Origin of the sequence: Streptomyces sp. NPDC051963, from assembly GCF_044593495.1 — a bacterium.
GTDB lineage: Bacteria > Actinomycetota > Actinomycetes > Streptomycetales > Streptomycetaceae > Streptomyces.
Genome location: NZ_JBIUCC010000009.1, coordinates 287196 through 331650 on the forward strand (window position 1 = coordinate 287196; position 44455 = coordinate 331650).

The 44455-nt window shown below is 66.3% G+C and carries 53 protein-coding genes and 1 tRNA gene (1 of these 54 running past the window's edge); 4 read left to right on the top strand and 50 right to left on the bottom strand.

Annotated elements, in window-relative coordinates:
* Positions 1-435: the end of an acyltransferase family protein gene (locus tag ACIHFB_RS35645; protein ID WP_365281073.1), read on the top strand. It extends 1590 nt beyond the left edge of the window; only the last 435 of its 2025 coding nucleotides appear in the window; the start codon falls outside the window, past its left edge; it ends in the stop codon at positions 433-435.
* A 6-nt stretch (positions 436-441) separates the two neighbouring features.
* On the opposite strand, the gene truA is transcribed toward ACIHFB_RS35645, so the two are convergent.
* From truA to ACIHFB_RS35885, 48 genes are all read right to left on the bottom strand, one after another.
* Entirely contained in the window at positions 442-1299 is an 858-nt protein-coding gene (gene truA / locus ACIHFB_RS35650; protein ID WP_365281076.1) for a tRNA pseudouridine(38-40) synthase TruA, read from the bottom strand.
* A gap of 82 nt (positions 1300-1381) precedes the next feature.
* Positions 1382-1888, bottom strand: coding sequence for a 50S ribosomal protein L17 (rplQ, locus tag ACIHFB_RS35655; RefSeq protein WP_365281079.1), 507 nt, complete (start codon positions 1886-1888; stop codon positions 1382-1384).
* Between the two features lie 84 nt (positions 1889-1972).
* Positions 1973-2995, bottom strand: a complete 1023-nt coding sequence (locus ACIHFB_RS35660) for a DNA-directed RNA polymerase subunit alpha (protein WP_003966937.1) — start codon at positions 2993-2995, stop codon at positions 1973-1975.
* Positions 2996-3114: 119 nt separating this feature from the next.
* Complete coding sequence (gene rpsK, locus ACIHFB_RS35665; RefSeq protein WP_003956432.1) at positions 3115-3519, bottom strand: 30S ribosomal protein S11; 405 nt, start codon at positions 3517-3519, stop codon at positions 3115-3117.
* 69 nt (positions 3520-3588) lie between these two features.
* Complete coding sequence (rpsM, locus tag ACIHFB_RS35670) at positions 3589-3969, bottom strand: 30S ribosomal protein S13 (RefSeq protein ID WP_053753917.1); 381 nt, start codon at positions 3967-3969, stop codon at positions 3589-3591.
* Between the two features lie 190 nt (positions 3970-4159).
* Complete coding sequence (rpmJ, locus tag ACIHFB_RS35675) at positions 4160-4273, bottom strand: 50S ribosomal protein L36 (protein WP_003998809.1); 114 nt, start codon at positions 4271-4273, stop codon at positions 4160-4162.
* 57 nt (positions 4274-4330) lie between these two features.
* Positions 4331-4552, bottom strand: a complete 222-nt coding sequence (infA, locus tag ACIHFB_RS35680; protein ID WP_003948620.1) for a translation initiation factor IF-1 — start codon at positions 4550-4552, stop codon at positions 4331-4333.
* A gap of 143 nt (positions 4553-4695) precedes the next feature.
* Positions 4696-5532, bottom strand: a complete 837-nt coding sequence (gene map, locus ACIHFB_RS35685) for a type I methionyl aminopeptidase (RefSeq protein ID WP_365281084.1) — start codon at positions 5530-5532, stop codon at positions 4696-4698.
* 134 nt (positions 5533-5666) lie between these two features.
* On the bottom strand, positions 5667-6329 hold the full coding sequence (locus tag ACIHFB_RS35690; RefSeq protein WP_365281087.1) for an adenylate kinase: 663 nt from the start codon (positions 6327-6329) through the stop codon (positions 5667-5669).
* Positions 6329-7642 carry a preprotein translocase subunit SecY gene (gene secY / locus ACIHFB_RS35695; RefSeq protein WP_365281090.1) on the bottom strand — a complete coding sequence of 438 codons (1314 nt, stop codon included), beginning with the start codon at positions 7640-7642 and terminating at the stop codon, positions 6329-6331. Before secY ends, ACIHFB_RS35690 begins: the two co-directional genes overlap by 1 nt.
* A 243-nt stretch (positions 7643-7885) precedes the next feature.
* The gene (gene rplO / locus ACIHFB_RS35700; protein WP_003974249.1) at positions 7886-8341 is read right to left on the bottom strand and encodes a 50S ribosomal protein L15; all 456 of its coding nucleotides are present in this window, start codon (positions 8339-8341) and stop codon (positions 7886-7888) included.
* 2 nt (positions 8342-8343) lie between these two features.
* Positions 8344-8526 carry a 50S ribosomal protein L30 gene (gene rpmD / locus ACIHFB_RS35705; protein WP_005481207.1) on the bottom strand — a complete coding sequence of 61 codons (183 nt, stop codon included), beginning with the start codon at positions 8524-8526 and terminating at the stop codon, positions 8344-8346.
* Positions 8526-9134: a 30S ribosomal protein S5 gene (rpsE, locus tag ACIHFB_RS35710; protein WP_030671799.1), complete on the bottom strand. Its 609-nt coding sequence runs from the start codon at positions 9132-9134 to the stop codon at positions 8526-8528. Before rpsE ends, rpmD begins: the two co-directional genes overlap by 1 nt.
* A gap of 40 nt (positions 9135-9174) precedes the next feature.
* Positions 9175-9558, bottom strand: a complete 384-nt coding sequence (gene rplR, locus ACIHFB_RS35715; protein WP_365281094.1) for a 50S ribosomal protein L18 — start codon at positions 9556-9558, stop codon at positions 9175-9177.
* Positions 9559-9561: 3 nt separating this feature from the next.
* On the bottom strand, positions 9562-10101 hold the full coding sequence (gene rplF / locus ACIHFB_RS35720; RefSeq protein ID WP_266683869.1) for a 50S ribosomal protein L6: 540 nt from the start codon (positions 10099-10101) through the stop codon (positions 9562-9564).
* Positions 10102-10125: 24 nt separating this feature from the next.
* On the bottom strand, positions 10126-10524 hold the full coding sequence (gene rpsH, locus ACIHFB_RS35725) for a 30S ribosomal protein S8 (RefSeq protein ID WP_007384075.1): 399 nt from the start codon (positions 10522-10524) through the stop codon (positions 10126-10128).
* A gap of 210 nt (positions 10525-10734) precedes the next feature.
* Entirely contained in the window at positions 10735-10920 is a 186-nt protein-coding gene (locus tag ACIHFB_RS35730; protein ID WP_003948630.1) for a type Z 30S ribosomal protein S14, read from the bottom strand.
* Positions 10921-10925: 5 nt separating this feature from the next.
* Entirely contained in the window at positions 10926-11483 is a 558-nt protein-coding gene (gene rplE, locus ACIHFB_RS35735; protein WP_307661676.1) for a 50S ribosomal protein L5, read from the bottom strand.
* Entirely contained in the window at positions 11483-11806 is a 324-nt protein-coding gene (gene rplX, locus ACIHFB_RS35740) for a 50S ribosomal protein L24 (protein WP_003992365.1), read from the bottom strand. The genes rplE and rplX overlap by 1 nt, the downstream gene beginning before the upstream one ends.
* A gap of 2 nt (positions 11807-11808) precedes the next feature.
* The gene (gene rplN / locus ACIHFB_RS35745) at positions 11809-12177 is read right to left on the bottom strand and encodes a 50S ribosomal protein L14 (protein ID WP_003998823.1); all 369 of its coding nucleotides are present in this window, start codon (positions 12175-12177) and stop codon (positions 11809-11811) included.
* A gap of 101 nt (positions 12178-12278) precedes the next feature.
* Positions 12279-12566 carry a 30S ribosomal protein S17 gene (gene rpsQ, locus ACIHFB_RS35750; RefSeq protein WP_053753927.1) on the bottom strand — a complete coding sequence of 96 codons (288 nt, stop codon included), beginning with the start codon at positions 12564-12566 and terminating at the stop codon, positions 12279-12281.
* Positions 12566-12790 carry a 50S ribosomal protein L29 gene (gene rpmC / locus ACIHFB_RS35755; protein WP_005481220.1) on the bottom strand — a complete coding sequence of 75 codons (225 nt, stop codon included), beginning with the start codon at positions 12788-12790 and terminating at the stop codon, positions 12566-12568. Before rpmC ends, rpsQ begins: the two co-directional genes overlap by 1 nt.
* Positions 12790-13209 (bottom strand): 50S ribosomal protein L16, encoded by a 420-nt coding sequence (gene rplP / locus ACIHFB_RS35760; RefSeq protein ID WP_210591640.1) that lies wholly within the window; start codon positions 13207-13209, stop codon positions 12790-12792. The genes rpmC and rplP overlap by 1 nt, the downstream gene beginning before the upstream one ends.
* 5 nt (positions 13210-13214) lie before the next feature.
* Positions 13215-14051: a 30S ribosomal protein S3 gene (gene rpsC / locus ACIHFB_RS35765; RefSeq protein WP_365281101.1), complete on the bottom strand. Its 837-nt coding sequence runs from the start codon at positions 14049-14051 to the stop codon at positions 13215-13217.
* Complete coding sequence (rplV, locus tag ACIHFB_RS35770; RefSeq protein WP_365281104.1) at positions 14051-14398, bottom strand: 50S ribosomal protein L22; 348 nt, start codon at positions 14396-14398, stop codon at positions 14051-14053. The genes rpsC and rplV overlap by 1 nt, the downstream gene beginning before the upstream one ends.
* A gap of 41 nt (positions 14399-14439) precedes the next feature.
* Positions 14440-14721: a 30S ribosomal protein S19 gene (gene rpsS, locus ACIHFB_RS35775; protein ID WP_007384069.1), complete on the bottom strand. Its 282-nt coding sequence runs from the start codon at positions 14719-14721 to the stop codon at positions 14440-14442.
* A 12-nt stretch (positions 14722-14733) separates the two neighbouring features.
* Positions 14734-15570, bottom strand: a complete 837-nt coding sequence (gene rplB / locus ACIHFB_RS35780; RefSeq protein WP_365281109.1) for a 50S ribosomal protein L2 — start codon at positions 15568-15570, stop codon at positions 14734-14736.
* A gap of 38 nt (positions 15571-15608) precedes the next feature.
* On the bottom strand, positions 15609-16028 hold the full coding sequence (rplW, locus tag ACIHFB_RS35785; protein ID WP_365281112.1) for a 50S ribosomal protein L23: 420 nt from the start codon (positions 16026-16028) through the stop codon (positions 15609-15611).
* Positions 16028-16684: a 50S ribosomal protein L4 gene (gene rplD, locus ACIHFB_RS35790; RefSeq protein ID WP_365281115.1), complete on the bottom strand. Its 657-nt coding sequence runs from the start codon at positions 16682-16684 to the stop codon at positions 16028-16030. The genes rplW and rplD overlap by 1 nt, the downstream gene beginning before the upstream one ends.
* Before the next feature lie 8 nt (positions 16685-16692).
* Positions 16693-17337, bottom strand: a complete 645-nt coding sequence (gene rplC / locus ACIHFB_RS35795) for a 50S ribosomal protein L3 (RefSeq protein WP_053753931.1) — start codon at positions 17335-17337, stop codon at positions 16693-16695.
* A 17-nt stretch (positions 17338-17354) separates the two neighbouring features.
* Entirely contained in the window at positions 17355-17663 is a 309-nt protein-coding gene (gene rpsJ, locus ACIHFB_RS35800) for a 30S ribosomal protein S10 (RefSeq protein ID WP_003948644.1), read from the bottom strand.
* A gap of 440 nt (positions 17664-18103) precedes the next feature.
* A complete protein-coding gene (locus ACIHFB_RS35805) occupies positions 18104-19252 on the bottom strand; it encodes an acyltransferase family protein (RefSeq protein ID WP_400129185.1) in 1149 nt (382 codons plus the stop codon).
* A gap of 313 nt (positions 19253-19565) precedes the next feature.
* Complete coding sequence (gene tuf, locus ACIHFB_RS35810; protein WP_062706810.1) at positions 19566-20759, bottom strand: elongation factor Tu; 1194 nt, start codon at positions 20757-20759, stop codon at positions 19566-19568.
* Positions 20760-20914: 155 nt separating this feature from the next.
* On the bottom strand, positions 20915-23044 hold the full coding sequence (fusA, locus tag ACIHFB_RS35815; protein ID WP_365281122.1) for an elongation factor G: 2130 nt from the start codon (positions 23042-23044) through the stop codon (positions 20915-20917).
* Positions 23045-23083: 39 nt separating this feature from the next.
* Complete coding sequence (gene rpsG / locus ACIHFB_RS35820; RefSeq protein ID WP_007384059.1) at positions 23084-23554, bottom strand: 30S ribosomal protein S7; 471 nt, start codon at positions 23552-23554, stop codon at positions 23084-23086.
* 2 nt (positions 23555-23556) lie between these two features.
* Positions 23557-23928, bottom strand: coding sequence for a 30S ribosomal protein S12 (rpsL, locus tag ACIHFB_RS35825; RefSeq protein WP_003948652.1), 372 nt, complete (start codon positions 23926-23928; stop codon positions 23557-23559).
* A gap of 353 nt (positions 23929-24281) precedes the next feature.
* Positions 24282-24902: a DUF1707 and DUF4190 domain-containing protein gene (locus ACIHFB_RS35830; protein ID WP_400129078.1), complete on the bottom strand. Its 621-nt coding sequence runs from the start codon at positions 24900-24902 to the stop codon at positions 24282-24284.
* A gap of 157 nt (positions 24903-25059) precedes the next feature.
* On the bottom strand, positions 25060-28959 hold the full coding sequence (locus tag ACIHFB_RS35835) for a DNA-directed RNA polymerase subunit beta' (RefSeq protein WP_365281126.1): 3900 nt from the start codon (positions 28957-28959) through the stop codon (positions 25060-25062).
* A gap of 103 nt (positions 28960-29062) precedes the next feature.
* Positions 29063-32548, bottom strand: a complete 3486-nt coding sequence (gene rpoB / locus ACIHFB_RS35840; protein ID WP_365281129.1) for a DNA-directed RNA polymerase subunit beta — start codon at positions 32546-32548, stop codon at positions 29063-29065.
* A gap of 607 nt (positions 32549-33155) precedes the next feature.
* Entirely contained in the window at positions 33156-33542 is a 387-nt protein-coding gene (gene rplL / locus ACIHFB_RS35845; RefSeq protein ID WP_365281657.1) for a 50S ribosomal protein L7/L12, read from the bottom strand.
* A 123-nt stretch (positions 33543-33665) separates the two neighbouring features.
* The gene (gene rplJ / locus ACIHFB_RS35850) at positions 33666-34196 is read right to left on the bottom strand and encodes a 50S ribosomal protein L10 (protein ID WP_365281132.1); all 531 of its coding nucleotides are present in this window, start codon (positions 34194-34196) and stop codon (positions 33666-33668) included.
* Between the two features lie 282 nt (positions 34197-34478).
* Positions 34479-35336: an LppX_LprAFG lipoprotein gene (locus ACIHFB_RS35855; protein WP_365281135.1), complete on the bottom strand. Its 858-nt coding sequence runs from the start codon at positions 35334-35336 to the stop codon at positions 34479-34481.
* Positions 35337-35428: 92 nt separating this feature from the next.
* Positions 35429-36268: a hypothetical protein gene (locus tag ACIHFB_RS35860; protein WP_365281138.1), complete on the bottom strand. Its 840-nt coding sequence runs from the start codon at positions 36266-36268 to the stop codon at positions 35429-35431.
* 133 nt (positions 36269-36401) lie between these two features.
* The gene (gene rplA / locus ACIHFB_RS35865; protein WP_365281140.1) at positions 36402-37127 is read right to left on the bottom strand and encodes a 50S ribosomal protein L1; all 726 of its coding nucleotides are present in this window, start codon (positions 37125-37127) and stop codon (positions 36402-36404) included.
* Positions 37128-37204: 77 nt separating this feature from the next.
* The gene (rplK, locus tag ACIHFB_RS35870) at positions 37205-37639 is read right to left on the bottom strand and encodes a 50S ribosomal protein L11 (RefSeq protein WP_365281143.1); all 435 of its coding nucleotides are present in this window, start codon (positions 37637-37639) and stop codon (positions 37205-37207) included.
* 166 nt (positions 37640-37805) lie between these two features.
* Positions 37806-38651, bottom strand: coding sequence for a transcription termination/antitermination protein NusG (nusG, locus tag ACIHFB_RS35875; protein WP_365281146.1), 846 nt, complete (start codon positions 38649-38651; stop codon positions 37806-37808).
* Between the two features lie 77 nt (positions 38652-38728).
* Positions 38729-39010 carry a preprotein translocase subunit SecE gene (gene secE / locus ACIHFB_RS35880; RefSeq protein WP_210591687.1) on the bottom strand — a complete coding sequence of 94 codons (282 nt, stop codon included), beginning with the start codon at positions 39008-39010 and terminating at the stop codon, positions 38729-38731.
* Between the two features lie 108 nt (positions 39011-39118).
* Positions 39119-39191, bottom strand: a tRNA-Trp gene (locus ACIHFB_RS35885).
* Between the two features lie 272 nt (positions 39192-39463).
* Between ACIHFB_RS35885 and ACIHFB_RS35890 the strand changes: the two genes are divergently transcribed.
* Both ACIHFB_RS35890 and ACIHFB_RS35895 read left to right on the top strand, forming a co-directional pair.
* Complete coding sequence (locus ACIHFB_RS35890; protein WP_365281149.1) at positions 39464-40690, top strand: pyridoxal phosphate-dependent aminotransferase; 1227 nt, start codon at positions 39464-39466, stop codon at positions 40688-40690.
* Positions 40691-40819: 129 nt separating this feature from the next.
* Positions 40820-41860, top strand: a complete 1041-nt coding sequence (locus ACIHFB_RS35895) for an adenosine deaminase (protein WP_365281152.1) — start codon at positions 40820-40822, stop codon at positions 41858-41860.
* A 3-nt stretch (positions 41861-41863) separates the two neighbouring features.
* On the opposite strand, the gene ACIHFB_RS35900 is transcribed toward ACIHFB_RS35895, so the two are convergent.
* Positions 41864-42505: a helix-turn-helix domain-containing protein gene (locus ACIHFB_RS35900; RefSeq protein ID WP_365281155.1), complete on the bottom strand. Its 642-nt coding sequence runs from the start codon at positions 42503-42505 to the stop codon at positions 41864-41866.
* Between the two features lie 108 nt (positions 42506-42613).
* Between ACIHFB_RS35900 and ACIHFB_RS35905 the strand changes: the two genes are divergently transcribed.
* Complete coding sequence (locus tag ACIHFB_RS35905) at positions 42614-43246, top strand: NAD(P)-dependent oxidoreductase (RefSeq protein WP_400129079.1); 633 nt, start codon at positions 42614-42616, stop codon at positions 43244-43246.
* Between the two features lie 6 nt (positions 43247-43252).
* Here ACIHFB_RS35905 and ACIHFB_RS35910 read toward each other — a convergent pair whose 3' ends face one another.
* Positions 43253-44308, bottom strand: a complete 1056-nt coding sequence (locus ACIHFB_RS35910; RefSeq protein WP_400129080.1) for a UDP-N-acetylmuramate dehydrogenase — start codon at positions 44306-44308, stop codon at positions 43253-43255.
* Positions 44309-44455: the final 147 nt, after the last annotated feature.

The following is a 44455-nucleotide window of genomic DNA, read 5'->3' on the forward strand; positions in this document are numbered from 1 at the left end:
ATCGACGAGATCGACCCGGACGTCATCGTCGTAACCAACCGCGTCCAGTCGACCACCACACGCGAGGGCGCCAAGGAGACCTTCAAGACGCTCAAGGCCACGGGCGCGAACCTCGTCTATCTCACGGACACGCCGTATCCGAACTTCAACGTCCCGGACTGCCTGGCGGAGAACTCGGACAAGCTCTCCAAGTGCAGCCCGAAGGCTGAGAACATCGTCGACCGCGCCGAATTCCGGCTGATGGAACGCGAAGTGGCCGAGGAGTACGGGTTCAAGGTCATCGACACGATTCCCGCGTTCTGCGCGGACGGATACTGCCCGGCCGTGATCGGCGGACACGTGGTCTATTGGGACTACAGCCACATGACGGGCAGCTACGCGCGATCCCTGGTGCCCTTCCTCCAGCCGACCTTCAAGAAGGTCCTGGCCGGCTGACCCCCGCTACCCGCAGCACCCCGCCGACGGCAACGTCCGCTTGTTCCGCGCCTCCCTGCTCCGCGCGGCCAGCAACTCGTCGGCGGGGTAACCGACTTCCTCCAACGTCAGCCCGTGCGGCCGTACGACATGCACGGCCGAATCCCGTACGCCGGCAGCGAGCACCTTGCCCGGCCACTCCGGCCCCCGATGCCCGTCCCCCACGAACAGCAACGCCCCGATCAACGACCGCACCATGTTGTGGCAGAAGGCATCGGCCCGCACGGTCGCGGTGATGATCCCGTCCTCGCCCCGCACCAGGCTCAGCTCCTGAAGCGTACGAATGGTGGTCGCGCCCTCGCGCTTCTTGCAGTAGGCGGCGAAGTCGTGCTCCCCGAGCAGCCGCTGAGCCGCTTCGTTCATGGCGTCCACGTCGAGCGGCCAGTCGTGCCAGAGGACGTGGCTGCGCAGCAACGGATCAACGCCACCCGGATTGTCGGTGACGCGATACGCATAGCGCCGCCAGACGGCCGAGAACCGTGCGTTGAAGCCGCTGGGCGCCTCCCGCAGGGCCCACACACGAACGTCCTTGGCGAGCCGCCCGGCAAGCCGCTTGAGCAGCTTCTCGCGATGCTCCCCCCACACCTCCCGATCCAGATCGACATGCGCGACCTGTCCCCGCGCATGCACCCCGGCATCGGTACGCCCGGCCACGGTCAGCTCATACGTCTCCCGCGACCGCGTGACCGTACGCAGCGCGTCCTCGACCTCCCCCTGCACGGTCCTGCGCCCACCGGCCTGCTTGGCCCAGCCGGAGAACTCGGTCCCGTCGTAGGACAGGTCGAGGCGAACACGAACATGCCCGGCCGCTGCTTCATCACTCACACAGAGATCCTCTCAGGTACACAAAAAGCGGGCCCGTCCCATTGAAGGAACGGACCCGCAATCGCCCCAAAGGGGCAGACGCTTACGCGTCCTTGGACTCCTCAGCCGCGTCCTCGGCCTCGTCGGCCTTGGTCACGTCGACCTTGGTGTCCTCGACAACCGGCGCCTCCGCGTCCTTGGCGGCACGCTTCGTCGCGGCCTCGGCCTCACCCGTGGCCTGCTGCGCAACCGTCAGCGCCTCGACCAGCTCGATGACAGCCATGGGCGCGTTGTCGCCACGGCGGTTACCGATCTTGGTGATACGGGTGTAGCCACCCGGACGGTTCTCGTAGCGCGGGCCGATCTCGGTGAAGAGCGTGTGCACGATGCTCTTGTCCGTGATCACCTGGAGCACCTGACGGCGGTTGTGAAGGTCGCCCTTCTTCGCCTTGGTGACCAGACGCTCGGCGTACGGCCGCAGACGACGGGCCTTGGCCTCGGTGGTGGTGATACGGCCGTGCTCGAACAGCGACTTCGCGAGGTTCGCGAGAAGCAGCTTCTCGTGCGCGGCACCGCCGCCCAGACGGGCACCCTTGGCGGGCTTCGGCATTTCTATCTCCTGTGTGTCTGCCCCGGCCGTGTCAGGTACCGGGGTCAGGAACCCGATGAGCGGATGCTCACCGGCAATGACCGATCAGTACTGCTCGGTCTCCACGAAACCCGCGTCCGCGTCGTCGTCGGCGCCGAAGGCGTCGGCAGCGGCCGTGGGGTCGAATCCGGGCGGGCTGTCCTTCAGGGCAAGGCCCATGCCGGCCAGCTTCGCCTTGACCTCGTCGATGGACTTCGCACCGAAGTTACGGATGTCCAGGAGGTCGGCCTCGGAGCGCGCGACCAGCTCACCCACGGAGTGGATGCCCTCACGCTTGAGGCAGTTGTACGACCGAACGGTGAGCTCCAGCTCCTCGATCGGCAGCGCCAGATCGGCGGCAAGGGCGGCGTCCGTCGGGGACGGACCCATGTCGATGCCCTCGGCGTCGATGTTGAGCTCGCGCGCCAGACCGAACAGCTCCACCAGCGTCTTGCCGGCGGACGCCATGGCGTCACGCGGACGCATGGCCTGCTTGGTCTCGACGTCGACGATCAGCTTGTCGAAGTCGGTGCGCTGCTCGACACGCGTGGCCTCGACCTTGTACGTGACCTTCAGAACCGGCGAGTAGATGGAGTCGACCGGGATACGACCGATCTCCTGGCCCACCTGCTTGTTCTGAACGGCGGAGACATAGCCACGGCCGCGCTCGACCGTGAGCTCCATCTCCAGCTTGCCCTTGCCGTTGAGCGTGGCGAGGACGAGGTCGGGGTTGTGCACCTCGACACCGGCCGGGGGCGCGATGTCGGCGGCGGTGACCAGACCCGGACCCTGCTTGCGCAGGTACATCACCACAGGCTCGTCGTGCTCACTGCTCACGACCAGCTGCTTGATGTTGAGGATCAGATCGGTGACGTCCTCCTTGACGCCCGGCACGGTGGTGAACTCGTGCAGAACGCCGTCGATCCGGATGCTGGTGACAGCAGCGCCGGGGATCGAGGAGAGGAGCGTACGGCGGAGGGAGTTGCCGAGGGTGTAGCCGAATCCCGGCTCCAGCGGCTCGATCACGAACCGGGAGCGGAACTCGTCGACGACCTCTTCGGTCAACGAGGGACGCTGAGCGATCAGCATGTTGCGATCCTTCTGTCAGGGGCGCCCGCTATTTGACGCCCTGATTTGTTACAAGGGTACGGGCGATACGACTCCGAAGAGCCATACCGCCCGAAAACCTCAGACCAAGCAGCCGTGCGTCAGACGCGGCGGCGCTTCGGCGGACGGCAGCCGTTGTGCGGGGTCGGGGTGACGTCCTGGATGGAGCCGACCTCGAGACCCGTCGCCTGGAGCGAACGGATGGCGGTCTCACGACCGGAACCCGGGCCCTTGACGAACACGTCGACCTTGCGCATGCCGTGCTCCTGGGCGCGACGGGCAGCCGACTCGGCGGCCATCTGCGCGGCGAACGGCGTGGACTTCCGGGAGCCCTTGAAGCCGACGTGGCCGGCGGAGGCCCAGGAGATCACGTTGCCGGACGGGTCCGTGATGGAGACGATCGTGTTGTTGAACGTGCTCTTGATGTGCGCGTGGCCGTGAGCGACGTTCTTCTTTTCCTTGCGGCGCACCTTCTTGGCAGCGCCCTGACGACCCTTGGGGGGCATCTATTACTCCTACGGGGAGGTGGTCGGTCCTACAGCGAAGACCGCTGATGAAGCGTTGTCCGCTGCGGACTACTTCTTGCCCGGCTTCTTCTTACCGGCGATGGCGCGACGCGGGCCCTTACGGGTACGAGCGTTCGTGCTGGTGCGCTGACCGCGGACGGGCAGACCACGACGGTGACGGAGGCCCTGGTAGCAGCCGATCTCCACCTTGCGGCGAATGTCGGCCTGGACCTCACGACGGAGGTCACCCTCGGTCTTGATGTTGTTGTCCACGTACTCGCGGATCGCGACGAGCTGCTCCTCGGAGAGGTCGCGAACACGGGTGTTCGGGTCGATGCCCGTTTCCGCCAGCGTCAGCTGCGAAAGCGTCCGGCCGATGCCGAACACGTAGGTGAGGGCGACCTCCACACGCTTTTCGCGCGGGATGTCAACACCGGAAACGCGTGCCATTCAATGGCTCCAGTTGTCGTTCGGAGGTCTGACGCGGAATCGATTCCCAGCCGCCGTACGAGGTACGAACTGGGTCCCCGGCCTCCGACCGGGGGTATCAGGCCTGATGCTTCTCAGCCCTGGATTCCGCGTATGAACATGTACTGCTTACGTCGCGCGAAGTCTGCGAATGCAGAGGTTCGGTCTTGCGTCAGCCCTGGCGCTGCTTGTGGCGCGGGTTCTCGCAAATGACCATGACCCGACCGTGACGGCGGATCACCCTGCACTTGTCGCAGATCTTCTTGACGCTCGGCTTGACCTTCATTGGTGAGGTTCTCCGGGTCAGTGCCACCACCCCGGCGAGCCGGGGCACAGGCAAGATCTACTTGTAGCGGTAGACGATCCGGCCACGCGTCAGGTCGTACGGAGACAACTCCACCACGACCCGGTCGTCAGGGAGGATGCGGATGTAGTGCATACGCATCTTGCCGCTGATATGTGCCAGGACCTGGTGGCCGTTCTGGAGCTCGACCTTGAACATGGCGTTCGGAAGAGACTCGACGACAGTGCCCTCGATCTCGATGGCACCTTGCTTCTTGGCCACGCTTCGCCCTTCGAATCGACTACCTTGATCGGCTCCCTTGCGGGGCGCATGCAGGCATGCGGGTGCACGAGAGCCGACGAGTCAGTCTACGTCAGCGCACCCGGAAAGACGAATCGTGGAAGTCTGCCCCAGGCCGGAGATCATTAAGCCAGCGGATCCGGCGCCGCGGTGATCCCGTACTCGGCGAGCTTGGCCTTTCCGCCGTCGGGCGCGGTCAGAACCAGCGGCCCCTGCTCGGTGAGAGCGACGGAGTGCTCCCAGTGCGACGACCACGTGCCATCCGTGGTGACGACCGTCCAGTCGTCCGCGAGGACCTCGGTCTTCGGGGTGCCCAGGGACACCATCGGCTCGATGGCCAGGCAGAAGCCGGGCACCAGCTTCGGGCCCTTGCCGCGGCGCTTCTCGACGTAGTTCAGCAGATGGGGGTCCATGTGCATCTCGGTGCCGATGCCATGGCCGCCGTAGTCCTCGATGATGCCGTAGCGGCCGCCGCCGGGCTTGGGCTGGCGGCGGATGTACGTCTCGATGGCGCGGGAGACGTCCACCAGGCGGTTGCCCTGCTTCATCGCCGCGATGCCGGCCCACATCGACTCCTCCGTCACCCGGGAGAGCTCGACCAGTTCCGGAGCGTGACCGGAGCCGACGAAGACGGTGTACGCCGCGTCGCCGTGCCAGCCCTCGATGATCGCGCCGGCGTCGACGGAGATGACGTCGCCGTCCTTGAGGACGACCTCGTCGGACGGGATGCCGTGGACCACGACCTCGTTCACGGAGGTGCAGATGGTGGCCGGGAAGCCGCCGTATCCGAGGAAGTTCGACTTGGCCCCGTGCTCCGCGAGGACCTTCCGCGCCACCTCGTCCAAGTCCTTCGTGGAGGCACCCGGCACAGCCGCCTCCCGCGTCGCCGCATGAATGGCGGCAACGACCAGCCCCGCCTCACGCATCTTGGCGATCTGCTCAGGGGACTTGATCTGGACCATGGCGGCGGTGGCCTTTCTGGAACGGGGAGAAATGGGGCTGCTCCAACAACCATACGTGCGCGGTCTGCGTCCGCTCTCACGCAGCAGCCGCGGCCCCCCGACGGGGAACCGCGGCTACAGCAACGTACAAATGACTACTTCTCGACGCCCTCGCGCTTCAGGCCTTCCAGCGCGCGACCCGTGACCTCGTCCACCGGACCCATGGCATTGATCGTCACGACCAGACCCTGTGTCTTGTAGTAGTCGATGATCGGCTCGGTCTGCGTGTGGTAGACCTCGAGCCGCTTGCGAACCGTGTCCTCGGAGTCGTCGTCGCGCTGGTACAGCTCGCCGCCGCAGACGTCACAGACACCGGCCTTCTTCGGCGGGCTGTACGTCACATGGAACACATGCGCCGAGTCCCTGCGGCAGATCCGCCGCCCGGCGATCCGCTTCACGACCTCTTCCTCGGGTGCCTCGAGGTCCAGGACCGCGTCCAGCTTGACGTCCTCGGCCTCCAGAACCTCGTCCAGCGCCTCGGCCTGCGAGACATTCCGCGGGAAGCCGTCGAGCAGGAAGCCGTTCTCCGCGTCGGGCTGCTTCATGCGGTCCTTGGCCATCGCGATCGTGACCTCGTCCGGGACCAGGTTTCCGGCGTCCATGTAGGACTTCGCGAGTTTGCCGAGCTCCGTCTGCTGGCTGATGTTCGCGCGGAAAAGGTCGCCCGTGGAGATGTGCGGGATGCGCAGCTTCTCGGCAAGGCGCGAGGCCTGCGTACCCTTACCGGCGCCCGGCGGCCCGACGAGGACGATTCGCATCAGCGGAGGAACCCTTCGTAATTGCGCTGCTGGAGCTGGCTCTCGATCTGCTTCACCGTCTCGAGACCGACACCCACGATGATCAGGATGCTGGTACCGCCGAAGGGGAAGCTCTGGTTTGCCCCGAAACCAGCCAACGCCACTGTCGGGACGAGAGCGATCAGACCCAGATACAGCGAACCCGGCCAGGTGATCCGGTTGAGTACGTAACTCAGGTACTCAGCGGTCGGTCGGCCAGCCCGGATGCCCGGGATGAAGCCACCATACTTCTTCATGTTGTCGGCTACTTCTTCGGGGTTGAAGGAGATGGCCACGTAGAAGAACGCGAAGAACACGATGAGCAAGAAGTACAGAGTGATGTAAATCGGGTGGTCACCCTTCACCAGGTGTGACTCGATCCACGTCTTCCAGCTCGAGTTACCACCGGAGAACTGAGCGATCAGCGCCGGGATGTAGAGAAGTGACGACGCGAAGATGACGGGAATCACACCCGCCTGGTTCACCTTCAACGGGATGTAGGTGGACGTACCGCCGTAGGACCGGCGGCCGATCATGCGCTTCGCGTACTGCACCGGGATACGGCGCTGGGCCTGCTCCACGAAGACCACCAGGCCGACCATGAACAGGCCGACGAGGATGACGGTGCCGAACTCGATCCAGCCGTCGGCCAGGGTGCCCTGCTGCTTGATGGTCCACAGAGCGGACGGGAACGTGGCGGCGATCGAGATGAACATCAGGATCGACATGCCGTTGCCGATGCCGCGGTCGGTGATGAGCTCACCGAGCCACATGACGGCGGCCGTACCGGCGGTCATGGTGATGACCATGGTGATGGTCACGAAGATCGACTGGTCCGGAACGATCTCGCCGGCCACGGGGCAGCCCTGGAAGAGCGCGCCGGTGCGGGCGGTGGCGACCAGGCCGGTGCCCTGGAGGATGGCCAGGGCCACGGTCAGATAACGGGTGTACTGCGTGATCTTCGCTGTGCCGGCCGAGCCCTCCTTCTTCAGGGCCTCGAGCCGCGGGATCACCACCGTCAGCAGCTGCAGGATGATGCTCGCGGTGATGTACGGCATGATGCCGAGCGCGAAGATCGTGATCTGCAGCAACGCACCGCCGCTGAACATGTTCACCAGACCGAACAGCCCCTGGTTGCCCTTGGCCACATCGATACAGGTCTGGACGTTCTGATAGTCGACACCCGGGATCGGGATGTGCGTACCAACCCGGTACACCACGATGATGCCGAGCGTGAAGAGCAGCTTCTTGCGCAGGTCGGGCGTCCTGAACGCCCGGGCGAACGCGGTGAGCACGGTGCCTCCTGCGACCCCCGCGCTACTGCGTCAAGGGTGACGGTTGTGAGCTTCCGATGGATAACGACATACGTAACGGTCAACTGCCGCTCAGAGTGCCTCATGCGACGCACTCAGTAAAAGTTGGCAGTGCAGGCCACCTTACCCGCGGGACTGCCACCCTTGGAACGACCAACCGGGGATACCCCATTTGTGGGGTATCCCCGGTCGGGATCGCTCAAGTCATCGAGACGCCTGTGGTGTTCAGACGAGCTCGGTGACGGTGCCGCCGGCGGCGGTGATCTTCTCCTTGGCGGAGCCGGAGACGGCGTCGACCGTCACCTGAAGCGCCACGGAGATCTCGCCCTGGCCGAGCACCTTGACGAGGCTGTTCTTGCGAACGGCACCCTTGGCGACGAGACCCTCGACGGTGACCTCGCCACCCTCCGGGTACAGCGCGGCCAGCTTGTCGAGGTTCACGACCTGGAACTCGGTCTTGAACGGGTTCTTGAAGCCCTTGAGCTTCGGGAGACGCATGTGGAGGGGCATCTGCCCACCCTCGAAGCGCTCCGGAACCTGGTAGCGGGCCTTGGTGCCCTTGGTACCACGACCGGCCGTCTTACCCTTCGACGCCTCACCACGACCGACACGGGTCTTGGCGGTCTTGGCGCCGGGGGCCGGACGGAGGTTGTGGATCTTGAGCGGGTTGTTCTCCGCCATGATCAGTCGACCTCCTCGACCGTCACGAGGTGGCGGACGGTGTGCACCATGCCGCGGAACTCGGGGCGGTCCTCCTTGACGACCTGCGTGTTGATCCCCTTGAGACCAAGGGAACGCAGGGTGTCACGGTGGTTCTGCTTGCTGCCGATGTACGACTTCGTCTGCGTGATCTTGAGCTGAGCCATTACGCAGCACCAGCCCCGGCACGCGCACGCAGCAGAGCCGCGGGAGCGACGTCCTCGAGGGGCAGACCACGGCGGGCCGCGATCTCCTCGGGACGCTGCAGACCCTTCAGGGCCTCCACGGTCGCGTGCACGATGTTGATCGCGTTGGACGAGCCGAGCGACTTCGACAGCACGTCGTGGATACCGGCGCACTCGAGCACGGCACGCACCGGGCCACCGGCGATAACACCGGTACCGGGGGACGCGGGCTTGAGCAGGACGACGCCGGCAGCCTTCTCACCCGTGATCGGGTGCGGGATGGTGCCCTGGATACGGGGGACCTTGAAGAAGTGCTTCTTGGCCTCCTCAACACCCTTGGCGATGGCGGCCGGCACCTCCTTGGCCTTGCCGTAGCCGACACCCACGGTGCCGTCACCGTCGCCCACTACGACGAGCGCAGTGAAGCTGAAGCGACGACCACCCTTCACAACCTTGGCGACGCGGTTGATCGCGACAACGCGCTCAACGTACGCGGTCTTCTCGGCGGCAGCTGCGCCACCGTCACGGCCCTTCCGGTCCCGCCGCTCGCCGCCACCGGCACCGCCACCGCGGCGCTGGGGTCCAGCCATTGGAATTACCTCTCTCTGTCTCCGCTAGCTACGGAACCGGCTAGAACTTCAGTCCGGCTTCGCGGGCGGCGTCCGCCAGAGCGGCGATGCGCCCGGCGTACTGGTTGCCACCACGGTCGAATACGACGGCCTCGACGCCGGCGGCCTTGGCACGCTCGGCGACCAGGGCGCCGACCTGCTTGGCCTGCGCCGACTTGTCACCCTCAGCACCACGGATCGAGGTGTCCAGGGTGGACGCCGACGCCAGGGTGTGACCCTGGATGTCGTCGATCACCTGGGCCACGATGTGGCGGTTGGAGCGGGTAACGACCAGGCGGGGACGCTCCGCCGTACCGGCGATCCGCTTACGGATCCGGATGTGACGGCGCTTGATCGCGGCGCGCTTGTAGGCGTCGCCCTTGAGGATCTTCTGTCCGTATGCCATGGCTTACTTACCCGCCTTTCCGACCTTGCGGCGGATGACTTCGCCCTCGTACTTGACGCCCTTGGCCTTGTACGGGTCGGGCTTGCGCAGCTTGCGGATGTTGGCCGCAACCTCGCCGACCTTCTGCTTGTCGATGCCCTCGACCGAGAAGTGCGTCGGGTTCTCGACCTTGAACGAGATGCCCTCGGGCGCCTCGACGGTGATCGAGTGGCTGTAGCCGAGCGCGAACTCGAGGTTCGAGCCCTTGGCCGCAACGCGGTAACCGACACCGCTGATCTCGAGCTTCTTCACGTAACCCTGGGTCACGCCGGTGATCATGTTCGCCACCAGCGTGCGGGACAGGCCGTGCAGGGCCTTGTTCTGACGCTCGTCGTTGGGGCGGGTGACGTTGAGAACGCCGTCCTCACCCTTGGCGATGTCGATCGGCGCGGCAACGGTGTGAGTCAGGGAACCCTTGGGGCCCTTGACCGAAACCGTACGGCCGTCGATGGTGACGTCCACGCCGGCGGGAACCGTGATGGGGAGCTTGCCAATGCGCGACATAGCTGTTTCCTCCGTTCCCTTCCGCTACCAGACGTAGGCGAGAACTTCTCCGCCTACGCCCTTCTTGCCGGCCTGCTTGTCGGTCAGGAGACCGTGCGACGTGGAGATGATCGCCACGCCGAGGCCACCGAGGACCTTGGGCAGGTTGGTGGACTTCGCGTACACCCGGAGACCGGGCTTGGAGATCCGCTTGATGCCCGCGATGGAGCGCTCACGGTTCGGGCCGAACTTCAGCTCGAGAACGAGGTTCTTGCCGACCTCGGCGTCCTCGACCTTCCAGCCCGTGATGAAGCCCTCCTGCTGGAGGATCTCCGCGATGTGCGACTTGATCTTCGATGCCGGCATCGTCACGGAGTCGTGGTATGCCGAGTTCGCGTTCCGCAGACGCGTAAGCATGTCTGCGATCGGATCAGTCATGGTCATGAATTGGCCTTCGGCCTCTCTCGCCGGGGTTTCCTGGTGCGCCATCCCTCTCCCCGATCCGAGACGGGACGGGTGCGGCGCGGTGGACCTACGGCGTAGTAAGTCGTATGGGCGTCAGGCGCCCAACCCTCCAAGCCTAAGCCATGGAGAGGTGGGCCCCTGACACTGCCCTTTACTTACCGAGAGCTTCCGGAATCCCGAAGTACGGGACTACCAGGAGCTCTTGGTCACGCCCGGCAGCTCGCCACGGTGAGCCATCTCACGAAGGCACACGCGGCAGAGGCCGAACTTGCGGTACACGGAGTGCGGACGGCCGCAGCGCTGGCAGCGCGTGTAGCCACGTACGCCGAACTTGGGCTTACGAGCAGCCTTGGCAATCAGAGCCTTCTTCGCCATCTCGCTTACGCCTCCTTGAAGGGGAAGCCGAGGTGACGGAGAAGGGCACGGCCTTCGGCGTCGTTGGTCGCCGTGGTGACCACGGTGATGTCCATACCCCGGACGCGGTCGATCTTGTCCTGGTCGATCTCGTGGAACATGACCTGCTCCGTGAGACCGAAGGTGTAGTTGCCACGGCCGTCGAACTGCTTGGGGGACAGACCGCGGAAGTCGCGGATGCGCGGCAGCGCGAGCGACAGGGTGCGGTCCAGGAACTCCCACATGCGGTCGCCACGGAGCGTGACGTGGGCACCGATCGGCTGACCCTCACGCAGCTTGAACTGCGCGATGGACTTGCGGGCCTTGGTGACGGCCGGCTTCTGACCGGTGATCGTGGTGAGGTCGCGGATGGCGCCGTCGATCAGCTTGGAGTCGCGGGCGGCGTCGCCCACACCCATGTTGACCACGATCTTGACGAGGCCGGGGATCTGCATGACGTTCTCGTAGGAGAACTCCTCACGCAGCTTGCCCGCGATCTCCTCGCGGTACTTCGTCTTCAGACGCGGAGTGGTGGTGGTAGCCATCAGATGTCCTCACCCGTCCGCTTGGCAACGCGGATCTTGTTGCCTTCGTCGTCGAAGCGGTAGCCGACACGCGTGACAACCTTGTTGCCGTCCTTCTCAACGACCAGCTGGACGTTGGAGACGTGGATCGGCGCCTCGGTCGTGACGATGCCGCCGGCCTGCGAACCGCGAGCGGTCGGACCGGCCTTGGTGTGCTTCTTGACCCGGTTGACACCCTCGACCAGGACGCGGTCCTCGCGCGGGAAAGCGGCAATGACCTTGCCCTGCTTGCCCTTGTCCTTGCCGGTGATGACCTGGACCAGGTCGCCCTTCTTGATCTTCATGCTTACAGCACCTCCGGCGCGAGCGAGATGATCTTCATGAACTTCTTCTCGCGCAGCTCACGGCCGACCGGGCCGAAGATACGGGTGCCGCGAGGGTCGCCGTCGTTCTTCAGAATGACAGCGGCGTTCTCGTCGAAGCGGATGTACGAGCCGTCCGGACGGCGGCGCTCCTTGACGGTGCGAACGATGACCGCCTTGACGACGTCACCCTTCTTCACGTTGCCACCGGGGATCGCGTCCTTGACGGTGGCGACGATGACGTCACCGATGCCCGCGTAGCGGCGACCGGAGCCACCGAGCACACGGATGCAAAGGATCTCCTTCGCACCAGTGTTGTCGGCGACACGCAGTCGCGACTCCTGCTGGATCACGTCTATCTCCTGTTTGTCTGCCGGTTCCCGGCGAGCTCCGTAAGTGACTTACGGAGCTCGCCGAGCCTGGCGGAACTGTCCTGCGGGGATGCCCGCAGGAATTACTTGGCCTTCTCGAGGATCTCGACGATGCGCCAGCGCTTCGTCGCGGACAGCGGACGCGTCTCCATGAGGAGGACACGGTCGCCGACGCCCGCAGCGTTCTGCTCGTCGTGCGCCTTGAGCTTGTTCGTACGGCGGATGACCTTGCCGTACAGCGCGTGCTTGACGCGGTCCTCGACGGCGACGACGACGGTCTTGTCCATCTTGTCGCTGACGACGAGACCCTCACGGGTCTTGCGGAAGCCGCGGGCCTCTGCAGTCTGCTCAGTCACGTTGCTCTCACTCATCAGGCGCTCTCCACCGTCTCGATGCCCAGCTCGCGCTCACGCATCAGGGTGTAGATCCGCGCGATGTCCTTACGGACGGCCTTGAGCCGACCGTGGTTCTCGAGCTGGCCCGTCGCCGCCTGGAAGCGGAGGTTGAACAGCTCTTCCTTGGCTTCGCGGAGCTTGTTGAGAAGCTCCTCGTCGCCCAGTTCGCGCAGCTCGGACGCCTTGGTACCGGCCGACATCACGCTTCACCTGCCTCGCGCTTGACGATCTTGCACTTCATCGGCAGCTTGTGAGCCGCACGGGTCAGGGCCTCGCGCGCGATCTTCTCGTTGGGGTAGGACAGCTCGAACATGACCCGGCCCGGGTGCACGTTCGCGACCCACCACTCCGGAGAACCCTTACCGGAACCCATGCGGGTCTCGGCAGGCTTCTTCGTGAGCGGGCGGTCCGGGTAGATGTTGATCCAGACCTTGCCACCACGCTTGATGTGGCGGGTCATGGCGATACGGGCCGCCTCGATCTGGCGGTTGGTCACGTACGCCGGCGTGAGGGCCTGGATGCCGTACTCGCCGAACGCAACCGTCGTACCGCCCTTGGCCTGACCGCGGCGCTTCGGGTGGTGCTGCTTGCGGTGCTTGACCCTACGGGGGATCAGCATGTCGGTCAGGCCTCCGTTCCGGTGCTCTCAGCCGGAGCGGCGGCAGCGGGAGCCTCGGCCTTGGGGGCCTCGGCGCCGGCAGCCTGCTGCTGCGGCTTGCGACCGCGCCGCTCGCCACCACCACGGCCACCACGGGCCGGACGGTCGCCAGCGCCGCCACCGCGAGCCGGGCGGTTACCCGCACGGGCGGCAGCGTTCTCGGCGCGGACCTCAGCGATGTTCTTGACATCGCCCTTGTAGATCCAGACCTTCACACCGATACGGCCGAAGGTCGTCTTGGCCTCGAAGAAGCCGTAGTCGACGTTCGCGCGGAGCGTGTGCAGGGGCACACGGCCCTCGCGGTAGAACTCCGAGCGGGACATCTCGGCGCCGCCGAGACGGCCACCGCACTGGATCTTGATGCCCTTGGCGCCCGCCTTCATCGCCGACTGCATGCTCTTGCGCATGGCACGGCGGAAGGAGACGCGGGAGGACAGCTGCTCGGCGACGGCCTGGGCCACCAGCTGAGCGTCCGTCTCCGGGTTCTTGACCTCGAGGATGTTCAGCTGGACCTGCTTGCCGGTCAGCTTCTCCAGGTCACCGCGGATGCGGTCGGCCTCGGCGCCGCGGCGGCCGATGACGATGCCCGGACGCGCGGTGTGGATGTCCACGCGGACACGGTCACGGGTGCGCTCGATCTCAACCTTCGAGATACCGGCGCGCTCCATGCCGGACGTCATCATCCGACGGATGGCGACGTCTTCCTTGACGTAGTCCTTGTACAGCTTGTCGGCGTACCAACGCGACTTGAAGTCGGTCGTGACACCGAGCCGGAACCCATGCGGGTTTACCTTCTGGCCCATTACCGGGTTCCTTCCTTGCTGCTGACGACCACGGTGATGTGGCTGGTCCGCTTGCGGATCCGGTAGGCACGGCCCTGGGCACGCGGACGGAACCGCTTCAGGGTCGGACCCTCGTCGACGTACGCCTCGGAAACGAAGAGGCTGTCGACATCGGTGTGGTCGTAGTTGTGCGCGGCGTTGGCGATGGCGCTGTCGAGCACCTTGCCCACCGGCTGGCTAGCGGCCTGCGGGGCGAAACGCAGGACCGCCTGAGCCTCCGTGGCATCCATGCCACGGATGAGGTCCACCACGCGGCGGGCCTTCATGGGCGTGACGCGGATGTACCGCGCCTGGGCCCTGGCTTCCATGGTTGTCCTTCCAGTGTCTGTCATGGTCATTCCACCCCGCGTTAGCGGCGCTTCGACTTCCGGTCGTCCTTGACGTGACCCCGGAAGGTGCGCGTCGGCGAGAACTCGCCGAGCTTGTGGCCGACCATCGACTCGGTGACAAACACCGGAATGTGGGTCTTGCCGTTGTGCACCGCGATCGTGTGGCCCAGCATGGCCGGGACGATCATCGAGCGACGGGACCAGGTCTTGATGACGTTCTTGGAACCGGCTTCGTTCTGGGCGTCCACCTTCTTGATCAGGTGGTCGTCGACGAAGGGCCCCTTCTTGAGACTGCGCGGCATCTAAACCCGCTCCTAGCGCTTCTTGTTCGTCTTGCGGCGGCGGACGATGTACTTGTTCGACGCCTTCTTGGGCGAACGAGTACGACCTTCCTTCTGACCCCAGGGGCTGACCGGGTGGCGACCACCGGAGGTCTTGCCCTCACCACCACCGTGGGGGTGGTCAACCGGGTTCATCGCCACACCGCGAACGGTCGGGCGGACGCCCAGCCAGCGCTTGCGGCCGGCCTTGCCCCAGTTGATGTTGCTCTGCTCGGCGTTGCCGACCTCGCCGACGGTGGCGCGGCAGCGCACGTCGACCAGACGGATCTCACCGGACGGCATGCGGAGGTGGGCCATCGAGCCCTCCTTCGCGAGCAGCTGCACGGAGGTGCCGGCGGAGCGGGCGAACTTGGCGCCGCCGCCCGGACGGAGCTCGATCGCGTGGATCGTGGTACCGACCGGGATGTTGCGGAGCGCCAGGTTGTTGCCCGGCTTGATGTCGGCCCCGGGACCGTTCTCGACGCGGTCACCCTGCTGCAGGTTGCGCGGGGCGAGGATGTAGCGCTTCTCGCCGTCGGCGTAGTGCAGCAGCGCGATGCGCGCGGTGCGGTTGGGGTCGTACTCGATGTGCGCGACCTTCGCCGGCACGCCGTCCTTGTCGTGACGACGGAAGTCGATCACTCGGTAGGCGCGCTTGTGTCCGCCACCCTGGTGGCGAACGGTCACACGACCGGCGTTGTTACGGCCGCCCTTGCTGTGCAGCGGGCGGACCAGCGACTTCTCCGGCGTGGACCGCGTGACCTCGACGAAGTCGGCGACGCTGGAGCCGCGACGGCCCGGCGTAGTCGGCTTGTACTTGCGGATTCCCATTTCTCAGTCCTCGTCCGATATCGGACGATCCGACCCGCTTACGCGGTCGGACCGCCGAAGATGTCGATACGGTCGCCCTCAGCGAGGGTCACGATCGCGCGCTTGGTGGCCGCACGCTGGCCGAAGCCGGTGCGGGTCCGCTTGCGCTTGCCCTGGCGGTTGATCGTGTTGACCCCGGTGACCTTGACCGAGAAGACCGCCTGGACGGCCTGCTTGATCTGGGTCTTGTTGGCACTCGGGTCGACCAGGAACGTGTACTTGTTCTCGTCGATGAGCGCGTAGCTCTTCTCCGACACGACCGGCTTCAGCAGGACGTCACGGGGGTCCGTGTACGACTTGCTCAGCGGGGTGACGACGGTGTTCTTGCCCTCGGCCTCGTGGCGGCGCGCCTTGGCGACGCGCGCGGCCTTGGCGGCCTTGGCGGCCTTCGAGGCGATAGCGGGGTGACGGATGGCCATCAGACCTCGCTCCCTTCGGTGTCATTGGCCTTCGGGCCCGACACGAAGGACTCGAATGCGGCCTGGGTGAAGACCACGTCGTCCGAGACGAGAACGTCGTACGTGTTCAGCTGGCCCGGCTCCAGGATGTGGACCTGGGGCAGGTTGCGGGCGGACAGCCACGCGGCCTCGTCGGCGCGCTCGATGACGAGCAGCAGGTTCTTGCGCTCGCTGATCTTGCCGAAGAGCGTCTTCGCGGCCTTCGTCGACGGGTTCTCACCCTCGATGACGCCGGAGACGACGTGGATGCGGTTGTTGCGGGCCCGGTCGGTGAGGGCGTGGCGCAGGGCCGCGGCCTTCATCTTCTTCGGGGTCCGCTGCGAGTAGTCACGCGGCTGCGGGCCGTGGACGACGCCACCGCCGGCAAACTGCGGCGCACGGGTCGAACCCTGGCGGGCGCGGCCGGTGCCCTTCTGGCGGTAAGGCTTCTTGCCACCACCACGGACTTCACCGCGGGTCTTGGTCTTGTGCGTGCCCTGGCGGGCAGCGGCCAGCTGTGCGACGACGACCTGGTGAAGCAGCGGAACGCTGATCTTCTCTACGTCGAAGATCTCCGCGGGGAGCTCGACGGTACCGGCCTTGTCGCCCACCGGCGAAAGGATGTCAACAGTGCTCATCGGTTACCTCAGGCCCCCTTGGCCGCGGTGCGGACCAGGACGAGGCCGCCGTTCGGACCGGGAACCGCGCCCTTGATGAGCAGCAGACCCTTCTCCGCGTCAACGGCGTGGACGGTCAGGTTCTGGGTGGTGACCCGCTCGTTGCCCATACGACCCGCCATGCGGAGGCCCTTGAACACACGGCCCGGGGTGGCGCAGCCACCGATGGAACCGGGCGAGCGGTGCTTGCGCTGGGTGCCGTGACCGGCGCCGAGGCCCTTGAAGTTGTGACGCTTCATGACACCGGCGAAGCCCTTGCCCTTGCTCTTGCCGGTGACGTCGACCTTGATCCCGGCCTCGAACACCTCGGCCGTGATCTCCTGGCCGAGGGTGTACTCGGAGGCGTCCGCGGTGCGGATCTCGACGAGGTGGCGACGGGGGGTGACGTCGGCCTTGGCGAAGTGACCCTTGAGGGGCTTGTTCACCTTGCGCGGGTCGATCTCGCCGAAGGCGATCTGGACCGACTCGTAGCCGTCACTGTCATTCGTACGGACCTGGGTCACGACGTTCGGGCCGGCCTTGACGACGGTGACCGGAACAACACGGTTGTTCTCGTCCCACACCTGCGTCATGCCGAGCTTCTCGCCCAGGATGCCCTTGATCTGCTTAGCCATTCTCAGATCACCGACCCTCAGAGCTTGATCTCGATGTCGACACCGGCCGGGAGGTCGAGTCGCATCAGAGAGTCAACGGTCTTGGGGGTCGGGTCGAGAATGTCGATCAGGCGCTTGTGCGTGCGCATCTCGAAGTGCTCGCGCGAGTCCTTGTACTTGTGCGGCGACTTGATGACGCAGTACACGTTCTTCTCAGTGGGCAGCGGCACCGGGCCCGCGACCGACGCACCAGTACGCGTCACCGTCTCGACGATCTTCTTCGCCGAGCTGTCGATGACCTCGTGGTCGTAGGCCTTGAGCCGGATGCGGATCTTCTGTCCCGCCATGGCTACTCAGTAGTCCTGTCTCTCGTACGCTCTGGACCCGGTGTCCACTTCGTTTCCTCCGACCCACGCGGTCGGGCGTGTCGCACTCCCGCTGACACAGATGTCCCATATGGAACATCCCTTGCTGGGGAACACGGCCCTTACGGAACCGCAAGCCGAGGGCGAAAGCCCACCGGGTGCCTGGTCGGTGCCGCACTGACACTTCCCGGAAGATTCCCGTACGTCCGCCCCAGCGCTGCCGTAAGGCAGTTAGGGCGACGAGTACTGTGGGACTCGCTTCCGGTCCTCCCGGCGGGAGGCGCGCAGCATCAACACTCGACCGAGCAACTCGGACAGTCTGCCATATGGGGCAGGGCGCTGGCCAATCGAGCCGGAGAGAATACCCCGAGGGTGACGTAGGTCAAACACCGGTGCGTGCCGTGCGGTCCGGGCAGGGCCTGTCAGGCCGCCCGCTGGAAGCCCCTCAGGCGCACGAAGGAAGAGTCCAGGCCCCTCTTCAACGCCCGTGCCACCGGCCGTTCCACGAGCCTGTGCACCAGCCAGGCCAGCACCAGGAACCCGGCGATGAGGCCCGCGACCAGCAACCGCGGGTCCATCGTGTCGTGCAGGCGGCTGATGAGCACCGTGCCGGCGACGTAGTGCACGAGGTAGAGCGGGTAGGTCAGGGAGCCCGCCGTCACCAGCCACTTCCACTGGATGCGGTCGGTGTGGCCGAGGGCGACGGCGACCATGAACAGCATGAACAGGGTGAAGATGACCACCGCGCCGCGCCAGCTGCTGACCTGCTCGTGAGCGACCCGCTCCCCCAGCTCCAACTGGCCCATGAGCCAGGCCATCGCGAGGATGCCCCACAGGAGCAGGTCCTGGCCGAAGCGGTGCATGAGGTAGAGCGCGAGGCCGGCGATGAAGTACCAGGCGGCGCTCGGATCGGCGACCAGCACCATCAGCGGGAACTTGGAGATCGGGGCGAGCATCGCGGCGGCGCCCCAGACGCAGCAGAAGATGACGACCCGGCGGTAGGTCAGGCCCATGGCGACGACGATCAGGAACAGCAGATAGAAACGCAGCTCGGACCAGAGGGTCCAGTACACGCCGTCGACGTTCGGGACGCCCGAACCCGCTTGCAGCATCGTCAGGTTGAACAGGACCTTCCGCATCGACAGCCGCTCCCACACCCCGGGCATGAGCACCAGCACGGCCGTCGTGAAGAAGACGGCGAACCAGTAGGCGGGGTAGAGGCGGATCACCCGTGAGACGAAGAAGTCCTTCGGCGTACGGCCCCAGCACGACATGCAGATCACGAAGCCGCTGATCACGAAGAAGATCTCGACGCCGATCCAGCCGAAGGACGAGACGCGGAAGACGGTCGGCATGATCTCGGACACCGGCCGGTCCCAGATCGCATTGCCCGGCCTGTCGACCCGGCTGGTGCCGACGAAGTGGTGCAGGACCACCATCAGGGCGGCGAGCAGGCGGATGCCGTCGACGACATAGAGCCGCGGGCGCTTCCGCACGGCGGCGCGGGTGGACGTGCTCGGGCTCGGCGCAGATGTCAGGCGTGGTGGGCGCTGGGCCACCACCGCCGGCATCGGCACCGACAAACGGCTGCGCACACCCTGCATCAAGAGACCTAGCCATCCTCGGTAGTTGCTCGGGGCCCGGCGGCCACGGACGACCGTTCACGCTACGGCTGCACGTTCCGCCCCACCGGGACAGAAAAGAACATTCCTCCCGCACGTACTCCGAAGTTGCCGGAACTCTTGCCAATCCGCCGCACAACGTTCGACTAGGTTTCACCTTGCAGGAGCACAACCATCGGGCTGTTCGAAAAGAATTCGAAAGAAGAAAAGGCCCGTACGACCGAAGTCATACGGGCCCCTTCAGAGTCCTACCAGGTCAAGATCACTTGTTGATCTTGGTGACCTGACCGGCGCCCACGGTCCGGCCACCCTCACGGATGGCGAACTTCAGGCCCTCTTCCATGGCGACGGGCTGGATGAGCTCCACCTTCATCTCGGTGTTGTCACCCGGCATGACCATCTCCGTGCCCTCGGGGAGGGTCACAACACCGGTCACGTCAGTCGTACGGAAGTAGAACTGCGGACGGTAGTTGTTGAAGAACGGCGTGTGGCGGCCACCCTCGTCCTTGGACAGGATGTAGGCCTGCGCCTCGAACTCGGTGTGCGGGGTGACCGAGCCCGGCTTGATGATGACCTGGCCGCGCTCGACGTCCTCGCGCTTGATGCCACGGAGGAGCAGACCGACGTTCTCACCGGCCTGGCCCTCGTCGAGCAGCTTGCGGAACATCTCGATGCCGGTGACCGTGGTGGTGGTCTTCTCCTGCTTGATGCCCACGATGTCGACGGTCTCGTTGACCTTGAGGACACCACGCTCGATACGGCCGGTGACGACCGTACCGCGACCGGTGATCGTGAAGACGTCCTCGATCGGCATCAGGAACGGCTTGTCGACGTCACGCTCGGGCTGCGGGATGTTCTCGTCGACGGCCTTCATCAGGTCGAGGACGGTCTGACCCCACTCCTTGTCGCCCTCAAGGGCCTTGAGCGCCGAGACCTTGACGACCGGAAGGTCGTCGCCCGGGAACTCGTACTCGGAGAGCAGCTCGCGGACCTCGAGCTCGACGAGCTCCAGGATCTCCTCGTCGTCCACCATGTCGGCCTTGTTCAGGGCGACGACGATGTACGGAACGCCGACCTGGCGGGCCAGGAGCACGTGCTCCTTGGTCTGCGGCATCGGGCCGTCGGTGGCGGCGACCACGAGGATGGCGCCGTCCATCTGCGCCGCACCCGTGATCATGTTCTTGATGTAGTCCGCGTGACCGGGGCAGTCGACGTGGGCGTAGTGACGCGTCTCCGTCTGGTACTCGACGTGCGCGATGGAGATGGTGATACCGCGCTGGCGCTCCTCAGGAGCCTTGTCGATCTGGTCGAAGGCCGAGGCCTCGTTCAGGTCCGGGTACGCGTCGTGCAGCACCTTGGTAATGGCGGCCGTGAGGGTCGTCTTACCGTGGTCGATGTGACCGATGGTGCCGATGTTGACGTGCGGCTTAGTCCGCTCGAACTTCGCCTTCGCCACTGGGGTCCTCCTGTGGAGTGGTTCTGAACGCCTTGCTTCATCGGCGCCAGGTGATCTTTGCTGGAAAGCCCGGGCCCGGGGCATTCTCACCACGATTGTGGCGGAATGCCCCCAGAGGCTCCGGAGTCAAGCCTAAAGCGTGTGAACGCGGTGCGTTACTCGCCCTTGGCCTTCGCGATGATCTCCTCGGCGACGTTCCGCGGAACCTCGGCGTAGGAGTCGAACTGCATCGAGTAGCTTGCGCGACCCGACGTCTTGCTGCGGAGGTCTCCGACGTAGCCGAACATCTCCGAGAGGGGCACGAGACCCTTCACGACGCGGGCACCGGCCCGCTCCTCCATGGCCTGGATCTGACCACGGCGGGAGTTGATGTCGCCGATGACCTCACCCATGTAGTCCTCGGGCGTGGTGACCTCGACGGCCATCATCGGCTCGAGCAGCACGGGGCTGGCCTTGCGCGCGGCCTCCTTGAAGGCCTGCGAACCGGCGATCTTGAACGCGAGCTCGGAGGAGTCGACCTCGTGGTAGGCACCGTCGAGAAGCGTGACGCGGACGCCCGTCATCTCGTAGCCGGCCAGGATGCCGAACTGCATGGCCTCCTGCGCACCGGCGTCCACCGACGGGATGTACTCCCGCGGGATACGGCCACCGGTGACCTTGTTCACGAACTCGTACGCCGGACCGTCGGCCTCGGTGATGGGCTCGATCGCGATCTGCACCTTGGCGAACTGACCGGTACCACCGGTCTGCTTCTTGTGGGTGTAGTCCACGCGCTCGACGGCCTTGCGGATCGTCTCGCGGTACGCGACCTGCGGCTTGCCGACGTTGGCCTCGACCTTGAACTCACGGCGCATACGGTCGACCAGCACCTCGAGGTGCAGTTCGCCCATACCGCCGATGATGGTCTGGCCGGTCTCCTCGTCCGAGTGGACCTGGAAGGAGGGGTCCTCCTCCGCGAGACGCTGGATGGCGACACCCAGCTTCTCCTGGTCACCCTTGGACTTGGGCTCGATGGCGACCTGAATGACCGGCGCCGGGAAGTCCATGGACTCCAGGATGACCGGGTTCTTGTCGTCGGACAGCGTCTCACCGGTGGTGGTCTGCTTCAGGCCCATGACGGCGACGATGTCACCGGCGCCCACCGACTCGATCTCCTCACGCTTGTTCGCGTGCATACGGTAGATCTTGCCGATGCGCTCCTTCTTGCCCTTGACGGAGTTCAGCACGGCGGTGCCGGACTCCAGGCGGCCCGAGTAGACCCGGACGAAGGTGAGCTTGCCGAGGTGCGGGTCGCTCATGATCTTGAACGCCAGCGCGGACAGCGGCTCCTCGTCGGACGGCTTGCGCTTGACGACCAGCTCCGGGTCCTTGACGTCGTGGCCCTCGATGGCCTCGACGTCGAGCGGAGAGGGAAGGTAGCGCACAACCGCGTCGAGCAGGGGCTGAACGCCCTTGTTCTTGAACGCGGTACCGCAGAACACCGGGGTGACCGTGGTGTCCTTGGACTTGCCGGACGCGATGGTGATGCGACGGATCGCGGCGTACAGCTGCTCCGCGGAAGGCTCCTCGCCCTCCAGGTACAGCTCCATGATCTCTTCGTCGTTCTCGGCCACGGCCTCCAGCAGCTTGCCGCGGTACTCCTCGGCAGCCTCGGTGTGCGTGTCCGGGATGTCGACGACGTCGTACATCTCGCCCTTGGTGGCCTCGGCGGACCACACGAAGGCCTTCATGGTGACCAGGTCGACGACGCCCTTGAAGTCGGCCTCGGCACCGATCGGCAGCTGCATCACGATCGGCTGAGCGCCGAGGCGGTCAGAGATCATGTCGACGCAGCGGTGGAACTCGGCACCGGTCCGGTCGAGCTTGTTGACGAAGCAGATGCGCGGAACGCCGTAGCGGTCCGCCTGACGCCACACCGTCTCGGACTGCGGCTCAACGCCGGCGACGCCGTCGAACACCGTCACGGCACCGTCGAGCACGCGCAGCGAACGCTCCACCTCGACGGTGAAGTCGACGTGGCCCGGGGTGTCGATGATGTTGATGGTGTGGTCGACGTCATCCATCGGCCAGTGACAGGTGGTGGCAGCAGAGGTGATCGTGATGCCACGCTCCTGCTCCTGCTCCATCCAGTCCATGGTGGCAGCGCCGTCGTGGACCTCACCGATCTTGTAGGAAACGCCGGTGTAGAACAGGATCCGCTCGGTGGTGGTCGTCTTGCCCGCGTCGATGTGGGCCATGATCCCGATATTGCGGACCTTGGCCAGGTCAAGTGAAGTGGTAGCCATAAGGCTTCAGTCTTCTCTCGGTCTCGATGTGGGTAGCGACTACCAGCGGTAGTGCGCGAAGGCCTTGTTGGACTCGGCCATCTTGTGGGTGTCCTCGCGCTTCTTCACGGCCGCACCGAGGCCGTTCGAGGCGTCGAGAAGCTCGTTGAGGAGACGCTCGGTCATGGTCTTCTCGCGACGGGCGCGGGAGTAGCCGACCAGCCAGCGCAGCGCCAGGGTGTTGGCGCGGCCGGGCTTGACCTCGACCGGCACCTGGTAGGTGGCGCCACCGACACGGCGGGACTTGACCTCGAGGGTCGGCTTGATGTTCTCGAGAGCGCGCTTGAGCGTGATGACCGGGTCGTTGCTGGTCTTCTCGCGCAGGCCCTCCATGGCGCCGTAGACGATGCGCTCGGCGGTGGAGCGCTTGCCGTTCAGCAGCACCTTGTTGATGAGCGACGTGACAAGAGGAGAACCGTAGACCGGGTCGATGATGACCGGGCGCTTCGGGGCGGGGCCCTTACGAGGCATTCTTACTTCTCCTTCTTGGCGCCGTAGCGGCTGCGGGCCTGCTTGCGGTTCTTCACACCCTGAGTGTCAAGGGAACCGCGGATGATCTTGTAGCGAACACCCGGCAGGTCCTTCACACGGCCACCACGCACGAGCACGATGGAGTGCTCCTGCAGGTTGTGTCCCTCACCCGGAATGTAAGCGGTGACTTCGATCCCGCTGGTCAGACGCACACGCGCGACCTTACGCAGGGCCGAGTTCGGCTTCTTCGGGGTGGTCGTGAACACACGCGTGCAGACGCCCCGACGCTGAGGGGAACCCTCGAGTGCGGGCGTCTTGTTCTTCTCGACCTTGTCCTGCCGGCCCTTACGGACCAGCTGCTGGATCGTAGGCACTACTTCTCCGGTTTCTGTGTGCCGATAGGTGAAGCTAACCTGGAACGTCGCCGACCCACGCGGTCGGGTGTGTCGAATCCCGCAGACTCCCGCCGCAAGGCGAGAAGGGCGCAGATTACGGTGGCCAGTGACGGCTCCCCTTGTGCGGTTGAAGGCACGCACGAGAGCCAGGGCACACCCCAGGCACAAGGTCTGAGCGTACCTACCGCATTCGCTGCGGTCAAAACAAATGGACCTGGGCCGCATCGCCGCACGGAGCATGTCAAGCCCCAACGCCGCCGATGATCTTCGATTTCACGATTCGGGCACCTCGGGACCGCATCTGATGATCTTCGAATCCTCCGCGGAATCGATCAGGCCGACGCGGCCGCGGCCACGATCATCGCAGTCAGTATGAGCGCCCAGCCGATGGTGGAAAGCCAGCCCAGCACGAGCCCGGTGAGGGCGAGCGCGTCGCCCGCGTCCCCGGTGCGGCGGATCTCGGCGCGGGCTGCATGCCCCAGGACCACGGCGGGGATCCCGGTCAGCCCGAACGTCACCAGACACATCCCACCGCAGACCGCGGCACCGACCGCCTTGCCGTTCGTCCTCGGCCGCACCGGCAGGAACGTCCCCGGCACGCTCACGACGGGCGCAGGGTGCGGTACGGGGCCCTGCGGCAGGTCGGCCACCAGGAGCGCCAGCTCACCGACCGTACGGGCCGCATAGGCCCGCCCTACCCGCTTCTCGAACTCGGGCTGCTCCAGTCGCCCTTCGCCGTACCCCGCCCGGAGCACGTCCACAGCACGCTCACGGTCGGCATGCGAGGCAAGCATGGACGGACTCCCCTGCCCGGCCCACACCTGTGCCGCACCGCCCTGCCCGGCCCACACCTGCGGAACACCATCGCCCTGCCACCGCTGCGGGGCATGACTCCCCTGCCACATCGGCGGGGCGTCTTTCCCCTGCCACGGCTGCCACGACGGGTGCGTCATGGAACACCTCCCCCGTAATGGTCCGAGTTCCTCCATGATGCGCCGAAACCGGTATGTCCGGCACCGGGGGCGACCCGGAGAAAACCCGGAGACGTCCCGGATATGCCGAAGGGCGGCCACCCCGAGAGGTGACCGCCCTTCGACTCAAGCGACTCGCTTACTGGTTGTACGGACCGTAGTCGTAGTCCTCCAGCGGAACGGCCTGGCCGGAGCCCGTGCCGAACGGCGAGTAGTCGATGTCGTCGTAGCCGACGGCCGAGTACATCGCGGCCTTGGCCTCCTCGGTCGGCTCGACCCGGATGTTGCGGTAGCGGGACAGGCCCGTACCGGCCGGGATGAGCTTACCGATGATGACGTTCTCCTTGAGGCCGATGAGGCTGTCGGACTTGGCGTTGATCGCCGCGTCCGTCAGGACTCGGGTCGTCTCCTGGAAGGAGGCGGCCGACAGCCAGGATTCCGTCGCCAGCGAGGCCTTGGTGATACCCATCAGCTGCGGACGACCGGAGGCCGGGTGACCGCCCTCCTGGACCACACGACGGTTCTCGGTCTCGAACTTCGAGCGCTCGACCAGCTCACCGGGCAGCAGCTCGGCGTCGCCGGACTCGATGATCGTCACACGGCGCAGCATCTGCCGGATGATGATCTCGATGTGCTTGTCGTGGATCGACACACCCTGCGAGTTGTAGACCTTCTGCACCTCGCCGACCAGGTGGATCTGGACGGCGCGCTGGCCGAGGATACGCAGCACGTCGTGCGGGTTCTGGGTACCCACGGTGAGCTGCTGGCCCACCTCGACGTGCTCGCCCTCGCTGACCTTCAGACGGGCGCGCTTCGAGATCGGGAACGCCGTCTCGTCGCTGCCGTCGTCCGGCGTGACGACCAGCTTCTTGGTCTTCTCGGTCTCCTCGATCCGCACGCGGCCGGCGGCCTCGGAGATCGGGGCGACACCCTTCGGGGTACGGGCCTCGAAGAGCTCGACGACACGCGGCAGACCCTGGGTGATGTCGTCACCGGCCACACCACCGGTGTGGAAGGTACGCATCGTCAGCTGGGTACCGGGCTCACCGATGGACTGGGCGGCGATGATGCCGACCGCCTCACCGATGTCGACCAGCTTGCCGGTGGCCAGCGAGCGGCCGTAGCACATGGCGCAGGTGCCGACGTGGGACTCGCAGGTCAGGATCGAGCGGGTCTTGACCTGCTCGACACCGTGCAGGACCAGCTGGTCGATGAGCACGTCACCGAGGTCGACGTTGGCCGGCGCGATCACCTTGCCGTCGATGACGACGTCCTCGGCGAGCATACGGGCGTAGACACTGGTCTCGACGTCGTCCGCCTTGCGCAGCACGCCGTCGGCGTCGCGGTTGGCGATCCGCAGCTTCAGACCGCGCTCGGTACCGCAGTCCTCCTCGCGGATGATCACGTCCTGCGAGACGTCCACCAGACGACGGGTCAGGTAACCCGAGTCGGCGGTACGCAGGGCGGTGTCCGCGAGACCCTTACGGGCACCGTGCGTGGAGATGAAGTACTCCAGCACGGACAGGCCCTCACGGAAGGACGCCTTGATCGGACGCGGAATCGTCTCGTTCTTGGCGTTCGACACCAGACCACGCATACCGGCGATCTGACGCATCTGCATCATGTTGCCTCGTGCGCCCGAGTTCACCATCATGAAGATCGGGTTGGTCTTCGGGAAGTTCTCGTTCATGGCCTCGGCAACCTCGTTGGTCGCCTTGGTCCAGATCGCGATGAGTTCCTGGGTGCGCTCGTCCTTGGTGATCAGACCACGCTCGTACTGCTTCTGGACCTTCTCGTCCTGCGCCTCGTAACCCTTGACGATCTCCTTCTTCGCCTCGGGAACGACGACGTCGGAGATGGCCACGGTGACACCGGAACGGGTCGCCCAGTAGAAGCCCGCCGCCTTCAGGTTGTCGAGCGTCGCCGCCACGATGACCTTGGGGTAGCGCTCGGCGAGGTCGTTGACGATCTCGGAGAGCTGCTTCTTGCCGACCTCGTAGTCGACGAACGGGTAGTCCTCGGGCAGCAGCTCGTTGAAGAGCGCGCGGCCCAGCGTGGTGTGCAGCCGGAAGCTGTCACCCTGCTGCCACTCCGGGTCGCCCTCCTCCTGCGCCGGCGGGGTCCACCCGCGGGGCGGGATGGTGCCGACGGGGAAGCGGATGTCGACCTTCGACTGGAGCGAGAGCTCGCCCGCGTCGAACGCCATGATCGCCTCGGCCGCGGAGCCGAAGGACCGGCCCTCACCCTTGACGTTCCGCATCTCGCTGTCGGTGGTGAGGAAGAACAGACCGAGGACCATGTCCTGGGTCGGCATCGTCACCGGACGGCCGTCCGCGGGCTTGAGGATGTTGTTCGAGGAGAGCATCAGGATGCGCGCCTCGGCCTGCGCCTCCGCGGAGAGCGGAAGGTGTACGGCCATCTGGTCACCGTCGAAGTCCGCGTTGAACGCGGTGCAGACGAGCGGGTGGATCTGGATGGCCTTGCCCTCGACCAGCTGCGGCTCGAAGGCCTGGATGCCGAGGCGGTGCAGCGTGGGCGCACGGTTCAGCAGAACCGGGTGCTCCGCGATGACCTCTTCCAGGACGTCGTACACGACCGTGCGGCCGCGCTCGACCATCCGCTTGGCGCTCTTGATGTTCTGCGCGTGGTTCAGGTCGACCAGGCGCTTCATCACGAACGGCTTGAAGAGCTCCAGCGCCATGGCCTTCGGCAGACCGCACTGGTGCAGCTTCAGCTGCGGACCGACGACGATCACGGAACGCGCGGAGTAGTCCACACGCTTACCGAGCAGGTTCTGACGGAAGCGGCCCTGCTTGCCCTTGAGCATGTCGGACAGCGACTTCAGCGGACGGTTGCCGGGACCCGTCACCGGGCGACCACGACGGCCGTTGTCGAAGAGCGCGTCGACGGCCTCCTGGAGCATGCGCTTCTCGTTGTTCACGATGATCTCGGGGGCACCGAGGTCGAGAAGGCGCTTCAGGCGGTTGTTCCGGTTGATCACACGGCGGTACAGGTCGTTCAGGTCGGAGGTCGCGAAGCGGCCACCGTCCAGCTGCACCATCGGGCGAAGGTCCGGCGGGATGACCGGGACGCAGTCGAGGACCATGCCCTTGGGGCTGTTGGAGGTCTGCAGGAACGCAGACACGACCTTCAGCCGCTTCAGCGCACGGGTCTTCTTCTGGCCCTTGCCGGTACGGATGATCTCGCGGAGGCGCTCGGCCTCCTCGTCCAGGTCGAAGGACTCCAGACGCTTCTGAAGCGCCGCGGCACCCATCGAACCGTCGAAGTACGTGCCGAAGCGGTCACGCAGCTCGCGGTAGAGGAGCTCGTCGCCCTCCAGGTCCTGGACCTTGAGGTTCTTGAACCGGGTCCACACCTCGTCGAGCCGGTCGATCTCGCGCTGCGCACGGTCACGCAGCTGCTTCATCTCCCGCTCGGCACCTTCGCGCACCTTGCGGCGTACGTCGGCCTTGGCGCCCTCGGCCTCCAGCTCGGCCAGGTCGGTCTCGAGCTTCTTGGCACGGGCCTCGAGGTCGGAGTCCCGACGGTTCTCGACCTGCTGACGCTCCACGGAGACGTGCGCCTCCAGGGAGGGCAGGTCACGCGTACGGCGCTCCTCGTCGACGTACGTGATCATGTACGCCGCGAAGTAGATGACCTTCTCGAGGTCCTTGGGCGCCAGGTCCAGCAGGTAGCCGAGGCGCGAAGGAACACCCTTGAAGTACCAGATGTGCGTGACGGGGGCGGCCAGTTCGATGTGGCCCATCCGCTCACGGCGCACCTTGGCGCGAGTCACCTCGACGCCGCAGCGCTCACAGATGATGCCCTTGAACCGGACACGCTTGTACTTGCCGCAGTAGCACTCCCAGTCCCGGGTCGGACCGAAGATCTTCTCGCAGAAGAGTCCGTCCTTTTCGGGCTTGAGGGTGCGGTAGTTGATCGTCTCGGGCTTCTTGACCTCGCCGTGGCTCCACTGACGGATGTCGTCAGCGGTGGCCAGGCCGATCCGGAGCTCGTCGAAGAAGTTGACGTCGAGCACTATGCGTCAATCCCTCTCAGGGTCGTAAGTCTTGGGGTCTGAAACGGGGTCCCGGGGTCGGCGGGCCTTCTCTGATCCCTCAGAAAAGGCCCACCGGACTCCGTCAGACCTCTTCGACGCTGCTCGGCTCACGCCGGGACAGGTCGATGCCGAGCTCCTCCGCAGCGCGGAAGACATCCTCGTCGGTGTCACGCATCTCGATGGACATACCGTCGCTGGACAGCACCTCCACATTCAGGCAGAGAGACTGCATCTCCTTGATGAGCACCTTGAAGGACTCGGGGATGCCGGGCTCGGGGATGTTCTCGCCCTTGACGATGGCCTCGTAGACCTTCACGCGGCCGGTGACGTCGTCGGACTTGATGGTCAGCAGCTCCTGGAGGGCGTACGCGGCGCCATAAGCCTCCAGCGCCCACACCTCCATCTCGCCGAACCGCTGGCCACCGAACTGCGCCTTACCACCCAGCGGCTGCTGGGTGATCATCGAGTACGGACCGGTCGAACGGGCGTGCAGCTTGTCGTCGACCAGGTGGTGCAGCTTCAGGATGTACATGTAGCCGACCGAGATCGGCTCCGGGAACGGCTCACCCGAGCGGCCGTCGAACAGCGGTGCCTTACCGGTCGGGAGCACCATGCGCTCGCCGTCGCGGTTCGGGATCGTGTGCTCGAGCAGACCGGCGAGCTCGTCCTCACGCGCACCGTCGAAGACCGGGGTGGCGACGTTGGTACCGGGGTCGACCGCGTCGGCGCCGATGACCTGAAGCCGCTGCGCCCACTCCTCGCCGAGGCCGGAGACGTCCCAGCCGCGGCTGGCGAGCCAGCCGAGGTGGATCTCCAGGACCTGTCCCGGGTTCATTCGGGACGGGACACCCAGCGGGTTGAGGATGATGTCGACCGGGGTGCCGTCCTCCAGGAACGGCATGTCCTCGATCGGCAGGATCTTGGAGATGACGCCCTTGTTGCCGTGTCGGCCGGCGAGCTTGTCACCGTCGGTGATCTTGCGCTTCTGCGCGACGTACACGCGCACCAGCTGGTTCACACCGGGGGGAAGCTCGTCGCCCTCCTCGCGGTCGAAGACGCGGACGCCGATGACCTTGCCGGTCTCGCCGTGCGGCACCTTCAGCGAGGTGTCACGGACCTCACGGGCCTTCTCACCGAAGATCGCGCGCAGCAGGCGCTCCTCCGGCGTCAGCTCGGTCTCACCCTTGGGCGTGACCTTGCCGACGAGGATGTCACCGGCGATGACCTCGGCACCGATACGGATGATGCCGCGCTCGTCGAGGTCGGCGAGGACCTCCTCGGAGACGTTCGGGATGTCCCGGGTGATCTCCTCGGGGCCGAGCTTGGTGTCACGGGCGTCGACCTCGTGCTCCTCGATGTGGATCGAGGAGAGGACGTCGTCCTGCACGAGGCGCTGCGACAGGATGATCGCGTCCTCGTAGTTGTGACCCTCCCACGGCATGAACGCCACGAGCAGGTTCTTGCCCAGCGCCATCTCGCCGTTCTGGGTGGCCGGACCGTCGGCGAGGACCTGGCCCTCGATGATCCGGTCGCCCTCGTTGACGATGACCTTCTGGTTGACCGAGGTGCCCTGGTTGGACCGGGAGAACTTGGCCAGGCGGTACGTGATGTACGTGCCGTCGTCGTTGGCGGTGGTGATGTAGTCCGCGGAGACCTCCTGGACCACACCGTCCTTCTCGGCCTTGACCACGTCACCGGCGTCCACGGCGGAGCGGTACTCCATGCCGGTGCCGACGAGCGGGGACTCGGACTTGATGAGGGGCACGGCCTGACGCATCATGTTCGCGCCCATCAGGGCACGGTTGGCGTCGTCGTGCTCCAGGAACGGGATCATGGCGGTCGCGACCGACACCATCTGGCGCGGCGAGACGTCCATGTAGTCCACGTCGGAACCGGGGACGTAGTCGACCTCGCCGCCACGGCGGCGGACCAGCACACGGTTCTCGGCGAAGCGGAAGTCGTCGGTCAGCGGCGCGTTGGCCTGCGCGATGACGAACCGGTCCTCCTCGTCGGCGGTCAGGTAGTCCACCTCGTCGGTGACCTGGTCGTCGACGACCTTGCGGTACGGCGTCTCGATGAAACCGAACGGGTTGATCCGGCCGTAGGAGGCCAGCGACCCGATCAGACCGATGTTCGGGCCTTCCGGCGTCTCGATCGGGCACATCCGGCCGTAGTGCGACGGGTGAACGTCACGGACCTCGAAGCCGGCCCGCTCACGGGAGAGACCACCCGGGCCGAGGGCGTTCAGACGACGCTTGTGCGTCAGCCCCGACAGCGGGTTGTTCTGGTCCATGAACTGGGACAGCTGGCTGGTGCCGAAGAACTCCTTGATGGAGGCGACGACCGGCCGGATGTTGATCAGCGTCTGCGGCGTGATCGCCTCGACGTCCTGCGTGGTCATGCGCTCACGCACGACGCGCTCCATACGGGCGAGACCCGTACGGACCTGGTTCTGGATCAGCTCGCCGACGTTACGGATACGACGGTTGCCGAAGTGGTCGATGTCGTCCGTCTCGACGATGATCGAGCGACCGGACTCGCCGACCGTCTCGGTCTCACCGGCGTGCAGCTTCACCAGGTACTTGATCGTGGCGATGATGTCGTCGGTGGTGAGCACACCGGCGTCCAGCGGCTCGTCCGCGCCGAGCTTCTTGTTCACCTTGTAGCGGCCGACCTTGGCGAGGTCGTAGCGCTTGGGGTTGAAGTAGAGGTTCTCGAGCAGCGTCTGGGCAGCCTCGCGCGTGGGCGGCTCGCCCGGACGGAGCTTGCGGTAGATGTCGAGCAACGCGTCGTCCTGGCCCTGGGTGTGGTCCTTCTCCAGGGTGGCGCGCATGGATTCGTACTCGCCGAACTCCTCGAGGATCTGCTCGGTGGTCCAGCCGAGAGCCTTCAGGAGAACGGTGACGGACTGCTTGCGCTTGCGGTCGATGCGGACACCGACCATGTCGCGCTTGTCGATCTCCATCTCCAGCCAGGCACCCCGGGACGGGATGATCTTGGCGGAGAAGATGTCCTTGTCGGACGTCTTGTCGATGGAGGAGTCGAAGTAGACGCCGGGCGAGCGGACCAGCTGCGACACCACGACACGCTCGGTGCCGTTGATGACGAAGGTGCCCTTGTTCGTCATGAGCGGGAAGTCGCCCATGAAGACCGTCTGGGACTTGATCTCGCCGGTCTCGTTGTTGGTGAACTCAGCGGTGACGAAGAGCGGGGCAGCGTACGTGAAGTCGCGCTCCTTGCACTCGTCGATGCTGTTCTTCGGAGGTTCGAAACGGTGGTCGCGGAAGGTCAGCGACATCGACCCGGAGAAGTCCTCGATCGGAGAGATCTCCTCGAAGATCTCCTCCAGACCGGACTTTGTGGGGACGTCCTGACCGGACTCCAGAGCCGCCTCGACCCGACTCTGCCAGGCGGTGTTCCCGAGCAGCCAGTCAAAGCTCTCGGTCTGCAGCGCGAGCAGGTTGGGAACCTCGAGGGGCTCCTTGATCTTTGCAAAGGAGATGCGCAGCGGGGCGGTGCTGGCGCCGTTGTTCATATTCGCGGTCGAGGCAGTGCGCGAGGCGGCCAAGAGGGGGTCCTTCCGAGGGCTCGGACTCACTACGCGCGTACCGGTCCCTCTCATGTGCACAGAGACAGGCCTCCCCGATCTGGCCGTTTGGCCAGGTCAGAGACGGTTCGGTCGTCGGTGCTCAAGCGAGGGCATGCCCCTGGTGACGGGCAGGGGACAGCTAACAGGCAGCGCAAAGGGTCAGTGTAGCCACTTGGCACACTGATGTCCAGTGCGGGTTTCTCGAGACCCTCGTTGTTCTCGACACCTGCGCAAGCCCACGCCCTCAATGCACGTTGATACTGCCCTCTTCGTCGCCGATCCATGCCTCGGATCCGGATCGTTGTGACGACGCGTCCTGAGAATTGCGCGCTGCGTGCGGTTCGTCAAGGCCCCCCTTGCCCAAACCGGGTGCTGCCATCGTCACTTGCAGCCGGCTTCGGAGGTGCCCGGAGACACGACGAAGATCACCATACTCCGCGCATCCGCCGGTGCAAGGCCGCCACCACCAGGCACCGGGAACGCCGAAGAGCGACCACCCGGATGGATGATCGCTCTTCGGTGCGCTCGCGTTACAGCCCTACGGCTGTATCAGTTCGCAAGAGTCCGTGTAGGGACTCTGAAGGTCCTACTTGACCTCGACGGAGGCGCCGGCGGCCTTGAGGGACTCGGCAGCCTTCTCGGCGGCCTCCTTGGCGACCTTCTCGACGACGGGCTTCGGGGCGCCGTCCACGAGGTCCTTGGCCTCCTTCAGGCCGAGGGAGGTCAGCTCACGCACGACCTTGATGACCTGGATCTTCTTCTCGCCGGCACCCGTGAGGATGACGTCGAACTCGTCCTGCTCGGCCTCGGCCTCGGCCGGGGCGCCGCCGGCAGCCGCGGGGCCCGCAACAGCGACAGCCGCGGCGGCGGTGACGTCGAACTTCTCCTCGAAAGCCTTCACGAACTCGGAAAGCTGGATGAGGGTCATCGTCTCGAACTCGGCGAGCAGTTCGTCCTGGGTGAGAGCCACGATGGCTTCCTTCCACTAATTTTCGGCTGGTGCCGTGATGTACATGTCTGGCGGGCGTACGTTCGGCCCGCTACGACCGTTGCCTTGGGCGCGGGGCCTCAGGCGGCGGTCATTTCGCGAGCCGAGTTACTCGGCACCGCCCTGCTCGTCCTGCTTGGCGCGAAGCGCGTCCACGGTGCGGACGAGCTTCGACGGGAGCGCCTGGAAGACCTGGGCAGCCTGTGTCTGCTTGGCCTTGAAGGCGCCCGCCAGCTTGGCGAGCAGAACCTCGCGGGACTCAAGGTCCGCAAGCTTCTTGATCTCGTCGGCGGACAGCGCCTTGCCGTCAAGGACACCGCCCTTGATGACGAGGTTGGGGTTGTCCTTGGCGAAGTCACGAAGACCCTTCGCCGACTCCACCGGGTCACCGGTGATGAAGGCGACCGCCGTCGGACCGTTGAACAGGTCGTCGAGCGTGTTGATCCCGGCCTCGTTGGCCGCAATCTTGGTCAGCGTGTTCTTCACCACGGCGTACTGGGCGTTCTCACCGAGCGAACGACGCAGCGTCTTGAGCTGCGCCACGGTGAGACCCCGGTACTCGGTCAGCACGGCGGCGTTCGAGCTGCGGAACTGGTCCGTGAGCTCGGCTACCGCGGCAGCCTTGTCGGGCCTTGCCATAGAGCGTCGGCCTCCTTCCGGGTGATGACGACCGCTCGGAAGGGGCTGGGGAAAACGAAACGCCCCGGCGCAGGCGCACGGGGCGTAGCTCTACCGGAATTCCCATGAGACACGGGCACTCCAGGAGCACATCCACAGTCACCTGCGCGGGTCGTCCGCAGTTCAGCGGATCCTTCGGCCACCGCACCCTCTAGCGAGTGCACGGCAACGACCAGCGGTCTTTGGCTTCTGTAGGAGAGTACGTGACCGGATCGCCGGCAAGCAAATCCGGTCGTACGGTGCTCAGCCGCTCTGGGCTTCCTTCATCATCTCGGCCAGGTCGGTGGTGTCCTTCGCGGGCGGAGCCGTGACGGTCACCGGCTTGTTGTAGTCGAGGAAGGTGATGGTCATGTCGAGCGGACCCTTGTCGGCGTCGCCCTTCATGCGGAACTGCTTGGTGTGGTCGTCGCCGTCGACCCACATGTCCATCGTGAGCTTGTCGATGCCCATCTTCTCGTACTGGTCGAGGCTCTTCTCGCGCTGCTCCTGCGTGGCCTTGTCCGCGTCCTTGAAGGAGTTGCGGATGTCGTCGACGGTGACGGTGCCCGAGTAGTGGGTCGTCTGCACGCCGTCGACGGTCTCGGTGCCGACCTTCTTCACGTCCTTGGCGCCGGTGAGGAAGGTGGACTCGCTGGCCGGGTTCTGCTCGGCCTGGCCGGCGCCGGGTGCGGTCGCGCCGAGCTCGCCCGCCTCGCCGAGCGCGGACAGGTCGAACTTGAGCCAGCTCTTGCCGTCCATCTCCTTGGCCATCTCGGGGTTCCCGCCGATGTACATGGCCTTGTCGACGAGCCTGATCTCAGCGGTGCCCGCCGCTCCCTGGTCGGGAGCCTTCATCTTCATGCTCATGGCCACGGTGGGCTTGAGCCGCATCGAGGCCGTGGCCTCGATCTGCCCCTGCTCCGGTATCTCACCGGTCATGCGGTAACGGAAGGAGGTGATGGCCTCCGTGTTCTTCGCCGCCTTGGCGACGGCCGCCGCCGGCGTCATCTTCGGCGACTCCTCGCCCTTGGCACAGCTCACCGCTCCGGCGGCGAGGGCCACTGCGGCGAGCCCGGCGCCGATCGCCCGAGAGCGCGCAGAACGTCGTACTGAAGAGCCCATTGATTCCCCCCACGGGATACATGGTTGATGCACAGTAAGGACGCGAGCTTATCCGGGAGTGGTTGCGGGGGTCTCCTGAAATTGCGTGGGACTCAGGAGGGGCTTGCCGTCTCCTGGTCCAGGAGTGCCTTGAAGTCCTGGGTGTCGGCGGTGGGCGGCTTACGCACCGAGACCTGTACGCCGTAGTCGCTGTAGAGGGCGGTCTGGGTCAGTCGGCCGCTCGCCGTGCTGGTGTTCTCGACCTTCTTGACCAGCAGGTTCTTTTCGTTGACCCAGATGTCGACGGTCTCGGTGGTGACGCCGGCGCCCTGGAGCTGTCGTCTCAGCGCGGCGTCGGTGACATCGGCCGCGGTCACGGTGCCCGAGTAGCGGGTGGTGGACTGTCCGGCCACGGTCTCCTCGGCGACCTTGTGCACGTCGTCGGAGTCCAGCAGCAGTTTCACCGACTGGTGGGGCGTGGTGCTGCGCATCTGGTCGGCGAGGCCGGCACTGCCGCCGAGCTCCTCGAGATCGGCGTAGGCGTACTTGAGCCAGTGCTTGCCGTCCGCCTTGGCGGCGAAGGCGTCACCCATCCGCGCGTAGTAGGCGTCGGACAGATAGCGGGCCTCCATGGAGGTCACGCCGAGTTCTCGCATCGTCTCGGCCGCCGTGCCGCCGGTGTACGTGATCGTCAGGGTGCCGCAGAGGCCCTCGCCCCAGCTGAGAGAGCCGTCGGCGGTGAGGGACACCTGGGTGCCCATGACGGTGCTGGACCGCACCCGGGCCGAGTCGGCCCGGTCCGTGGCGCGCTCGGCGGCGCGCAGGGCGGCGAGGGAGGCGGAAGCCGTGGGCTTCTTCGCCTCGGGCCCGTCGGGAGACGAAGCGGCGGAGGTGCAGGCGGCTGTCGCCGTCAGCGCGGCGGTCGCCGCGAGCCGGGCCGTCGTCCTCTTCATCCGTCCCCCTGGTGTCCTGTGGTCTGTGCGCACGCTAACCCAGAGCACAGGACCGTCACATGGGAACGGGCCCCCACCTGGAAAGGTGCGGGGCCCGTGACCGACTTCAGCGAGCCATGAGGGCTCGGCCCGGTCAGACAGCGGCCGGGTCCTCCTCGGTGAGGAGGTTGCGGGTGCGGTTCGGGTCGACCGGAATGCCGGGGCCCATCGTGGTGGTGATGGCGGCCTTCTTGATGTAGCGACCCTTGGCGGCGGACGGCTTCAGACGGAGGATCTCCTCCAGCGCGGCGCCGTAGTTCTCCACCAGCTTGGCGTCGTCGAAGGACGCCTTGCCGATGATGAAGTGCAGGTTCGAGTGCTTGTCGACGCGGAACTCGATCTTGCCGCCCTTGATCTCGGTCACGGCCTTGGCCACGTCCGGGGTCACGGTGCCGGTCTTCGGGTTCGGCATCAGACCACGGGGGCCGAGGACGCGGCCGAGGCGGCCGACCTTGCCCATGAGGTCCGGGGTGGCGACGACGGCGTCGAAGTCCAGACGGCCCTTCGTCACCTCGTCGATGAGCTCGTCGGAGCCGACGATGTCGGCGCCCGCGGCACGCGCGGCCTCGGCACGGTCGCCGGTCGCGAAGACCAGGACCCGGGCGGTCTTACCGGTGCCGTGCGGGAGGTTCACGGTGCCACGGACCATCTGGTCGGCCTTACGCGGGTCGACACCCAGACGGAAGGCGACCTCGACGGTGCCGTCGAACTTGGTCGTGGAGGTCTCCTTGGCGAGACGGACGGCCTCGAGCGGGGCGTAGAGCTTCTCCCGGTCGATCTTGGCGTCCGCAGCGCGGAGAGACTTGCTGCGCTTGCTCACTTCTTCTCCTGGGGATTCTTAGGAGTCGTGGTCCGGGCCGAGCAGGCCCCGCCACTACTGCTGCTGGAGGTTGGGGTTCAGCCCTCGACCGTGATGCCCATGGAACGGGCGGTGCCGGCGATGATCTTCGACGCGGCGTCGATGTCGTTGGCGTTGAGGTCGGGCATCTTCGTGGTGGCGATCTCGCGGACCTGCGCCTGGGTGATCTTGGCGACCTTGGTCTTGTGCGGCTCGCCGGAGCCCTTCTCCACGCCCGCGGCCTTGAGGATCATCTTGGCGGCCGGCGGGGTCTTGGTCACGAAGGTGAAGGAGCGGTCCTCGTAGACCGTGATCTCCACCGGGATGACCCAACCGCGCTGCGACTCGGTCGCCGCGTTGTAGGCCTTGCAGAACTCCATGATGTTCACGCCGTGCTGACCCAGCGCGGGGCCGACCGGCGGAGCCGGGTTGGCGGCACCGGCCTGGATCTGGAGCTTGATGAGCCCCGTGACCTTCTTCTTCTTGGGAGGCATTGCTCTCTCCGGGTCCTAGTGAGAGGTGATCGCCTGCCATCCGATCATCCGGATGGAGGCATACCGCACAACGATAACGGGTATCCTTGCGTGGCCAAAAACCGAGCAGGTCAGACCGGCTGTAGCAGCCCATCTGACCTGTCGGAAGCGGTACGTCCAGAAGGTGCTAGTTCTTCTGGATCTGGTCGAAGGACAGCTCGACCGGGGTCTCCCGGCCGAAGATCTCGACCAGGCCCTTGACCTTCTTCGAGTCGGCGTTGATCTCGTTGATGGTGGCCTGCAGCGTGGCGAACGGACCGTCGGTGACGGTGACCGAGTCGCCGACCTCGAAGTCCAGCACCTGGACCTCGACCTTGCGCTGCGGGGCGGGCTTGCCCTCGGCCTCGGCAGCCTCACGGGCGGCCTTCTCCTCGGCCTCCGGGGCGAGCATCTTGACGATCTCGTCCAGGGTCAGCGGGTAGGGGTCGTAGGCGTTGCCCACGAAGCCGGTGACGCCGGGGGTGTTGCGGACGACGCCCCAGGACTCGTTCGTCAGGTCCATGCGGACGAGGACGTAACCCGGGAGCTTGTTCTGCTTGATCGTCTTGCGGTCGCCGTTCTTGATCTGGACGACCTCTTCCTGCGGCACCTCTGCCGCGAAGATGTAGTCCTCGACGTTCAGCGAGACGGCGCGCTGCTCCAGGTTGGTCTTCACGCGGTTCTCGTAGCCGGCGTAGGTGTGGATGACGTACCACTCACCGGGCAGTGTGCGGAGTTCCTCGCGCAGGGCGGCGACGGGGTCGACCGGCTCGGCCGGCTCCTCTTCCTCGATCGCCTCGTCCTCGGTGGCCTCGTCCTCGGCCTCGACCGTCTCGTCCTCGACGTGTACGGCGGCTTCCTCGGCGGGCTCACCCTCGGCGGCGTCGGCAGCCTCGACCTCGTCCAAGTCGTCGTCGGCACCCTCGACGATCTCGAGCTCGTCTTCCACGGACTCGACCGGCTCGATGGCGTCGTTCACGTTCGGGTCAGACACGGTGGCTGCTTCTTCCTGGATACATGGGGGTGGAACGCGCGAAAGGGGCGCCTGGTACGGCGCCCTTCGCTTTCGGCTCAGCCGAAGACGTACTTGGCGGCCTTGTCGAGTCCGAAGTCAATCAGAGTCACCAGGCCGATCATCACGACGACGAAAATGATCACGACGGTCGTGTACGTCGAGAGCTGGTTGCGCGTGGGCCAGACGACCTTGCGGAGTTCCGCGACGATCTGGCGGTAGAAGAGCGCGAGCCGCTTCAGCGGGCCCTTCTTCGCACGCTTGCCGCCCTTGCGGCCCTGCTGCCTCGGCGTTTCGTCCTGGGCATCAGGCGTGTCGATGGAGCCCACGGCGTCCGTCATTCGTCCTCACCTGATTCCGGGTCGTGGCCGTGCCGCGCCCGGTCTGAGCCGCACGGCGCATTGCTGCTGTACGTACATGCGCACACATCCTGGCGAAGGTGTGTGTAGCAGGGCCGGAGGGACTTGAACCCCCAACCGCTGGTTTTGGAGACCAGTGCTCTACCAATTGAGCTACGACCCTTTGGTTCTCCCCAAACGTACCGCATCCGCCCGGATGCTCGGTGTGCACCGGATGAGCGCGGCCCGTATGAGGCCAACGAGGTGAGAGTGTACGTGTTCTGGGGCCGGTCGTCGAACAGAAAGTGCCCGTAGGGGCTTTGTCGGTGACGGTGCGGCAGAAGATCACCCTGGCCGGAGGCCGGTTCCGCACGCTTGTTCAGCGATCGGTCCGGTGTTGTTCAGTCCGTGAAACCCGCGTGCCGGGCAGGTTTCCGGTCTGAAACGATGGGCCCCATGAGCCCTGCAACCCCTCCCACCGAGCGCCGGGTCTCCGCCCGAGTCGGCGCGATCTCCGAATCCGCCACCCTCGCCGTCGACGCCAAGGCCAAGGCCCTCAAGGCCGCCGGGCGTCCGGTGATCGGCTTCGGCGCCGGCGAGCCCGACTTCCCGACCCCCGACTACATCGTCGACGCCGCGATCGAGGCCTGCAAGAACCCGAAGTACCACCGCTACACGCCGGCCGGCGGTCTGCCCGAGCTGAAGGTCGCGATCGCCGCGAAGACGCTGCGCGACTCGGGCTACGAGGTCGACCCGTCGCAGATCCTCGTCACCAACGGCGGCAAGCAGGCGATCTACGAGGCCTTCGCCGCGATCCTCGACCCGGGCGACGAGGTCATCGTCCCGGCGCCGTACTGGACGACGTACCCGGAGTCGATCCGGCTGGCCGGCGGTGTGCCGGTGGACGTCGTCGCCGACGAGACGACCGGCTACCGGGTGAGCGTGGAGCAGTTGGAGGCGGCGCGCACCGAGAGGACGAAGGTCGTCCTGTTCGTGTCCCCGTCGAACCCGACCGGCGCGGTCTACAGCGAGCAGGAGACCGAGGCGATCGGCCGCTGGGCCGCGGAGCACGGCCTGTGGGTGATGACGGACGAGATCTACGAGCACCTGGTGTACGGCGACGCGGTGTCCGTGTCGCTGCCCGCGGTGCTGCCCGAGCTGCGCGACAAGTGCATCGTGGTCAACGGTGTGGCGAAGACGTACGCCATGACGGGCTGGCGGGTCGGGTGGATCATCGGCCCGAAGGACGTGGTGAAGGCGGCGACGAACCTCCAGTCGCACGCCACGTCGAACGTGTCGAACGTCGCCCAGGTGGCAGCCCTGGCCGCGGTCTCCGGCAGCCTGGACGCGGTCGCGAAGATGCGCGAGGCCTTCGACCGGCGCCGCAGGACGATCGTGCGGATGCTCAACGAGATCGACGGCGTGCTGTGCCCGGAGCCGGAGGGCGCCTTCTACGCGTACCCGTCGGTGAAGGACCTGCTCGGCAAGGAGATCCGCGGCAAGCGCCCGCAGGACACGGTCGAGCTGGCCGCGCTGATCCTGGAGGAGGCCGAGGTCGCGGTCGTACCCGGCGAGGCGTTCGGTACGCCGGGCTATCTGCGGCTGTCGTACGCGCTGGGTGACGAGGATCTCGTCGAGGGCGTGAGCCGCATCCAGAAGCTGCTGGCGGAGGCCAGGGACTGACGGAGCCTCTGCGGCTTGGGTCTGGGGCACATACCGGCTTCGGTTATGTGCCCCATTCGTTTGTGCGAGCAAGACCACTAACGGGGAAAGCGCTACCGGGACGGCGGGAACGTACGGCAGGATCCTGGAATGGAGCGTGTACGTGATCTCTCTGAGCTGCCGAAGGCCCATCTGCATCTGCACTTCACCGGCTCGATGCGGCCCACCACTCTGCTGGAGCTGGCCGACAAGTACGGAGTGCGTCTGCCCGAGGCGCTGACCGAGGCACTGACCAGCGGGGAGCCACCGAGACTACGGGCGACGGACGAACGGGGCTGGTTCCGTTTCCAGCGGCTGTACGACTCCGCCCGCTCGTGTCTGCGGCAGCCGGAGGACATTCAGCGGCTGGTGCGGGAGGCCGCGGAGGAGGACGTCAAGGACGGCTCGGGGTGGCTGGAGATCCAGGTCGACCCGACGTCGTACGCCCCTCGGCTGGGGGGTCTGATCCCGGCGCTGGAGATCATCCTGGACGCGGTGGACTCGGCGATGCGGGAGACGGGGCTCGGGATGCGGGTCCTGGTCGCGGCGAACCGGATGAAGCACCCGCTGGACGCCCGCACGCTGGCCCGGCTGGCGGTGCGGTACGCGGAGCGCGGGGTGGTCGGCTTCGGTTTGTCGAACGACGAACGCCGGGGCATGGCGCGGGACTTCGACCGCGCGTTCCACATCGCGCGGGAGGGCGGCCTGCTGTCGGCTCCGCACGGCGGCGAGCTGACGGGTCCGGCGTCCGTGCGTGACTGTCTGGACGACCTGCACGCCAACCGGATCGGGCACGGCGTGCGTGCGGCGGAGGACCCGCGGCTGCTGAAGCGGCTGGCCGACCGGGGGGTCACCTGCGAGGTGTGCCCGGCGTCGAACGTGGCCCTCGGCGTGTACGAGGAGCCCGAGGACGTCCCGCTGCGGACGCTGTTCGAGGCGGGCGTCCCCATGGCGCTGGGCGCCGACGACCCGCTCCTCTTCGGCTCCCGGCTGGCCGCCCAGTACGAGCTGGCCCGCCGCCACCACGCCTTCACGGACGCCGAGTTGGCGGAACTGGCCCGCCAGTCGGTACGGGCGTCGGCGGCGCCGGAGGATGTGCGGCGGAAGCTGCTGTCGGGGGTGGACGACTGGCTGGCGGGGGAACCGGCGTAGCGCTCAGGCGGTGATGCCCGCCAGGAGCGTGCGGGCGAGCCGTTGGGCGAAGGTGTCCACGGGCGGCCGTACGCCGTCCGGTGTCGCCTCGTAGGCGAACGCGCGCTGGGCGCAGGCGCCGAGCAGCAGGGACGCGGCCGCGAAGGTGTCGGCGTCGGCGCGGATCCGGCCCGCGTCCTGCTCGGCGCGGAGGTAGGCGTCCAGGCCCTCGATGGGCTTGTGCGGGCCCAGGCCCATCTGTCTCATGGCGTCGTCGTGCCGTCGTTTGAGCTGGGTCTCGGCGTACAGCGAGGCGGCGATCGGGAAGCTCTGCTCGTAGAAGAGGGCCGCCTCGCGGGCGATCTCGGTGAGGTTCTCCTCGAGCGTGTGGCCGGCCGGCTCGGCGGCGAGACTGCTCAGCAGGGGGCCCAGCCGGGGCAGCCGCTCGTCCAGGACGCGGATGAACAGGTCTTCCTTGCTCGCGAAGTACTTGTAGAGCGCGGCTTCCGAGCAGCCGGCCGCCTTGGCGATCTCCTTGGTGGTGGCGCGGGCCAGGCCGACGGTGAGCATCAGTTCGTGGGCCGCGTCGAGTACGCGGACTCGGGCCGGTTTCTGCGTCGTGGGGTGTGGGGGGTCTGGGGGTTCTGTGCGTGCCGAGGGTTTCATGATCTTCCTTTGTTGGGCTTGACGGGTGGGTGAGTGCTTACTCACTCTAGAGGGTGAGATGGGTGAGTGAATGCTCACCCACCCGACGGGAGTGCGGGGAGACACGTCATGAAGCTCACCGTTTTCGGTGCCACGGGTGGCATCGGGCAGGAGATCGTCCGGCAGGCGCTGGGTGCCGGGCACGAAGTGACGGCGGTCGTCCGGGATCCGGCGCGGCTGGCCGTGACCGGACCCGGCCTGGAGGTGTTCCGGGCCGATCTGACCGATCCGGCGGCGGTACGGCCGGCCGTGGCGGGCCGGGACGTGGTGCTGTCCGGGCTCGGTGCCCGCGGCCGCAAGGACGCCGGGGTGGCTGCCCGGCTGACGCGTACCGTGCTGGGCGCCATGGAGGCGGAGGGGGTGCGGCGGCTGCTCGTGGTGAGCGCGATGCCGGTCGGTCCCGCGGCGGAGGGCGACGGGGTGCTGGACCGTGCGATGCGCGGCATCGTTTTTGCGCTGCTCAAAGACGTCTACGTCGACTTGAGCGCGATGGAGGCGGAGATCGCTCGTAGCGCCACGGACTGGACCGTCGTACGGCCGCCGCGGCTCCAGGACAAGCCCGTCACCGGCGTGTACCGGAGCGTTGTCGGCGGCTTTCCGCGCAAGGGAAGGTTCATCGGGCGGGCCGATGTCGCGCACGCGATGCTTGTGATGGCCGGTGATGCGGGGACGGTGAAGCAGGGGGTAGGGGTGGCGTACTGAGCGTTTCTAGACGCTGACGCCGACCGTCACGGGTTCGTTGACCAACGTGATGCCGAACTTCTCGTGGACCCCTGCGACTACCTCGCGGGCCAGCGTGAGGAGGTCCTCCGTTGTCGCCGCGCCTCGGTTGGTGAGGGCGAGGGTGTGCTTCGTGGAGATGCGGGCCGGGCCGGTGCCGTAGCCCTTGGTGAAGCCGGCCTTGTCGATCAGCCAGGCGGCGGAGGTCTTGGTGTGGCCCTCCCCTGCCGGGTAGGCGGGCGGCGCCACGCCGTCGCCGAGTCGGTCGCGCACGCGCGCGTGGAACGCGGTGAACTCGGTGTCGGTGAGGATCGGGTTGGTGAAGAAGGATCCGGCCGACCAGGTGTCGTGGTCCTCGGGGTCGAGGACCATGCCCTTGCCGGTACGCAGCTTGAGCACGGTCTCGCGGGCGGCGGTGAGCGGTACCCGGTCGCCGGGGTCCACGCCCAGCGCGCGGGCCGTCTCGGCGTACTTGATGGGCGCCGAGAGCCCGTTCGCGTCCTCCAGGGCGAAGCGGACGCGGAGGACGACGTAGCGCTCGGGGTCGGCCTTGAAGCGGCTGTGGCGGTATGAGAACGCGCAGTCGGCGCTCTGGAGGGTGACCGTCTCGCGGGTCTCGCGGTCGTAGGCGACCACCTCGATGATCGTCGAGGAGACCTCCTGGCCGTATGCCCCCACGTTCTGGATCGGGGTCGCGCCTGCCGAGCCGGGGATGCCGGCCAGGCACTCGATGCCGGCCAGTCCGGCCTCTACGGTGCGGGCGACCGCGTCGGTCCAGACCTCGCCTGCGGCCAGCTCCAGGGTCGTGCCGGTGAGTTCGAAGCCTTGCGTCGCGATGCGCAGGGCCGTGCCGTCGAAGCCCTTGTCCCCGATGACCAGGTTCGAGCCGCCGCCGATGATCAGCAGGGGGGTGCCGGTGTCGTCGGCCTCCTGGACTGCGGCCACCACCTCGGCGTCGGTCGTCGCGGTCACCAGCCTGGTGGCGGGGCCGCCCAGGCGGAAGGTGGTGAGGGGGGCCAGGGGGGCGTCGTGGAGTTCCTGCACGGGCTCAAGAGTACGAGACGGTGGGCGAGGCTTCGGTGGCTGTGTCTGCGGGTGGGTGGGGGGTCGGGGACGTGGGGGGGGGGTTGGGGCGCGGCAAGCCGGGGGGAAGGGGACCTTGTGAGGTTCACCCCGTGTAGCGCCCACACC

Coding starts and splice junctions, on each gene's coding strand:
- rplQ (WP_365281079.1), bottom strand. CDS start 1,888: ATGCCGAAGCCCGCCAAGGGTGCCCGTCTGGGCGGCGGTGCCGCGCAC.
- ACIHFB_RS35660 (WP_003966937.1), bottom strand. CDS start 2,995: ATGCTGATCGCTCAGCGTCCCTCGTTGACCGAAGAGGTCGTCGACGAG.
- rpsK (WP_003956432.1), bottom strand. CDS start 3,519: ATGCCCCCCAAGGGTCGTCAGGGCGCTGCCAAGAAGGTGCGCCGCAAG.
- rpsM (WP_053753917.1), bottom strand. CDS start 3,969: ATGGCACGCGTTTCCGGTGTTGACATCCCGCGCGAAAAGCGTGTGGAG.
- rpmJ (WP_003998809.1), bottom strand. CDS start 4,273: ATGAAGGTCAAGCCGAGCGTCAAGAAGATCTGCGACAAGTGCAGGGTG.
- map (WP_365281084.1), bottom strand. CDS start 5,532: ATGGTCCAGATCAAGTCCCCTGAGCAGATCGCCAAGATGCGTGAGGCG.
- ACIHFB_RS35690 (WP_365281087.1), bottom strand. CDS start 6,329: ATGCGAATCGTCCTCGTCGGGCCGCCGGGCGCCGGTAAGGGTACGCAG.
- rplO (WP_003974249.1), bottom strand. CDS start 8,341: ATGGCGGAGAACAACCCGCTCAAGATCCACAACCTCCGTCCGGCCCCC.
- rpmD (WP_005481207.1), bottom strand. CDS start 8,526: ATGGCTCAGCTCAAGATCACGCAGACGAAGTCGTACATCGGCAGCAAG.
- rpsE (WP_030671799.1), bottom strand. CDS start 9,134: ATGGCTGGACCCCAGCGCCGCGGTGGCGGTGCCGGTGGCGGCGAGCGG.
- rplR (WP_365281094.1), bottom strand. CDS start 9,558: ATGGCATACGGACAGAAGATCCTCAAGGGCGACGCCTACAAGCGCGCC.
- rplF (WP_266683869.1), bottom strand. CDS start 10,101: ATGTCGCGCATTGGCAAGCTCCCCATCACGGTTCCCGCCGGCGTGGAC.
- rpsH (WP_007384075.1), bottom strand. CDS start 10,524: ATGACCATGACTGATCCGATCGCAGACATGCTTACGCGTCTGCGGAAC.
- ACIHFB_RS35730 (WP_003948630.1), bottom strand. CDS start 10,920: ATGGCGAAGAAGGCTCTGATTGCCAAGGCTGCTCGTAAGCCCAAGTTC.
- rplE (WP_307661676.1), bottom strand. CDS start 11,483: ATGGCTACCACCACCACTCCGCGTCTGAAGACGAAGTACCGCGAGGAG.
- rplX (WP_003992365.1), bottom strand. CDS start 11,806: ATGAAGATCAAGAAGGGCGACCTGGTCCAGGTCATCACCGGCAAGGAC.
- rpsQ (WP_053753927.1), bottom strand. CDS start 12,566: ATGAGTGAGAGCAACGTGACTGAGCAGACTGCAGAGGCCCGCGGCTTC.
- rpmC (WP_005481220.1), bottom strand. CDS start 12,790: ATGTCGGCCGGTACCAAGGCGTCCGAGCTGCGCGAACTGGGCGACGAG.
- rplP (WP_210591640.1), bottom strand. CDS start 13,209: ATGCTGATCCCCCGTAGGGTCAAGCACCGCAAGCAGCACCACCCGAAG.
- rpsC (WP_365281101.1), bottom strand. CDS start 14,051: ATGGGCCAGAAGGTAAACCCGCATGGGTTCCGGCTCGGTGTCACGACC.
- rplV (WP_365281104.1), bottom strand. CDS start 14,398: ATGGAAGCCAGGGCCCAGGCGCGGTACATCCGCGTCACGCCCATGAAG.
- rpsS (WP_007384069.1), bottom strand. CDS start 14,721: ATGCCGCGCAGTCTCAAGAAGGGGCCCTTCGTCGACGACCACCTGATC.
- rplB (WP_365281109.1), bottom strand. CDS start 15,570: ATGGGAATCCGCAAGTACAAGCCGACTACGCCGGGCCGTCGCGGCTCC.
- rplW (WP_365281112.1), bottom strand. CDS start 16,028: ATGGCCATCCGTCACCCCGCTATCGCCTCGAAGGCCGCCAAGGCCGCC.
- rplD (WP_365281115.1), bottom strand. CDS start 16,684: ATGAGCACTGTTGACATCCTTTCGCCGGTGGGCGACAAGGCCGGTACC.
- rplC (WP_053753931.1), bottom strand. CDS start 17,337: ATGGCTAAGCAGATCAAGGGCATCCTGGGCGAGAAGCTCGGCATGACG.
- rpsJ (WP_003948644.1), bottom strand. CDS start 17,663: ATGGCGGGACAGAAGATCCGCATCCGGCTCAAGGCCTACGACCACGAG.
- ACIHFB_RS35805 (WP_400129185.1), bottom strand. CDS start 19,252: ATGCCGGCGGTGGTGGCCCAGCGCCCACCACGCCTGACATCTGCGCCG.
- fusA (WP_365281122.1), bottom strand. CDS start 23,044: ATGGCTACCACTTCACTTGACCTGGCCAAGGTCCGCAATATCGGGATC.
- rpsG (WP_007384059.1), bottom strand. CDS start 23,554: ATGCCTCGTAAGGGCCCCGCCCCGAAGCGCCCGGTCATCATCGACCCG.
- ACIHFB_RS35830 (WP_400129078.1), bottom strand. CDS start 24,902: ATGACGCACCCGTCGTGGCAGCCGTGGCAGGGGAAAGACGCCCCGCCG.
- rplJ (WP_365281132.1), bottom strand. CDS start 34,196: ATGGCAAGGCCCGACAAGGCTGCCGCGGTAGCCGAGCTCACGGACCAG.
- ACIHFB_RS35855 (WP_365281135.1), bottom strand. CDS start 35,336: ATGGGCTCTTCAGTACGACGTTCTGCGCGCTCTCGGGCGATCGGCGCC.
- ACIHFB_RS35860 (WP_365281138.1), bottom strand. CDS start 36,268: ATGAAGAGGACGACGGCCCGGCTCGCGGCGACCGCCGCGCTGACGGCG.
- rplK (WP_365281143.1), bottom strand. CDS start 37,639: ATGCCTCCCAAGAAGAAGAAGGTCACGGGGCTCATCAAGCTCCAGATC.
- secE (WP_210591687.1), bottom strand. CDS start 39,010: ATGACGGACGCCGTGGGCTCCATCGACACGCCTGATGCCCAGGACGAA.
- ACIHFB_RS35890 (WP_365281149.1), top strand. CDS start 39,464: ATGAGCCCTGCAACCCCTCCCACCGAGCGCCGGGTCTCCGCCCGAGTC.
- ACIHFB_RS35895 (WP_365281152.1), top strand. CDS start 40,820: ATGGAGCGTGTACGTGATCTCTCTGAGCTGCCGAAGGCCCATCTGCAT.
- ACIHFB_RS35900 (WP_365281155.1), bottom strand. CDS start 42,505: ATGAAACCCTCGGCACGCACAGAACCCCCAGACCCCCCACACCCCACG.
- ACIHFB_RS35905 (WP_400129079.1), top strand. CDS start 42,614: ATGAAGCTCACCGTTTTCGGTGCCACGGGTGGCATCGGGCAGGAGATC.